The following is a 57,215-nucleotide window of genomic DNA, read 5'->3' on the forward strand; positions in this document are numbered from 1 at the left end:
AACGACCAAATCAAAAGATCGCAGCCTACGGCAGCTTGGTAGCAGCTCGTGAGGTTTTTGATCTAGCTTGTGATCTGGCTTGTGATCTTGATGTTAAAGGCCCCATTAAACCCTGCTGGCCGAGCGCAGGTTTTGCGTAGTGGGTAACCCGGCAGGACGCCGGGTTAGCCGCGACACGGCCAGGGATGGCCGATCGCGGCGGGCCCACGGAGCAAGGCCTGTGGCGAGGGTATGCCGAGCCACAGCGAGGCACCGAGGGGTTGGGGCAAGAGCGTTTTGGTTACTTTGCCGCTTTTGCAAAGTGACACGCCGTAAGGGCGTAACGCAAAGTGGCCGTTATACATCGAATGGATATGTACGTATTAATTCAGCCGTGGTCCCACCGTACATATCCCTCACCTACACAACAGCCCCCCCTCAATACCCGCGTTCGAAATCCACTTCCCCACGTATCGGCTCACCCGCCTGATAGGCCCGCAAGTTGTCGATAAACAGTTGCACCATCATCGGCGGTGACGTCGGAGCAGAGCTGTGGCCGGTCAGAAGCAAACCCCAGGCGGTCCAGAACGGGTGTTTGGCCGGCAATGGCTCCTGCCGGCAGACGTCAATGATGGCCCCTGCCAGGTGCCCCAGACGCAGCGCTTCAACCAGATCGGCATCCACCACCGCAACACCCCGCCCGGCATTGATGAAGACGGCGTTGGGGTTGAACAGGGCAAACAGTTTGGCATCGTACAGGTCGTGGGTTTGCGGGGTGTTGGGCAACAGGTTGATCACGTAGTCCATCTGTGTGACCAGACGCGGCAAATCACTCAAGGTCCCAACTTCGGTAAACGGGGCCTGTTCCCGAGCACTGCTGGCAATGGCGTACAGCTCAACCCCGAACGGTTGCAGAAACTGCGCCACGGTCTGGCCGATGTCACCTGCCCCGACGATCAATACCTTGCGCCCCACCAGGCTCTGGCCCGTGCGGTTGTCCCATTTGCGCTCGACCTGGCTGACCAGGCGCGCCATGACTTCGCGCTCGTGACCGAGCATGTAGGTCAACACGTATTCAGCCATGACCTGGCCAAAAATACCCACCGCGCGGCTCAGCCGATAGTCACGCCCCAACCCGTCGGCCAGTAATGGTGTGATACCAGCCCAGGTCGATTGCAGCCACTGAGGCTTATGCCCTTGGCGCAACAAGGTGGCCATGAGGTCCGGCTGCCCAAGCCATACCGGGCAATCCGCCGCCAACTTGGCCAGTTGCGCCGAGTCGCCGCTGGTGTGCACTTGCAGTTCAGGGGCTGCCTGTTGCAAAAGTCGGGCGTACAGCGAGTAATCTTGCTCGGCAATCAGGACGCGCATGCTTCTAACCTTATTAACACCACTGCCAGCAGCCAGCGCCCAGGCTTGTCCCTGGGGTTGGGCCACCGTCAATCAAATTGAGTCTGTTGTGAACCTGCGCCCGACATCGGGCACCAGGCGTTGCACTTAAACCGGGTCGTTACGACGCAGCAGTTCTTCGGGCAAATGCTCGATGTACTCGTCTTCGGCAGGCGGCATTTGCAGGTGAAAGCCCTGATTCTCAAGGTTTTCCAGGACTTTGCTGATGTCTTCCCGCGCCAGCTTGCGCTCGGGGGTCAGCACCAGGTCAAAGGCGTGCTGTGGCTTGCCGAAGCCGGCCAGCAGGGTTTCAGGCACGCGCTCCAGGGCTTCGGCCTTCAGCACATAAAGGTACATTTCGTTGCGTTTTGGGCTGCGGTAGATCGAGCAAATATGTTTCAAGACGGTTCTCCAGCATCAGCCAGGCAATCCAGCAGCGCCTGGCCCATCAATTCACGGCGCCAGCCGCGCAGTGAATCGGGCAAATGATAAGGCCCCTCGGGGTAGCCGCTTTTGAGCAAGGCTTCGAGGGTTTTCTTGCGCAGCATCAGTTCCGGCGCAATATTCAGGCGCTCGGCCTCGGCCTGGCCAATAGCGCGCAAGCGCTTGACCAATGCAGCCGCTTCAACCGGCAACGGCTCTGGCACAGCGGGCGGCCATTGGTCCGGGCCCAGGCTGCTGGCACGCTTGATCAGCTCCAGCAAAAACTCGCCATCCTGACGCACGGTGCGCGGGTGCATGTCTTCAATGCGCGCCAACGTCACCAGGTTGTCCGGCTGGGTTTTAGCCAATGGCCACAGTGCATGCTCACGCACCACACGGTTGCGCGGCAGGTCGCGGGCGCGGGCCTCAAGCTCACGCCAGGCACACACCTCACGCAAGACCGCAAGTTGCTGACGAGAGAGTTTCCAGGCCAGCTTGGCTTCGCGGTAAACCTCGTACGGATCAACCTCACGGCGCAAATTGGTCACCAGTTCGGCGCCGTCCTCCAGCACCCAGCTGTACTTTTCATCCGACAGGCGCGGACGCAACTGCACATACACCTCAGCCAAGTGCTTGGCGTCTTCGGCGGCGTAGCTGATCTGGGTTTCGGACAATGGGCGTTGCAGCCAATCAGAACGGGTCTCGCCTTTGGGCAGGTCAAGGTCGAGCACCTCTTTGACCAGCTTCGAATAGCCCATTGAGAAACCCAGCCCCAGATAGGCAGCAGCCAACTGGGTGTCAAACAACGGTGCAGGCAGGCTGCCCGTCAGGCGCAAGAGCACTTCCAGGTCTTCACTGCACGCGTGCAGCACTTTGACCACGGCGGGGTTTTCCAGCAGCGCAGCCAACGGTTGCCAGTTGTCGATGGTCAAGGGGTCAATCAGATAAGCCCGCTCTGCGTCACCTATCTGGATAAGCCCGGCAATCGGGTAAAAGGTGTCGACCCGCATAAATTCGGTGTCGAGGGCGATGAATGGCAAATGCTGCCATTCGGCACAATGTTGGCCGAGGCTATCGTTGTCGCAAATCCAGTGAATATCGATGGCCACACGGCTCTCCCTTGAAGAATGGCGCGCAGTATATATCGCCGCCGTGGCATTCAGAGCATTGACTCACCGTCTTGTCGACGAAAAAGCCTACAAGTTAAAAGCCGATGACCTTCACTACTGCGCCATTTTTTATTGATAGATTTTCCAACAACCGTGGCCTAGCGCGTGACAGCCACTAAAATGGCGGCTGTTTTTTCTCGTCCACGGTGGCGTCATTACGAAATATGACGTGACAAGGTTATAAGTGACTCCAGCCAACACATCGGGATTTTCTCCATGCACGCTCTCCGAAAACGATCAGTACTGGCGGCCTCTGCTCTGGCGTTGTGTACCCTTGCCCGTCTTACCTATGCCGAGCCCTTTGCCCCGGACATTGAAGATAACGTGCAAAAAGCCGCCAAAAAGGTGATGGAGCAATACGCCATTCCGGGTTTGGCGATTGCCATCAGTGACAACGGCAAACAACAGTTCTACACCTTCGGCCTGGCGTCCAAAGCCACCGACGCCCGGGTTACGCCCGACACCCTGTTTGAGGTCGGTTCCATCAGCAAACTGTTTACCGCCACGCTGGCGTCCTACGCTCAGGTCGAGGGCAAGCTGTCTTTCACAGATCCGGTCGGCCACTTCCTGCCGGCACTTCAAGGCAGTGCGTTTGGCAAAGTGACGCTCTTGCATCTGGCCACCCACACGGCCGGCGGCTTTCCCTTGCAAGTTCCCGACAGCGTGCACAACGAGCAGCAACTGTTGAGCTATCTCCAGGCCTGGAAGCCAAGCTACCCTGCGGGCACCCACAGAACCTATGCCAACCCCAGCATTGGCATGCTCGGCGTGATTGCTGCCAAAAGCCTGAAACTGCCCTTTGTGGCGGCCATGCAGAACACGCTGTACCCGGCACTGGGTTTGAGCAGCACCTACCTGAGCGTACCGCCAGACAAAATGCCGCTGTATGCCCAAGGCTATGACAAACAAGACCAGCCGATCAGGCTGACCCAAGACGTGCTCGCCGACGAAGCCTACGGCATGCGGACAAGTGCCCGCGACCTGATTCATTTTGCGCAGTTGAATCTGCAGGCGGAACGCGCCAACACGGTGATTGATCGCGCGCTGCTGAACACCCACACCGGCTACTTCCAAGTCGGGCCCATGACCCAGGACCTGATCTGGGAGCAGTATGCGCAGCCGGTTACCCTGGCACACCTGCTCGAAGGCAACTCGAACGCAATGGCCTATGAAACCCAAAAAGCCGTTGCTCAGAATCCGCCGCAGCCGCCCCGCAAGGCGGTATGGTTAAACAAAACCGGGTCGACCTCCGGCTTTGGCGGCTATATCGCGTTACTCCCCGATAAAAAGCAGGCCGTAGTGATTCTGGCCAACAAGAATTACCCCAACAGCGCCCGTGTAGAACTGGCCTACGCGATATTCAATGCGTTGAAGCAGGTCGGCTCACAATAAGGCCAGAGCCTCTAAGCCTCTTTGCGCACCACATAAATGCTGCCCTGGGCAAAGCCGGGCAGCACATCGTAGTGTTTGAGAATGCTGAAACCCGCGAGGGCGAACTGGGTTTGCAGCTCATGTTTGCTGATCACCACACACGGGCCGTCAAGCTGGCGGGTGGATCGACCAACATTCACCGACAAAATCAAAGTGTCACGGCTCACACGATAAAACTCACGCAAGATCGCCAGCCGATGCTCGCTGTCACCGACGTGATGGAACAGTTGCATACAAAAGATGCTGTCCACGGCGTTTTCGGACAGATCAATGGAAAACACCGAGCTTTTAAACAGCGTGATGCGCTTCAGCAGGCTGTCAGGGTGATGGGTTTTTGCGTGGTCAAGCATGTCTTGCGATGTATCAGCTGCCAGGATGACCCGATTGCCATGTTCGGCCAGCACCGGCCAAAAGCGCCCGACGCCACAGGCCACATCGAAGACCAGACCCGGTTCACCCGCTACCTTGAGCGCCCGGCGGACCAGCCGCTGCTCGCGCCATCCAGCCAGACGCCGGACAAGCCCTTGCGGCCGAACGGCATGGCAAACTTGCGCATGCTCGCGGTCGAAACGCTCGGCGAACTCAAGCTCAATGGTGGACGGTAGCTGCGATGACATGGGCCCGCTAACTCTTGTGTTTAGGGATATTCGACACAAAGGTTAAGGGGCAGCCAGTGAAAAAATTGTTAGCAAAGTATGAAAAGCCGCGTGATTAAACACGCATTCTGTAGGAGCGAGCTTGCCTCGCGATCTTTTAAACGATCAAAAGATCGCGAGGCAAGCGCCTACAGATTTATCAGCAACGCTGCTTACGCCTGCTGCAAATACCAGCGCCAGTCCTGTTCACCCACCTCGCCCATAAACTGGCGGTACTCGCCGTTTTTAACGGCCAGATAGACCTTCAGGAACTCCGGGCCAAACGCCTCTTTGGCCCACTCCGACGCTTGCAGCGCGCGCAAGGTCGTCAGCCAGTCGGTCGGCAGCAATTCAGTGGCCTGGGCATAACCGTTGCCCTCAATGGGGGCTCCCGGATCGATCTGCTCACGGATGCCACGATGAATGCCCGCCAGAATGGCCGCAGCCGCCAGATACGGGTTGGCATCAGCGCCACAGATCCGGTGTTCGATGTGCCGCGAATACGCCGGTCCGCCCGGGACACGCAAACTCACGGTGCGGTTGTCGACACCCCAAGTCGCGGCCAGCGGCGCATAGCTGTTGCTCTGGAAACGCCGGTACGAGTTGGCATTCGGGCAAAACATCAGCAACGAATCGAGCAAGGTGCTGAGCATACCGCCAACCGCCTGCTTGAGCAGCGGCGTCCCGGCCGGGGCTTCGCTGGCGAACAAGTTGTTGCCCTCCTTGTCTGCCAGGCTGACGTGCATGTGCAGCCCGGTGCCGGCCAGGTCATCAAACGGCTTGGCCATAAAACACGCGACCATCCCATGCTTGTGCGCCACGCCTTTGACCAAGCGCTTGTAACGTACGGCCTCATCCATGGCTTGCAAGGCATCGGCACGGTGTTCGAGGGTGATTTCGACCTGCCCCGGTGCGTACTCGGAAATCGCCGTGCGCGCCGGAATCCCTTGCAGTTTGCAGGCGCTGTACAAGTCGGCGAGGAAAGGTTCGATTTGCTCCAGCTCACGCAACCCATACACCTGGGTTGCACGGGGCCGCTGGCCGTCGGCATCACGCGCCGGTTGCGGGCGCCCGTTGCTGTCACGCTGCTGATCAAGCAGGTAGAACTCCATCTCGGCCGCCATTACCGGGTAGTAACCGTCAGCCTTAAGAGCATCAATAACCTTGGCCAGCAGATGCCGTGGGTCGGCTACCGTGGCCGGCATGCCTTGGGTCGGATGCATGCTGACTTGCACAGCGGCGGTGGGGATCAGGCGCCACGGCATACGCTGCAAACTGCCGCTGATCGGGTAGGCCCGGCAGTCAATATCACCCACATCCCACACCAGCCCGGTGTTCTCGACATCATCACCGTTAATGCTCAGGCCCAGAATCGTGCTCGGCAGCGGTCGCCCGCCTTCATACACCGCCAGCAGCTCATCCCGGTGCAGCAACTTGCCGCGCGGCACGCCATTGTTGTCGATGATAAACAGCTCGAACATCTCGATATCCGGGTTCAGTTCCAGAAAATCGAGGGCTTCATTCTGCGGGGCAAACGGGGTCGTAGCAGTCATGGTCATGCTCATCATTTCGTATCAGACAGGCGCACGGGCGCGCCGAGGCAACTGCGGCTTTTATAAGGCGGCAGGCAGTCAGGACTTAATGCGAAATACGAGTATCCGGCGGGCGGGCATGCCGGCAGTGGAACAGGGCCCAAAAGGCTAATTTGGAAGGGAGTGCACAACGGCTGGAGGGGCAAGGGGCAAAGTCACGGGATCGAACGCCACGCAATATCGGTGTCTGCGACACACTGCGTCGTTCAAGCGCTCCTCGCATACAACCCATACCTTCGACCTTGGTCAACACTGAACCCGTAGCCTCACACGAGTGCGTGACTCGATGCAACACAGAGTTTCAAATATTCAGTTACGGTTTGACTAAACATTAAGGCTCCAGCCGCGAACCAGACCGTTGGCCGCGCGCGGGCAAATGAACAGATTTTCATCGAACGTTTTAAAAACCGGCAAGGTCGGATGCAGTGTCTATCCTGCTTGGGCGAAGGCAGCTCCCGCAAAGCCGCCAGCCAAGCCATCTATTTCCTGACTTTGTGAGGCGTCTCCCGTGTCCAGAACAGTAGCCGATTTCATCACCGAGACTTTTCAGCAAGCTGGCGTCAAGCGTGTATATGGCGTGGTCGGCGATTCCTTGAATGGCTTCACCGACTCGCTGCGCCGCCAGGAGCAGATCAAGTGGATTCACATGCGCAACGAAGAAGCTGCGGCCTTTGCTGCGGGTGCTGAAGCGCATTTGACCGGCGAACTGGCCGTGTGCGCCGGCAGTTGCGGCCCTGGCAACCTGCATTTGATCAACGGCCTGTTCGACGCCCATCGCAGCGGTGTGCCGGTGCTGGCGCTGGCCGCGCACATTCCAGGCAGCGAAATCGGCATTGACTACTTTCAGGCCACGCACCCCGAGAGCCTGTTCAAGGAATGCAGCCACTACGTCGAACTGGTCTCGCGCCCCGAACAACTGCCGCAAATTCTAGAGCGCGCCATGCGCATCGCCATCGCCAAGCGCGGCGTGGCGGTAGTGGTGATTCCGGGTGATGTGGCGCTGCAAGAAACCGAGGCCAAGGTGCCGAACTGGCTCACCCCGACCCAGCCGCTGGTTCGCCCCAGCGACAGCGATATCGATGAGTTGGCTGCGTTTCTCAATGACGGTAAAAAAGTCACCCTGCTGTGCGGCGCCGGTTGCGTAGACGCCCACACCGAGATCCTCGCCCTGGCCGAACGCCTTAACGCACCGATTGTCCATGCATTGCGTGGCAAGGAGCACGTCGAGTACGACAACCCCTATGACGTCGGCATGACCGGCCTGATCGGTTTCGCCTCAGGTTATCTGGCGATGAAAAACTGCGACACGCTGCTGATGCTCGGCACCAACTTCCCGTATCGACAGTTCTATCCGGAACACGGCCACATTGCGCAAATCGACTTACGCTCAGAAGCGCTGGGCAACCGCTGCGGCCTTGAGCTGGGGCTGCTCGGCGACGTGAAACTGACCTTGCAGGCCGTGCTGCCCAAACTGGCACAAAACCCGGATCGCGATCACCTTGAGTCAGCACTCAAGGACTACAAAAAAGCCCGTGCAGACCTCGACGCCCTGGCTGAAAGTGGCCCGGACAGCGACATCATCCATCCGCAATACCTCAACCGCCTGGTGAGCGAGCTGGCCGCTGAAGACGCGATCTTCACCTGCGACGTCGGCACCCCGACCGCATGGGCCGCCCGCTACCTGAAAATGAACGGCCAGCGCCGTCTGGTCGGCTCGTTCAACCACGGCTCGATGGCCAACGCCATGTTGCAAGCCATCGGCGCCCAGGCGACCTTCCCTTACCGCCAGGTGATTTCGATGTCGGGCGACGGCGGTTTCACCATGATGATGGGCGACTTCCTGACCCTGAAACAGGTGGGCCTGCCGGTCAAAGTCATCGTGCTGAACAACGGCACCCTGGGCTTTGTCGAGATGGAAATGAAGGCGGCCGGTTTCCCGGATGTTGGCTGCGACCTGAACAACCCCAACTTTGCCGCGATGGCCGAAGCGATGGGTGTCAAAGGGATTCGCGTCGAACACCCGTCCCAACTGGAAGCCGCGTTGCGCGAAGCCTTCAGCCATGACGGCCCGGTGCTGGTCGACGTAGTCAGCGCCCGCCAGGAACTGGTGATGCCACCAACCAAAACCTTCGAACAAGCCAAAGGCTTCAGCCTGTTCATGCTTAAAACCGTGATGGATGGCCGCGCCAAGGAGTTGATTGATCTGGCCAATGTCAATCTGTTGCGTTAAACAAAACAGCAGCGGCGCCGAAGGCGCCGCTGCTGTGGCGGGCTTAAAAAATACTCCGGTATATCGCTTCCACCTCCTGCTCGTTCATGTCGCACGGGTTGCTGTCGATCAAGCGACGAATGCCTATGACCACCTCGCTGGCCATGACTGCCAGTGACGGCTCATCCACCTTCAACTCAGATAAACGCAACGCCAGACCACTGTCCTTGACCAGACTTTCGATGGCCTGGACAAAGGCTTCTGCGGCGCTGGCTTCGTCGGCAAAATGCTCGCCCGGTAACAGATACGCCGCCAGTTCGGCGTACTGGCGTTGGGCTGTGCGCAGGTTAAAGCGGATGACCGGGGCCATGACCAAAGCGTTGGCGTGGCCGTGGGGGATGTGAAACCGAGCGCCCAGCGGATACGCCAGGGCGTGAATCGCCGCCACCGAGGCATTGACGAACGCCATGCCCGCCATCAGCGAACCTTGCAGCATCGCGGTGCGCGCCTGCAGGTTTTTGCCATCAACCAATACCGTGCGCAGGTTGGTGCCCAGCAAGGTCAGCGCTGCCGTGGCCAAGCCATCGGAAATCGGGTTTTTGCGGGTCCGGCTGGTGTAGGCCTCAATCGCATGCACCATGGCATCCAGCCCCGTAGCCGCCGTCACATTTGGCGGCAGGCCCAAGGTCAGCATCGGGTCGAGAATGGCCACGTCCGGCAACAGTTGCGGCGAGTAGACCGCCTGTTTTTTATTCTGCGCATCGGTGATCACCGACACCCACGTCACCTCCGAACCGGTGCCCGAAGTGGTCGGCATCAGCACCAGCGGCACCCGTTTGCCACGAGCTTTGTCGGTGCCGTAAAGGTTTTCCAGCCGTTGCTCGCTGTTGGTCAGCAGAGCGACCAATTTGGCGGCGTCCAGTGAACTGCCACCGCCCAGGCCCAACACGCCATCGGCCTGGAACGCCTTGGCCTGGCTGGCGGCTTGCTCGACCACCGCTGAAGACGGGTCAGGAGTGACCTGATCAAACACGGCCACGGCGCAACCGGACGCTTGGAGTACGGCTTGAGCACGCCCGGCAAAGCCGAGGCTGACAATCCCCGGATCACACACCAGCAACACCCGCTGTGCCCCCAGGCTGCGAAATACATAGCCAAGTTCTTGCAGTGCCCCGGCTTCGCAAATGATGCGCGGCACGCTTCTGAATTCATGGTTCATCGCTGACTCCTGTTAACTGATGAATACACCGCCTCGCGATCTTTTGGTCGTTTAAAAGATCGCGAGGCAAGCTCGCTCCGACAGGGCCCGGCGTTTACAACACCGAGGTGTAGAGGGCGTGGATGTCGTCGCGGTCAAGCGGGCGAGGGTTGTTGATCAGCAGGCGTTCTATTTTCAAGGCGTCATCGGTTAATTGATCAATGTCTGCGTCGGTGACCCCCACCTCGCTCAGGCGCTGGGCAAACGGCATGCGCGCCACCAGCCGGGTCATAAAGTCGATAAAGCCATCGCACGCCTCGCGGGGGCTGGCGAAGCGCTGCCCCGGCAACACGGCCGAGGCCAATTGTGCGTACAAGGCTTCGGCGGCCGGGCGGTTGAAGTTCAACACCGGCACCAGCACCAAGGCATTGCTCAAACCGTGGGGCACATGAAAATGCCCGCCCAGCGGATACGCCAGCGCATGCACCGCAGCCACCGGCGCGTTGGCAAAAGCCATGCCTGCCAGCATCGAACCCAGCAGCATGTTTGAACGCGCCTGCAAATCGCCGGGCTCGGCCAGCACGCGGTCCATGTTGGCCGCCAGCAAGGTCAATGCCTGCACCGCCAGGCCATCCGATAGCACGTTCTTTTTGTGCGCGCTGGTGTAGGACTCGATGGCATGCACCATGGCATCTACACCGGTCATGGCGCTGACAGCGGCGGGCAGGCCCACCGTCAACCGCGCATCGAGCAACGCGATGTCGGGGTACAGCAGCGGGCTGACCACGCCCTTTTTCTCATGGCTCGGGGTGGTGACAATGGCCACCGCCGTGACTTCCGAGCCGGTGCCTGCGGTGGTCGGCACCTGGATCAACGGCAGGCGCGGGCCTTTGGCCAGGCCGATGCCGTAGATGTCCTCCAGCCGTTGCTCATGACCGCAGAGCAAAGCCACCAGCTTGGCGATGTCCAACGAACTGCCGCCGCCCAGGCCAATGACCGCCTGCGCACGGCATTCGCGCGCCACTGCCACGGCGTCTTCGACGCACGCCACCGGCGGGTCGGCCTGCACGTCGCTGTACAGCGTGACCTGCAGGCCGCTGTCGCGCATGGCATTGATCGGCCCGTCTAGCAGGCCCGCACGCAGCAGGCCGGGGTCGCTGACCAGCAACACTCGCTCGGCACTCAGTTCTCGGCACAAGGCGCCCAGGCGCAGCGCACCGTCGATTTCGCAGATCACCCGTGGCGTGGTTTCAAAGGTAAATTTTGTCATGGCGGTCCCTACCCTGCGGTCACGCTGCCGCGCTCAATGCGAAAGAGCGCATCGACCAGGTCAGCGGAATGAGTGTCATCGGATTCAGAAATCAGTACGCACAAGCCTTCACGGCCGAGCTTGGCGATCACTTCGCTCAGGCGCCGGGACAACACCGGCGCCACCCCTTCAAATGGCTCGTCGAGCAACAGCAGCTTGTGTCCCGGCATCAACGCACGCGCCAGCGCCACCAGCTTTTGTTGCCCGCCGGACAATTGCATGGCCTTGCGCTCGCGAAACTGGGCGATCTCCGGGATCAGGCTGTAGACCCATTCCAGACGGCGCTGGCTGTCGGGCAATTTATTGGCCCAGACCGGCAGCAAGATGTTCTCTTCGACAGTCAGCGCCGGGATCAATCGGCGGTCTTCGGGCAGGTAGCTGATACCTGCTGCGGCCCGGGTAAAGCCAGGCTGGTGACGCAGGTCTTGCCCGGTAAAACTGATCGACCCCGAGTCAGCATCGAGCAGGCCCATGATGGCGCGGATCAACGTGGTTTTACCGGCGCCGTTATGGCCGATCAAACCGACCATTTGCCCGGCCCCCACGTGCAACGACACGTCGTGCAAAATCGGCACACCTTCGATCGAGACATGCAGGTTGCGAATATCCAGACTCATTGCGCTGCCCTCTTGTGAGCGTTTGGCCCGCCGGTGACAAACTCTTGAACGCGGGGATTGGCCAGCACCGCTTCAGGTGCTCCGTCGGCCAACACTTCACCGCTGTAGAACGCGAGGATTCGCGACACGTAGCGGCGCACCACATCCATGTCATGTTCCACAAACAGCACCGTGACCTGATGCTGTGCAACCACGCGCATCACGGTGTCCATGAGGGCGGTTTTCTCTTCAGCACTGACGCCGCTGGTGGGCTCATCGAGCAACAGCATTTGCGGGTCACCGATCAACGCCATGGCAATGTCGATCAGCTTGCGCACGCCTTGCGGCACGGCCGTGACCAACGTGTCGCGCCAGCGGCTGATATCGAACTCGGCGAGGATCGCATCGGCCTGGGCGATGCGTGACGCGTTACGCATCGGCGCCAGCAGTGACGGGAACGGACTTTGCGCGGCTGACACGGCAATCAGCAGGTTGTCCAGCACGCTCAATTGCGGGAACAACTGCGCAACCTGGAACGAACGCGCCATGCCCGCCCGGGTGATGGCCCTGGGCGTGCGACCAAGGATCGACTGACCGTTGAAGAGGATCTCGCCACGGCTGGGTTTCAAGTAGCCGGTAACCATGTTGATAAATGTGGTTTTACCGGCGCCGTTGGAACCAATCACCCCGACCACTTCGCCTTTGAGGATGCGCACGTTGACGTCTTTGGCGGCCGTTACGGCGCCAAACTCCTTGCACAGCCCTTGCGTCTCAAGAATGCAGTTCATGCCTTGGCCCTCCGCGCTTGCCCGGTGAACAGGCTCCATAAGCCTTTAGGCAGGAACACAATGATCGCCAACAGGGTGAAACCCAGAATCATCTGCCAACTGTGCGGCACCAGCTCGATGGCGTAAGTGCGCACCACGGCAAACACAATGGCGGCAATAAACGGCGCGGCAACGTGGGCGGTACCGCCCAGCAAGGCGATGAACACAAACTCGCCGGAGGTAATCCAATAGGCCATTTCCGGGTCGATATGCCCGGCCGACAACGCCATGAAACCACCACCCAACGCCGACACGGCAGCGGCCGCAACGTAGTTCATGTACAGCACCCAACGCGGTGACTGGCCCAGGTATTCGACGCGTACTTCGTTTTCACGGATGGCCTCGCACATCATCCCTGCGCTGCTGCGGCTGTAGCGGTGCAACAACACCGCCAGCAACCCCGAGCAGGCGACGATGATGACAAACAGCGCCAACGGCGCCTGCCCGGCAGCGGGTGTCCAGCCGAACAGGGTCCAGGCCTTGACGTTGAAGCCGTCGGTGCTGCCCAGCGCCGAGCTTTTGACCAGCACGCCGTACAAAATCATCGAGAACGCCAGCGACAGCATGGCGAAGAAAATCTCCCGGTAGCGGGTCATCAACAGCCCAAGCAGCATGGCCAGCAACACCGCCGCCCCCACCCCGATCACCAGCAGCAAGGCCAGGTCGGTGATGTCCAGGAAGTGCCCGCACATGCCCACCGCATAACCGCCGATGCAGAAGAACAAGCCTTGGCCAAAGGTCACCAGCCCGGCGCGCATTTGCATGACAACGCCCTGCACCACCATGGCCTTGGCCAAGGCCATGGTCAGCAAAAACACCAGCCATTGCGGGGCGATTACGCCGCCTGCGGCCAGCAGCACGGCAACGCCGAGCAGAATCAATTCGGTTTTACTCAGGCGCATTTAGATTTTCCTCGCCAGTACACGGCCGAACAGCCCTTGAGGACGCACCGCCAACACCAGCGCCATCACCCCGTAGATCACAAAAAGCTCGAACTCCGGCGCGTAATGCACGGCAGCGGCGCGGCTCAAGCCCACCAGCAAGGCGCCCACTGCGGCACCTTCGATGCTGCCCATGCCGCCGATTACCACCACGGCAAACGCCAGCACGATGACTTCAACGCCCATGCCCGGCACCACCGAGATCGCCGGTGCGGTCAAGGCACCCGCCAGCGTGCCGAGCATGGTGCCCAGCACAAACACCAGGGTGAACATGCGCCGCACGTTGACGCCCATGGCCATGGCCACTTCGCGGTCGTGGATCACGGCGCGCAGCACCTTGCCCTGATGCGTACGCTCCAGCCATAACCACAGGCCCAGCCCCAGCACCAGCGAAACGCCCACCAGCATCAGGTCGTAGTTCGACACCTTGAGACCGGCCAGGGCACTGCGGCCCATTTCGGCATAGGGCTGGTAGGCGAAGTACGGGTTTACCCCCCAGATCATCTTCATGGCGTCTTCGAGGATCAGCAGCAGCGCGTAGGTGATGATCACCATCAGCACTTCATCGCGGCCGTACATAAAGCGCAGCAAGCCACGCTCGATGATCAGCCCGACGATCAGGCCAGCGACCAGCGCACAGCCGAGCATCAGCAGATACCCGGCCCAGACCGGGCCAACCCCGTTATTGAAATACCAGCCCACCAGTGACGCCGCGGTGTAGGCGCCTATGGCATAAAAGCTGCCATGGGCCATGTTCAGGATGCGCATCACCCCGTAGATCACCGTGAGCCCGGCTGCGACCAGAAACAGCCACGAGGCATAAATGGTGCCGTCAATCAGCACCGCGAAAAGACTCATCATTGAGGTCCTACCTTGGCAAGAAGGTGGCAATACCTGTAGGAGCGAGTTTGTCTCGCGATCTTTTGATCGTTAAAAGATTGCGAGGCAAGCTCGCTCCTACAGTAGCCGTTAACGGATCAGTTGCACTGCGCGCCAGGGAAGCCGGCCTTGATCCAGTCCAGCGCGGTGGTGCCGTCCGGTGGCGTTACGCACTCGCCCGAGAAGGCGATGACGTTTTGCACGCCGCCTTTTTTGGTTGCCGGGTCGTACTGGTACTCGCCGTAGGCAATCCCTTGCATGGCCTGATGACCATCAGCGCGGGCCATTTGCACGGTGCCCGACACCGACTCGAAGGTTGCGCCTTTGAACGCCTGGGCCATTTGCAGCGGGGTCGGGATCTTGCCCGGTTCAACGTTGGCGTTTTCCGCTGCGTGCTTGAGGCCGAGAATGGCTTGGGCCATTTTGCTTGCCGGGTACGTCGGCGCAGTTTTGTAGGCGGCCTGGTACTGACCTTTGAACCAGCCGTTGAGGTCGTTATCCGGGGCAAAGGCGCCGAATGGGCCACGGCCACCAATGATCATGCCGTTGGGTGCCTGGTCCTTGTAGCGGTCGATGGCCGACTCACCGCAGGTCAGTACCGCCGTGGCATCTTCGAGCAAGCCGCGGGCGTTGGCTTGCAGTACCAGGGCTTCCATGTCGCCGCCCCAGAAGCTTGAGTGGATGATGTCCGGGCGCTTGACCGAGATTGCCGAAATTTCGGCGCCGTACTGGCCCTGGAACACTTTGGGCATTTGCGATTCCACCACTTTGGCCTTGGGCATCAGTTGCTCCATGGAATGAGTGAAGTCGTTCCAACTGTCCTGGCCCCAAGCGTAGTTTTGCTGGATACCGGCGACTTTCTGTGCGTCCGGGCGCACCTTGGCCAGGTAACGGGCGGCGCCAATGTTGTCCACCGCCGCATCAAGGCTGGTGCGGAACACGTACTGCGGGGTTTTGTCTTCTTTGAACAACTGCGAGGTGCCGCAGTCGTAGAACACCGTCATGGCGCCCAGTTCTTCGGCCACCGGCGCAATGGCCAGGCAGTCACCGGAGGAGATATAGCCCACCACCGCATCGACCTTTTGACGCTGCACCAGGTTGCGGAACTCCTCGACCTGCTTGGCCGCCCCGCCCGCCTCGTCAATCACCACCATTTCAATCTCGGCACCGTTGATGCCGACCTTGTCGTAGGGCGCAGGGAGTTGGCTTTTGTTCAGACCTTCGACCAATACTTTTGCGGCATTGGCTGAAGGCTCACCAAACGGGCCGGCAGCCGGGCCCGAAAGGAAGGTCACGACGCCGATACGGAACTTGCCGTTTTCCGCGGCCTGTACTCCGGCGCTCAATGACAGGGCCAGCCCGGCAGCAGTGATGGCAAACGCCAGTGGGTGTTTCAACATGCTTTTCTTGGAATTATTCATGCTTGATTCTCGCTGGAGGGACGAGCCGCTAAGGCTCGGCAACGGGTTTACGTGCGGCCAGACGCCGCTTCAAAGTGGCGCTGTCGAGCTGTAGCTCTTGCGCCGAATACACCGACCAATCACCCAGCATCAGTTGGGCAGGCAGGTAATCGGTATTGCTGACCGGCGTGCCAACGGCTTGGCTCTGCTGGATTTGATGGGTCACCGGGTCGATACGCGAAAAGCTGCCCGGCGGGTCTTCCGGCAGGGCAATCTCCAACCCTTCGAGTGCGCGGATCAGCGCCTGGGTGTCGGTCACCCCGCCGGTCTGCTCAAAAGCTTTGGCCATCACCATCACGCCGCTGTAGGCGCCTTGGGCCGCGTAAGTTGGATAGCGCCCGCTCAACTGGTGAAAGCGTTCGACAAACGAGCGGTTACGCGCCGTGTCTGGCCAATTGTTGTGATGGCGTGCCGAGAGGATCAGGCCGGTGGGTGCCTTGTTGCCCAGCGACACCAGAAAGTCGTAGTTGGCTCCGGTATCAAAGTTCGCCAGCCGCGAGGTTTCCAGCAAGCGGCTGCCGGCGGCCTGTTTGACGAAAGCATGAAAATCGCCGCCCCAGATGGCCGACACGATGATGTCCGGTTTGGCCTGTTCCAACGCGGTGATGTAGGGCGAGTAATCCGGCTCATACAAACGCGGCCACAGCTCAATGACGTCATCGAACTTCACGCCCAACTGATTCAGGGCTTCGTGCAAGTCATCGCGGGACACATGGCCATACTCGTAATCGGGGCCAATAAAAGCCAGGCGCTTCCAGCCGGTTTTTTTCTGCAAGGCTTGCAGGTAACGCGCACCTGCCGCCATGGAAGTCCAGGTGTCATTGGTCACGCGAAAATAGTAGGGGTGGCCGTTTTCCAGGGTCATGCGCGAGGAGGCGTGATCGGTACCGATCATCAAGACTTTTTCTTGCCGGGCCAGTTGGCTGACGGCCAGCGCCACCCCGGACGAGACCATGCCGCACAGCACCTGTACGCCGTCCTTGTGGATAAAGCTCTTGGCCAGGCTGACCCCGTAGGACGCCTTGGACTGGTCGTCATCGACAATCACCCGCAAGCGCGGCACAGGTTCGCCGGCCACGCGCCGGGCCTGCAATTCGTTGAGGGCGACCTGGATGCCGATGATGCTGTCGTGACCGTAAATGGCCGCACGCTCGGTCATCGGGTACAGACAGCCCATGGTCAGGTCGGCGTCTGCGGCCGGCACGCCCAGCTCCAGCCGTCCGACATTGGCGCTGGACAAGGGGCTGACAAGCAGAGTGCTCAGGGCCAGGAGGCCATAAGCCCATTGACGCATCGTGGACATACATTCCTTTGGGCGTTGCAAACGCCTCTTGTTGGAGTCTGGAAAGGGACAGAGCAAGGGCTGTGCCAAGGTGAATAACGAGTAGGAGCGAGCTTGCCTCGCGATCTTTTAAAGGGTCAAAAGATCGCTAGGCAAGCTCGCTCCTACAGGATTTGCGGGGGTGTTGAGCGGTTTGCGCTCAACCTGCGCGCGGGTGTGAGCGCTTAGCGCTCAATACCCAGCCGTTGCAGGCGGCGTTTTAGCGCATGCCGGGAGATACCCAGCAATTGCGCGGCCAGGCCTTTGTGGCCCGCCGAGCGGTTGAGTGCATCGGTCACCAGCTCGCGCTCGGCACGTTCGAGCTGATCGCCCAGCACGTGGGTAGGTTGCACCTCTTGCCCTTGCAAGGGCATGGGCAGCATCGCTGCGCTGATGCCCTGCCCTGGCGACAGAATGGTCAGGCGCTCCACCAGGTTTTTCAGTTCGCGTACGTTGCCGGGCCAGCGATGGCGACGCAGCGCCGCCATGCAGTCCGGCAAGAACTGGATCGGGCTGACCCCCTCTTCAAGCGCCTGGCGCTGGGCAAAATGCTGGGCCAGCAACAGCACGTCTTCACCCCGCTCACGCAAGGCCGGGATCTCGACGGTGATCACGTTCAAACGGTAAAACAGGTCTTCACGAAACCGCCCCAGCCGCACATCGTCGGCCAGGTCCCGGTTGGTCGCCGCCACCACGCGCACGTCGGCACTGCTGGCCTGGTTGGCGCCTACGGCGCGGTAGTTGCCGTTTTCCAGAAAGTGCAACAGCTTGGCTTGCAGGCTCAGGGGCAACTCGCCGATTTCGTCGAGAAACAACGTGCCGCCGTTGGCCTGGCTGACCAGCCCGGCGCGCTTTTGATGAGCGCCGGTGTAGGCGCCCTTCTCGGAGCCGAACAGCTCGGCCTCGATCAACTGCTCGGGCAAGGCGGCGCAGTTGACTTCGATAAAGGCACTGGCAGCTCGTGAGCTGTACGTGTGCAACGCCTGAGCAACCAGGGTCTTACCGGTCCCGGACTCGCCCAATAACAGAATCCGCGTGGCCGAACTGCGGGCGATCCGTTGCACCGCCGCATGCAGCGCAGTCATTGCCACGCTTTGTCCTTGCAGCCCCGCGACCGGCTCCACCGGGGTATCCAGTGCCAGGGTGCTGCTGATGGTGGCGAGCAGGTCATCCAGCTCAAAAGGTTTGGTCAGGTAGTCGGTGGCACCGCCCTTGACCGCCTGTACTGCAGCCCGGGTGTCACCGTGGGCCGAAATCATGATCACCGGCAGGTGCGGGCTGCGCTGGCGCAAGCCGTCCAGCGTGGTCATGCCGTCAATGCCCGGCAAGCCCAGGTCCAGCAACACGATGTCGATGTCATCCAGGGGCTGTTGCAACGCAGCCTCGCCACTGTTGGCGGTGCTGATACGCATGCCCTCCCCGCGCAAGGCATAGCTGAGCGAACGCACCAGCGCTTCTTCATCGTCGACAATTAACACGTGAACATCGGACATCTGTGACTCACTTTGTCTTATTCATATTGAACGCCAGCCGCTGACAGAACCCACCGGCGGCTAGAGAAACCGAGTGACAGCCGGGAAATCCAGGGTCACTTGGGTGCCCTCACCCACGCGACTGACAATCTGCATCCATGCGCCGTTGGCTTCCAGCAGTTGTTGGCTGATGCTCAGCCCAAGGCCCGTCCCCTGAGGTTTAAGGGTGAAAAAGGGCTGGCGAATCTGCTCCAGATGCTCAGGCGAAATACCGCAGCCCTGATCAATGATCAGCACCCGCCCCCGCCCTTGCCCGGTCTCGGCACACAGGCGCACCACGCCGCCCTCCGGGCTGGCCTGTGCGGCATTCAGGCAGAGGTTGAGCAACACCTGCCGGGCCTGGTCCGGGTCGACCACAATGCGCAAATCCCCTGCCGATTCGCACACCAGTTGCTGGCTGCGTGCTTGCAGTTGCGGCGCCACTATCGCCGCGGTGTGCTCGAACAAATTCGCGACCGACACCACGCCCGGCTTGGGTGGATGCGGGCGACCGTACTCCAGCAAATCATTCGTGACCCGGGACAGACGGTCGATTTCTTTGACCAAATCGCTCAGCAAATGCCGCCGCTCGGGTTCTTGCTCGCGGCGCAGCAAGGCCTGCACTGTTGTTTTCATCGTAGCCAGCGGGTTGCGCACTTCATGGGCCACGCCGGTGGCGAAGGTGCCCAGTACGGCGAGGTTTTCGCTACGCACAGTCTGGTCCATGACCTGCGCCAGACGCTCGGCCATGACGTTAAAAGCGCGGGCCACATGGCTGATTTCATCGTCTTTGGGCTGTAGTGCAAGGCGATAGCTCAAGTCGCCCATGGACAGTTGGTGGGCGCCCTGCAACAAGGTGCTGACCCGCGCACGCAGTTGCCGCGACAGGGTAAAAAACACAATGAGGATAAAGGCGATAAACCCTGCGGCTACCCAGTACAGCCACCAGCGCGCATCGTTCAGGGGCTTGAGGATGGCCCCCGGTTCGACACTAAAGACCAGTTGCCAGCCGGGCAAAATCATCGGCCCTTCGTGCCATTGCCCCGGCGCCTTGACCGGGCGCCCGGTGGGGTCGATGAACGCACCACCGGGCACCCGTAACAGCGGCGCCACCACACCGCCCATGCCCGCGCTGACCAGCAATTCGCTCAGCGAGGCAAGACGCAAGTGCAAGGCAATGCGTACCTTCTGGTTGGTGCGCCCGATGCGGATGCTCTTGCGGATCAAAAAGCTGCCCGAACCGCCCGCCTTGGGCAACAACGGGCCGATCACCTCCACATCACCGACCCATTGCACAGGCAAACCGCTGATGGACCAATGTTCATGGCCCCAGTACGGCTCACCCGAGGCCGACTGACCCGGCAGCACTTTGATCAGGCGGTCCTGTTCATCAAAAAACAGCACGCCATACATGAAGGGCAGATCCCCTTCCAGCTTGAGCAGGGAATCGACGTCGCTGATCAGTCGCGATTGATCGACGATGAATTCAGGCATGTTGGGGTGATTGGACAAGGCCGAGAGCTGGTAGAAGCGGTCATCGAGAAAGGATGACAGGCGGTTGGCCGTCGACAACGCTTGCGCATCCAGCCGTTCGCCGGTCAGGCGATTGAGCAGGTCCTTGGCCAATTGCTCGTAGAAAATCGCCAGGGTGATCAGCGCCACACTCATGACCACAACGGACAGCAAGGTGTAGCGCGCCACCAGACTTCGGTGCGGCCGCGCAAGCCACTGCAATAACACATGGAAGGGAGAGTCGGGATTCATGGTGTTCTTGATTGTTTTTGTAATGGCCCCAGCATAGGGATCGACCCTTGGGCCTGTCCATGACTGCGTGTTGCAGTTTTCGTCGCGCTTCGCCTAATATACGTTTCACTTACATTCCATATATATTCCATATCGAGTCATTTAATGGGCATTGTAAAAATCTCAGACGCCATGCACGAAAACCTGCGCATCGCCAGCAACGCACTCAGTCGCTCGATCAACGCGCAAGCGGAGCACTGGATGCGTATCGGCATGTTGACGGAGCTGTACCCGGACCTTGATCACAACCAGATCAGTCGCTTGTTGATTCGCGCCGAGCTGGAGGGCGGCCTGGACTTGAAGCAGCTGTGCCAGTTGGCTGACTCGGCCCAGGCCGCTGCAGTGGCCCGTCAATGAGAGCGCATGTGGTCATCAACACACCGCAACAAATCGCACAATCCAAGGCCGCGGGCATGCTGGCGGCCGACGTGCTGGCGATGATCACCCCGCACGTCAAGGCAGGGGTGACCACCGATCAGCTCGACAAGATCTGCCATGACTACATCGTCAATGTGCAAAAGGCCATTCCTGGCAATGTCGGCTACCACGGTTTCCCGAAAACCGTGTGCACGTCAGTCAATGAGGTGGTCTGCCACGGCATTCCGTCGGGCCGTGTGCTGCACGATGGTGACATCGTCAACATCGACATCGCCGTGGTGAAGGACGGCTGGTACGGCGACACCAGCCGCATGTACTACGTGGGCGAACCCAGCCCGCAAGCCCGGCATCTGGTCGAGACAACCTATGAAGCCATGTGCGCCGGTATTCGTCAGGTCCGCCCCGGTGCAACCCTGGGCGACATTGGCCACGCGATCCAGACAGTGGCCGAGAAAGAAGGCTTTAGCGTGGTGCGCGAGTACTGCGGCCATGGCATTGGCAAGGTCTACCATGACGAACCGCAAATTTTGCACTACGGTTATCCGGGCCACGGCTTGAAGCTCAAGGCCGGGATGATCTTCACCGTCGAACCGATGCTCAATGCGGGCAAGCGGCATGTCAAAACCCTCGCTGACCAGTGGACCGTGGTCACCAAGGATCTGTCGCTCTCTGCCCAGTGGGAACACATGGTCGCGGTGACGGATAACGGTTTTGAAGTGCTCAGTCCGTGGCCCGATAGGGTCACAGGGTTTGCACCTATAACATGAGCTACAAAAACAATGGCGCCTTTTGCAAGCCACTTGGCGCCTTATTGCTAGTGTGTATGCGCGACCAGTCGACCATTATTTGTCCAAGGCGCTGAGGCATGTGTTTCAGCGGTTTCAAACGAAGAGGTGTTCGAATGTCCAAGATCTGGTTTATCACTGGCAGTTCCCGTGGCCTCGGTCGCTCCATTACCGTGGCCGCCCTGCGTGCCGGAGACCGCGTTGTAGCCACTGCCCGCAAGCCGCAGCAACTGGATGATCTGGTGGCTGAGTTTGGCGATGCGATCTATCCGCTGGCACTGGACGTCACCAACAGCGAGCAGGTGGAGCAAGCGGTTGAGGCCGCCGTCAAACATTTCGGCCGCCTGGATGTGGTGGTCAACAACGCCGGTTATGGTGACCTGGCGGCGGTCGAAGATGTGACCCTGGAAGACTTCCGGGCGCAAATCGACACCAACTTCTATGGCGTGGTGTATGTGAGCAAGGCCGTCGTGCCGGTGCTGCGTCGCCAGGGCAGCGGCCATATCTTCCAGGTCTCGTCGCTGGGCGGTCGCATCGGCATGGCCGGCCTGGGCGCTTACCAGAGTGCGAAGTGGGCCGTCGGTGGATTCTCCACGGTGCTGGCGCAGGAAGTCACACCACTGGGCATCAAGGTGACCGTGCTGGAGCCGGGCGGCATGCAGACCGACTGGGCAGGCCCGTCGATGACCATCCCGCCGATCAGCGAGCCTTACAAACAATCGGTCGGCGCTCTGGCCGAGTTGCTCAACTCCCCGGGCATCTTGCCGACCCGCCCTGCCCGTGTGGCGGAAATTGTCCTGGAACTGGCCCTGAAAGACGACGCTCCCCTGCGCCTGCTGATCGGCAGCGATGCCGTGCAGTACGCCGCCAAGGCCGCGCAAGACCTGGCCGAGTCGGACAAGAAGTGGCACGACCTCAGCGTGTCGGCTTCTAACTGAGCCATCCCTGATTGATCTGAAATAAAGGAGCCCCCATGTCTGACGCAAGCCGCCCCATCGCCTCACGTTTCAATGTGCCGGATGCCTTTTGGCAAGGCTTGAAACTGATAGGCCTGGAGCCAGCAGTGGTGTTGCGTCAGGCACGGCTCCCCGTCACATTGTGTATTCCTGAACTGCGTGATCGCCGCCAGGTGAGCACTCAAGAATTCTTTCGCCTGTGGCAGGCCATGCAGGACCTCAACCCTGACCCGGCCGCCGCAGTGCAGATGGTAAGCCGGCTGGATTTCGCCACCCTGCCGCCGTCCAGCTTTGCCGCCTTTATCGCCCGTGATTACCGGGACGGCCTGCACCGGCTGGCGCGCTTCAAACAACTGTGCACCCCGGAACGCCTGTTGGTTAAAGAGGATGGCCAGACTTGCACCGTCACCATTGACTGGCTGCACACCCCCGAGCTGCCGCCCAACCTGTTGGTCGACGCGGCTTTTGCCACCTTCGTGGTGTTGGGACGCCAGGGAGCCCGCGCGCACATTACGCCGCGCAAGGTCGAATTGGCCCGCCCGGACGATGGCAGCAGCGCACTGAGCGAGTTTTTCGGCTGCCCGGTGGGTTATGGCGCCGAACGCGACGCCTTGCTACTGGATGTAGCGGATCTGGATCGCCCGTTTCCAGGCCATAACCCGGAGCTGCTGGACATGCTCAATCCGGCTCTGAACGCCGCTCTGGCTGAAGCCACGGCCTCGGCCAGCATCAGCCTGCAAGTCAAGGCCGCGCTCAAGCGCATCCTCGCCAGTGGTCGCCCGGAACTGGTCGATGTGGCACGGGAACTGGGCATGAGCGAGCGCACCTTGCAGCGGCGGATCACCGAAGACGGCACCAGTTTTCGGCAACTGACGCTTGAGACCCGCCAGGAGGTGGTACGCCATCTGCTCAGCGAGCCTTCGATCGAAATCGAAGAAATTGCCTGCCTGCTCGGCTACGAAGACACCAATTCGTTTTATCGGGCGTTTCGCTCATGGGAAGGTACGACGCCAGCACGATGGCGCGCCCTGCAAGCCCCACAGCCCATGTCGCCTTTAACCCATTAACACTCACGGTCAACTGTCATGAAAATAATCATTTTTGGTGCCTCCGGCATGGTCGGCCAAGGGGTATTGCGCGAGGCGCTGGCGGCTGAGGATGTGACTCATATCCTCAGTATCGGCCGTTCCGACAGCGAAGTGACCCACCCCAAGCTGCGCACTCTGGTGCATGCCGACCTGCTCGACTACTCGGCCATTGAAGACCTGCTGACGGGGTTTGACGCCTGCTTTTTCTGCCTCGGCGCCTCGGCGGTGGGCATGGATGAGGCCGGGTATTCGCGCATCAACCATGACATCCCGCTGGCGGCGGGTCAGGTGCTCTCGCGCCTCAATTCGCAACTGACCTATACCTATGTTTCGGGGGCGGGCACCGGCAGCCAGTCGGCCATGTGGGCTCGGGTTAAACGGCGCACCGAAACTGACCTGCTCGAGTTGCCGTTCAAGGCCGCCTACATGTTTCGCCCAGGGGTTATCCAGCCTCTGCACGGTGCACGCTCGAAGACGCCGATGTACAACGCGTTCTATGTGCTGACCGGGCCATTGCTGTCGATTGCTCGCAAACTGCTGCCCAAGTACGTGCTATCGACCGAAGAAATCGGCCTGGCAATGCTCGAAGTGGTCCGCCATGGCGCGCCGAAAACCATCCTCGAAACAGCGGATATCCGGGCACTGGTAAAGCGCTGAATCAATCACATGTGTGTCTGTGTCGGTGCGAGCTTGCCTCGCGATCGGTTAAAAGATCGCGAGGCAAGCTCGCTGATACAGTTGATTAGGCCGGTGGGTTAGACCTTCCACTCGTTGATATCGAAATCACGGCGGATCAGGCGTTGTTCGAGCAAGAACTGCTTGGAACCACTCAACAATTCAAGGCCGACCGGGGACAGAGGCTCCAGCTGAAATTCATTCCCGGTATAGGTCGCTTCAATCGCCGCCTGGGAGTACTTGGACGCCTGGGCGTGGAAACTGAAATAAGCCGGCCAGTCGGCCGTGATCTGCGCTACCGACTCGCGCCGTGCGGCCAGCCAGGCATCGGTGAAGCCTGGCACCTGCTTCAACAACTTCTGACTGGCAACGGTCACTGTGCACCCGCGAAGGTGCGGATGATCCGTGGCCTGATCGATCAACGGGTAGCCATTGCTCAACAGCGTTGGCCCCAGCTCGCTCTGCGCCGCGTAGGCGGCAATGTCGCCGCGAGCCAGCGCGGCCTCTGAGTCCCGCGCCGCCAGCGCAACGATTTTGGTGTCTTTGAGAATGCCCGCCTCGTGCAAGGTACCGATCAGGTAGCGGTGCATGTATGACCCCAGCGGGACAGCGACCACTTTGCCTTTGAGTTCAGCAACAGAGCCCACTCCGCCCTTGGGAGTGACCAGCCATGCGTTCATCCCGACTGCATCGATACTGAGCAAGCGACTGGCCTGGCTCATGGCGTAGCACACCATGGCTGGGGTATCGCCGTAGGTGCCGACATCGATAGCACCGGAGAGCAAGGCTTCATTGAGTTCCGGGCCATTGACGAACACGTAGGTGCTGATGTCATCGAAGCCCAGCGTCTGCAGATGCTGTTGCGTTATGCCCTGATGCAGCGCCCAGCCGGACGGTCCGGTAGGCACCGTGGTAGAACCGACGTAGCCCAGGCGCAGGGTGCGCTTCGCGTCGTTGGCGGCCAGTAGGCGCCCTGGCAACGCGAGCATGGCGGCAGCACCAAGCCCGGCCCCAAGAAACTGCCGACGATTGAATCCGTTCATGATCAATACTTTCCTAACAAATGGTAACTCTGGTCATCGCTTGCAGTAGAAGCCCGCCCTTTGCCCCAGCCGACCGCGCTGCGGTAACTGCCCAGCCATTGCCCTGTCTGCTCGGCGAGCTCGACAGGGGTGGCCAGGCGGTCAGCATACGGCGCGACAAACAAAGCATCTTCCGGGCAGTAAACCTCGCACATGAAGCAGGTCTGGCAATCGTTCTGCCGCGCGATCAGCGGCGCCTCTCCCGGCACCGTGGCGAAGACATTGGTCGGGCATGCCAGCACGCAGATATTGCAGCCCGTGCAACGCTGGGGATCTATCAGTTCAATCATGCCGCCTGCCCTCTGAGCAGGTGCTCGACCACTGGTTCAAGGTGCTGATGCCCGGTCCAGACATCATCCAGGCCGCCACTGAGCACCCGATGACGTTGCGCGACGTCGGTGCCCGCATAGTCGCTGCGCCGATGCATGCCACGGGACTCAGTGCGCTCCAGCGCACTGCGGTACATCCAGCGCGAAACCGCCAGCATGGCCGTGGCTTCACGCAGGCGCAGGGTCTCTTCCCGATCCGCTGCCGGGGCCGCCTGGCGAGCCTGCTGCCACAGCGTGTCGAGCCGACCAAGCGAGGCCTGCAAGTCATCACCATGGCGGAACCAATTGCGTTGATACGGAAACACTTCGTCCTGCACCGCCTTGATCAACGCGCCAGAATCCATGCGCTGCCCACGAGCATCGAGCAAACCCGCCCTGCCCTGGGCGCGCAAATGAATGCTGCCCGCCAGCCGGTTGCCTTGAGCAAACTGCGCTGCCCCGGCGCCCGCCCAGAAGCCGGACGACAACGCCCACGCCGCGTTATGGCTACCACCTCCGGTGAAAGCGCCGCAGATCAGCTCGCGAGTCGCCGCATCGCCTGCCGCGTACAAGCCCGGCACGCTGGTCGCACACTGCTCATCCACAATCCTCAGGCCGCCGGTGCCACGCACCGTGCCCTCCAGGCGCAAGGTCACCGGGAACAACTGCTTGAAGGGATCAATGCCAAGGCGATCGAAGGACAGGAAAAAGTTCGGTTGCGCCAAGCGCATCTGGGCCTGAACGGTGGCGTCGGCCTTTTCCAGCCGTGCAAACACCGCCTCGGTCTGCAGGGCCTTGGCGATCACGCCACGGCCCTGCGCAGAACCCGCGCCCTCCATGACGCGACCGTCAGCGTGATAAAAAACGGCCCACTTATAGAGCGCCGACTTAGTCACCGACGAAAAGGCTGGGCACAAGCCGTAGGCATTGGAAAACTCCATGCCGGAAAAATCAGCGCCCACTTCGGCCGCCATCAAATGCCCGTCGCCGGTCAGTACGTTGCAACCCAGCGCCCGGCTCAGAAACGCGCAGCCACCCGTTGCAATCACCACTGCGGCAGCTTCGACCTTCCATTCAAGATGCTTCTGGCGTGAGAAACCGGACGCACCGCTCACGCGCCCTTCGCTGTCCGTCAGCAGCTGCAATGCCGGGCTGTGATCCAGAATCCGCACACCGGCCTGCTTCACCCGCTTGCGCATCAAGCGCATGTATTCCGGCCCCTGCAAAGAAATACGCTGTTGCTGGCCGTCGCTGTCGAGCGGGAACGGGTAACCCCAGTCAGCGAGGGTTTGCATGTTGGTCCAGGTTTGCTCGAGAACGCGGTTCATCCAGACGTCCTCGGCCAGATAACCGCCCCGGGCATAGCGGCTGGCCTTGGCCTCCTCACGCTTTTGCCGGTCTGGCTCGACATACCACACGGCAGTCCCCGATGGCGCCGTGGCTCCGGAAGCACCGCAGTAGCCTTTGTCTGCCAGCACCACATTGGCGCCCTGGGCCGCCGCACTGATCGCCGCCCACGTGCCTGCAGGCCCACCACCAATCACCAGCACATCGGCACGCCACTCACGGCCGCCCACGCGCTCCTCAACACCTGACATATCGAATTCCTTGTTGAATACAGGGGAATTTAAGGGATGACGGGCCCGACTTCAGTCAGGTGGTTGATGGCAAAGCTGATTCTAAAATTAAAAGAAAAAAGTCTAAAAAAGAAAGATCGTATGGTTATTTGGTTATAGCAAGTTCAAGGACAGACGAATCCGTGTGGACCTTGAAGCCACGCCCGAACTTTGCGTTTGGGCGCTGAAAGCGTATTTTTTGCTGAACGCGTGCTGACCTCAAGCACCCCGGCTTAACCACACAGGTTGTTGCGATGAAAAAAACGCCTCCTCCCCAAAACGTGTATGACGATCCTGTATTTTTTGAAGGCTACAAGGCCCTGCGCCAAAAGGATTCAGGGCTGAACGGCGTGCTGGAGATCCCGGCCTTCCACGCCTTGTTACCAGAATTGCAGGGGCTGCGGATTCTGGACCTGGGTGCCGGGTTTGGTGATTTCGCCCGCTATGCTCGCCGTCATGGCGCCCAAGCGGTCACAGCGGTGGATGTCTCCGAGAAGATGCTGGCCGAGGCCCGACGCCTGACCCACGACGAGAGCATTTATTACCTTCATCAGTCGATTGAACATTTCACACCCGACGCGCAAACCTTTGATCTTGTGGTTTCTTCACTGGCGCTGCATTACATCGACGATTACCCGACGGTAGTCGAGCGCGTGTATGCCAGCCTGGTACCCGGTGGGAGATTCGTTTTTTCGGTCGAACACCCACTTTGCACGGCTCAACCCAGCGGCTGGGTCTGCGGACCGTCGGGCGAACGATTGCATTGGCCGCTCGACCGCTACCAACATGAAACAGTCCGCCACAGCACCTGGTTTGTCGAGAACGTCACCAAGTTTCATCGCACGCTGCAAACCTACGTCAACACCTTGTTAGCAGCAGGGTTTCAGTTGGACCATCTCGGTGAACCGAAGCCTCTGGCACAGGCCCTTGATGAGCGGCCATCACTGGTAGACGCACTGAGACGACCGCCCTTTCTGTTGCTGGCAGTCACCAAGCCATCCTGAAGCCAAGCGATTTCCGATAGAAATAGTCAGGATTTTCTCCAAGAGCCTATGGGAAGATGCCAGTATTAAAAGGCTATCAGTGCCCCCCCAGTCTTTAGACTCTTCGCCAAAGTATGTAAGAAATATTTTTGGCGAAGGTTAGGCGAGCCTGTTTTCTACGCCGAAGAATAGAGCGTATCTATATTCCATACGGAGACTTGCGAGACGTGCGTTGCACAAGAGTGTTGATACAACCCTGCCATTCAGCGGGTTAAATATATATGCGCACACCCTACCTAAAGCACAACATAGGTCGCATTTAACAACAGCACATCAACGCCCAGTGACAATAAAGAAACAACATCCATACAGAAATAATTCAACAGATTAGCGACGCAGACGTCATGTTATAGAACACATGTCCAGGCATTGGTTAGCGTCACTGCGAAACATACGATTGCAAATGCGACAGGCAATCAATTTTTTGACGCCAAAAACAAAACGCGCTACAGCCTACGAAAGACCATACAGAGGGCAGATTCTTAGCCTGAGCACACGCCCAAACCAAAAACCGTTAGACTTTTTAAAAATAAATTTCACTCTTTTGTTTTAGCAGAAATGCAACACACTAAAACAAAGACAACTGCTGAAAATTTTCGCCTTACTATTTCATCAACTTAAATCCCTGTAACTCTGAGGCGTCATCCCAAACCATCTCAAGGACGCCTTGTAAAAACTACTTTGATCACTAAAGCCCAAGGTTGCAGATATATATTTAATGCTATAAACCGAATGCCGCAAGTAATCATGCGCCAATGCCTGCCTGACATCGTTATACACCATAGAAAAACTAAGTCCTTCATTTCTCAACGAATACTGCAAGGTTCTTTTGCTGACCTTGAGAGCATCCGCAATTGAATCAAGCGTTGGCACAACACCCCGCGCCAGACTTTCAGCAATGGCTCTTCTTATTTTGGATGATACGAAACCGGTGGGGGACGACTCTAACTGGATTTTAAGGAATTCTGCATGCAGCCTGTCCAGCTTAGGTGACGCGGTAATCAGCGGGTAGTTATAGACATCCTTGGGAAAGACCAACACATTGTGACCGGCCGAAAACTTCAAATTCCGTCCAAATACCACTTCCAGGCCATCCCTTTCATCGGGAGGGGCGTAGACAAATTCGACCCCCAGCGGTACGACATAATAATGTGGCACTAACCAGCGAATAAGCCCCAGTAAAATCGAAAACCCGGCATCGATAAACACCCGGGGTACTTTTTTGGTCACTTCAATACTGACAATTTTTAAAATATGGTCATGCAGTTCCAGCTTCAGCAATGAACCACTGCTGATCAAGGGGTAATAATTGACCAAGCGTTCGATGGCGCCCCCCAATGTTGCACATGACATGACCGCATAGCCCAAGGCTCCCAGCATGGCCGGGTGCATATTCCTGTATGCCCTTAGCCCCAGATCCGGGTCCCCGGAGGTGACTGAAAGATTAGTCAACCATTCGTATACCGATTCAATATCAACAAATTCAGTATCATCGACATAATCATGAAATGTTTCACTGGACTTATAAACAGTCCCCAGCGCTCGACCGAGCAAGTAAACATATGACTTTCGAATTCTGTACATTCATCTATCCATGGAACACATTAAGCACGGGCAAGTGCTGCCTCATCAGACACGCAAAATCACGCACAAAAACTGACCATATAGAATTAATCTTGTCACAAGAATGAGTCAATGCGCTTGCGCTTCAGGACATCCTATTAGCCTCAGAGGACACTTATTAATAACTCAGACACATGTGAGAATAAAATAACACCGCAAGTCTCTAAAATACCCACACAGTATTAACCCATGAAAAATCATAAAAAAAAACGTGGCTGGTTATGGGCTTATAAAAAAATACGCTCATTACAATGCTCTCGCACCACCGCCGTATTGAGAGCAACCCGCTTTGCACTGACCGGCGACACGGGGTCATTCGTAGACACAAAAAGCCTATACAAAATCAGGCTGAAGTTATAACCAAACCGGTTAACGCTTCATACAACCGCTAGGGATGGCGCCACCTCCATGACAAACAGGCACTGCGTTCAGGTCATTGCAATAACCGGCGGCAAAGGAGGCACCGGCAAGAGCACGCTGGCCATTAATTTATCCGTTGCCCTCGCCATGTCAGGGCAAAGGGTGGTCTTGCTGGACGGCAATTTGGAACTGCCTTGCATCGATACACTGTTGAATATCAGACCGCAAAGAACACTCGCCGATTTACTCGAGGGCAAATGCTCATTAAAAGAACTTCTGCACCCTGGCCCCAGAGGCATCAACTTGATACTGGGTGACCCGTTTTCAAGCGCTGCATTAAATCTTCAAACTGCCCATCACGCCGGAATTATCAATTCATTCAACGAGATACAACGCGATCTGGATGTCTTGATTGTGGACACAGCCTCCGGCGCAAACAGTTCGGTCTTAAACTTTACCAGAGCCGCCCATGAAGTCGTGATGGTCCTCTGTAACGAACCCGCGTCAATTCTCAATACCTATGCACTTATTCGAACATTGAATAATCACTACAACATCAGACGATTCAGGGTCATATCCAACCGAACTTACAGCCCGATGGAGGGCCTCGATGCATTCAACAAACTGCTTGCCCTCACCGCCAACAGCGCAGAGGTGTCATTGATGTATGTTGGCAATCTACCCGAGGATTTAGCTGTTCGTTACGCCTCCCATAAAAGACGCGCAGCCTATGACTTTTCACCGCGCTCAAAATTTTCTCGAGAACTTGAGGCTATTGCCTGCAAAGTTAGCAAATGGCCACTACCTACAACGCCCAGAGGGCATATCGAATTTTTCACCGACAGCTTGATCATGGCACCACAACATCATGGCACAAAGACGCTTCGATGATAGCTCTCATTTTCTGTCATGCAAACTCCAATCGCTGCAAGCATGCAAGAGGGCTCAGCGGCCGAACTGTTTTTCCAGCTCTGTTTTTAGCCATTCGACGAACCACATCACATCCGGTGACAACTCGGCAGACGGTGTGAGCACCCGATAGCTTTCAAGCTTGGCTTGCGCGTCGACAGCCCGTACCAGAAGGCCCGCAGCGAGTTCTTCGTGCACCAGCACTTCATTGGCGAGTGCAATCCCCTGACCACTCTCGGCCACCGACAGCGCGTGATCGTTATTGACGTAAAGCATGTCCGAACTGAGCTTAAAATCCAGGCCATGGGCCCTGAACCACAGGTTCCACCATTCGCCGTCATCGACATGGATCAGATGGTGCTTCACCAAATCTGCCGGGCATTGAATCGGATCAATACTTGCCAGATACCCCGGCGTACACACGGGAAAGACCCGCGGACAATTCAATATCACCCGTGAATGCGTGTATTGGCCGTCCACACCATAGACAATCCCGAGATCAGCGCTCCGGCCATCCACCTCGGTAAACGTCGAGTCAGGGTCGATGACAAACTTCAATCCTGGCTGTAAATGGCGCATGGCCTCGATTCGCGGCATCAACCAGCGCTTGGCAAATCCCGGTACCACTTTGATCCGCAACCAGCGTTCGGCGGTCCTGGGGCGCACCTCTTTGCCGGCGTCGATCAACAGTTGCAATGCGGTGGCGACCTTGCGGTGGTACTTCTCGCCCGCCACCGTCAAAACCACGCCGCGGGAAGTGCGCTCGAACAACTGCACCCCCAGCCACTCCTCCAACAGCTTTACATGCCGGCCGATGGCTGGCTGTGTCACGTGCAGGGCTTTGGAAGCCTCGACGTAACTGCCCAGACGAGCGGCGGCATCAAAGGCTCGCACCGCGTTGAGGGGCGGTAAACGGTTGTCCAACATGGCGGTTACTGTCCGAGCTATTAGTTTATTTAACAGCAGGTATGCAAAAACTGAAGTTTCGCTCCCGCCACCTCTGCCTGATAATCGAACAAAAAGAATAATAAAAAAACATCAGTACGCATTTCGATCCTGCCCCAAGAAGAATATCCATAACCCGCCGAGGTGGCTGTCCACAGCCTGTCTGCGGCAGGGGGAACCAGGAGGTAAAACATGAATGCCCTGAATTCACTGCAAACGCTGGCGGTTTCTGTCCGCTCAGTGCGCAAGGTCTACGGTGATCCGCAGGCAGGTCCGGTGGCACTAAAAAGCATCGACCTGGACATTCGTGACAACGAATTCTTCACCCTTCTCGGTCCCTCCGGCTGTGGCAAAACCACCCTGCTGCGAATGATTGCCGGATTCGAATTCCCCACCGAGGGCGAGATTCTGCTCTACGGCGAGAACATCGCTGAACGCCCCCCCTTCGAACGACCGGTCAACACAGTGTTCCAGCATTACGCACTGTTCCCGCACATGACCATTGCTGAAAACCTGGCCTTCGGCCTCGAATCTCATCCGATGGGCAAAGTCCTGAAAAAACGCCAGATTACCGAGCGCGTGCGCGAGATGCTCGCCTTGGTTCAAATGGAAAAGTTCGCATCGCGCAAGCCCACACAACTGTCGGGCGGCCAGCAACAGCGTGTGGCTCTGGCCCGCGCCCTGGCACCGCATCCCAAGGTGCTGTTGCTTGACGAGCCCTTGTCGGCGCTGGACCTCAAGCTGCGCCAGGCCATGCGCGAAGAATTGAAAACCATCCAGGCCAGAACCGGGATTACGTTTATCTTCGTCACCCATGATCAGGAAGAAGCCCTGACCATGTCTGACCGCATCGCCGTGTTGTCGGAGGGTGAAGTGCAGCAGGTAGGCCGCCCGGAAGACATCTACGAACGGCCACGCAACCGCTTTGTCGCGGACTTCATTGGCGAAACCAACTTTATCGAATCCACCGTCACGGCTGTCGAAGCGGGGATGGCCTGGCTCAGCGGGCCAGCCGATCAGCCGCTTGGGGCACACCCCTGCACCAACGTTTCGGTGGGCGACGGGCTGACGCTCTCCGTTCGTCCCGAACGCCTGCGACTGGTGCATGCCGCGACTGAACATGCGCTGCCCTGTCGCATCGATGCGCAGATCTACCTCGGCACCGACCTGCAATACCGGGTCAGCCTTCGCGACGGTTCACTTTTGACCGTGCGCACCCCCAACAGCGTCGAGCCGGACCAGCGCTATGCCGTGGGCAGTCAGGCAGGCCTGTTGTTCGACCACGGTAGCGCCAGCGTCTTGCACGATTGAGTCCGAGGATTTGCCATGCCTGCTTTACCGATTTCCCGCACCTTGGAACGCCGACGCGCATTCCAGAATTTTCTCGGTGTCAGCCCTGCCCTGGTCGCTATCAGCCTGTTTCTGATCGTGCCGATCCTGATTGTCATCGGCTATTCGCTGATGGAGGCCAATCCGTATGGCGGTGTGAACAAGGTGTTCAGCACCGAGGCCTACACCTCGCTGCTGTTCGAGCAACAACTGGATGACAGCCTGGCCTTCACCGATGCTTATCTGATGATTGCGCTGCGCTCTATCGGCATTGCCGGGCTGACCACGCTTATCACCCTGCTGATCGGTTTCCCGGTGGCGGTGTGGCTGGCCATGCAGCCCGCGCATCGCCGGGGCTGGCTGATCTTCCTGATCACCGTGCCGTTCTGGGCCAACCTGCTGATCCGCACGTACGCCTGGATTCTGCTGCTACGCAATACCGGGGTGGTCAATAACAGCCTGCTAGGGCTGGGCCTCATCGACCAGCCTCTGCAAATGCTCTACACCGACGGCGCCGTCCTGTTGGGCCTGGTGTACACCTACGCGCCCTTTGTGGTGCTGCCAATCTACGCCACGCTGGAAAAAATGGACATCCGCTTGCTTGAAGCCGCGCAGGACTTGTACGCCGGGCGTCTGCGCACCTTGCGCAAAGTGGTCTTGCCGATCGCCAAACCGGGGATCATCGCTGGCGCGATCCTGACCTTCGTGCCCTGCCTGGGCGCCATGATTGCCCCCGAACTGTTGGGCGGCGGCACACGCTTGATGCTCGGCAACCTGATCTTCAGACAGTTCAGTGACGCGCGTAACTGGCCTTTCGGCGCGGCGCTATCGCTGGTGCTGATGGCCACGGTGATGCTGGTACTGACGGTATATGCCCTGCGCGCTGAACGTCAGCGCCTCGCCAAAGGAGGTGTGTGATGCCCCGCCTGTTTAAACGCAACAGACTGAGTGTGCAGGATTTTCCGGGGTTCGGCGGCTTCAGCTTGCTGTTCTACCTGTACCTCTACGCGCCCATCGTGGTGCTGGTGGTGTTCTCTTTCAACGCCAACCAGTCGGCAACGGTCTGGACCGGTTTTAGCCTGGACTGGTACCGCGCCGCCTTTGCCAATCAAGCTTTGCGCCAGGCGGCCAGCAACAGCCTGTTGATTGCGGTGTGCGCCAGCGTCGCCGCCACGGCCATTGCGACCCTCGCCGCCCTCGGCACTTCGCGCGGTGCAAAGTTCAAGGGCCTGCACCTGTCGATGGGCACGATCATGCTGCCGCTGGTATTGCCCGAGATCGTGGTGGGTGTCGCCACCCTCGCGCTGTTCTCCACCCTGGGCGTGTCGCTGGGCTACGGCAACCTGATCATTGCCCACACCGTGTTCTGCATCCCGTTCGCCTACCTGCCGATCCGCGCCCGCCTCAACGATATGGACCTGTCGCTGGAGCAAGCTTCGGCGGATCTTTACGCAGGCCCCTGGCGAACCTTTCGCAAGGTCACGCTGCCCCTGCTGATGCCCGGCATCATCTCGGGGCTGATGCTGGCGTTCATCGTCTCGCTGGATAACTTCGTGATCTCAATGATGGTCTCGCAGGCGGGCACCACCACTTTGCCAATTTTCATTTTCGGCCTGTTGCGCATGGGCGTGACGCCCGACGTCAACGCCGTGTCCACGCTGATCCTTGGCGTCTCGGTGCTGTTTGTCAGCCTTTCCTATCTGTTGAGCAAGAAAAACACTTGAACCTTGAACCTACTGTGGGAGTTAGCATGAACACGTTGATTGCACGTATCGGCACCTCTTTAGCACTGACCTTACCGCTGGCAATGGCCAGCAGCGTTCAAGCCGCAGAGAAGCTCAACGTTGTGAGTTGGAGCGGTTACTTTTCGCCTGAAATCCTGGCCAAGTTCCAGAAGCAGACTGGTATCGAAGTCACGGTTGACGCCTACGATTCCAACGAAACCCTGTTGGCCAAGCTCAAGCAAGGCGCTGCCGGGTACGACGTGGCGATTCCGTCGAACCAGTTCATCCCGATCCTGATCAAGGAAAACCTGCTGACCCGTTTCGACCCGGTCAATCAGCCCTACTACGCGAACCTCGTCGACAACCTGAAAAAGCCCACCTGGGACCCACAAGGCGGGTATTCGGTGCCCTTCATCTGGGGCACCACCAGCGTGGTACTCGACACCGGCCGCTATCAAGGCCCGACCGACAGCTTGAAGGTGCTGTACGAGCCACCAACCGAGTTGCAGGGGCGCATTAACATGTTCGACTCGGTCAGCGACGTGATCGACATGGCCAGCCTGTATCTGAACATTCCACTGTGCAGTGAAGACCCCAAGCAGATGCAGCAGGTGCTGACGCTGCTTAAAGCACAAAAACCATTCGTTAAGACCTACAGCTCAAAAGCGGGCTCAATCCGTGAAAACCTGGCCTCCGGTGAAATCGACATGTCGATGTTCTGGGGAGGCTCCTCGATGCGTGCGCGCGAGATGAAACCCAGTCTGAAATACCTTTATCCCAAGGAAGGTGTGCTGGCGTGGGTCGACAACATGGTCATCCCGAACGGCAGCAAGCACCCGGAAAATGCCAAAGCGTTTATTGCGTTTATGAGCCAGCCAGAAAACGCGGCAATGACCCAGAACTTCCTCAAGCACCAGAGCCCGATTAAAGGTGTGGAGCCCTACCTCGATGCGGGCCTGAAGGACGCACCGGAGTTGCACATTCCTGAGGGCACCAAGGTGGTGTTCAGTCAGACCTGCGGTGAAGGGGCCATTCGTCTGGCCGATCGCATGTGGACCAACCTGATGCGTTGACCGGTACCGCCCCGCCGTGAGGGCGGGGTGTTTTTCCAGCCGTCTGAAAGGCAGCGTGTAATGACTTCTAATCCCATCAGCGAACTGGTCCTGCTACAGGCCCACGAGCTCGCCGAACGCATCCGTTCGCGCCAGGTTTCTTGCCGCGAAGTGATGCAGGCCTATCTTAGCCATATCGAACGCTTCAACCCTTGCGTGAATGCAGTAGTCAGCCTGCAAGCGCCGCAAGACATGCTGGCCCAGGCGGACCAGCGCGATGCCGAGCTGGCACGCGGCGAGTACCGGGGCTGGATGCATGGCCTGCCCCATGCGATCAAGGACTTGTCCCTGACCAAGGGCATTCTCACCACTCTGGGCTCACCGCTGTACAAGGATTTTGTGCCCGAGCGCGACGGCATCATGGTGGAGCGCATCAAGGCTGCCGGCGCGATTATTATCGGCAAGACCAACACCCCGGAATTCGGCCTGGGCTCGCAAAGCTACAACCCCTTGTTCGGTGCGACAGGCTGCGCGTTTGATCCGACCAAAACGGCGGGTGGCAGTAGCGGCGGTGCGGCGGCGGCACTGGCTATGCATTTGCTGCCGGTGGCCGATGGCAGCGACATGATGGGTTCGCTGCGCAACCCGGCGGCCTTCAACAATATTGTCGGCTTCCGGCCCTCCCAGGGGCGCGTGCCTTTCGACGACAGTGCCGACCTGTTCTTCGATCAGCTCGGGTATGAAGGCCCGATGGCCCGCAGTGTGCGGGATGCGGCGTTGCTCTTGTCAGTGCAAGCAGGCGCCGACCCGCGCGCCCCACTGTCTATCAACGAGCCTGGCAGTGTATTTACCGCGCCATTGGAGCGTGACTTCAAAGGCACTCGCCTGGGCTGGCTGGGTGACCTCAATGGCTACCTGCCCATGGAAAACGGCATTCTCGCGCTCTGTGAACAGGCCTTTGCCGACTTTAAAAGCCTGGGTTGCCACGTTGAACCGGCACAACCGGACTTCGCCCCGCAGCAGCTCTGGCACAGTTGGCGCACTTTGCGGCACTGGTTGGTGGCGGGTTCTCTGGGGGCTCTCTACGCCGATCCGCAGAAGCGCGCGCACCTCAAGCCAGAAGCCTGCTGGGAAATCGAGAACGGCTTGAAACTCAGCGCAGGCGACATCTATGCCGCATCGGCCTTGCGCAGCGACTGGTATCGCGCCCTCAGCGCATTGTTCGAGCGCTTTGATTACCTGCTGCTGCCCAGCGCCCAGGTGTTCGCCTTTGACAAGCACATACATTGGCCCTCTGCCATCGAAGGAGTGCCCATGGACACCTATCATCGGTGGATGGAAGTGGTGATCCCCGGCACGCTGTCCGGTTGCCCGGTGGCGAACGTGCAGGTTGGTTTCAACGCGCAGGGCCTGCCGATGGGGCTACAGATCATCGGTCGGCATCAGGCCGATTTCGCGGTCTTGCAATTGGCCCACGCCTACGAGCAGGCCAGCCAATGGTTCACCCGCTGCCCTGCTCCGCTGTTGCGGGATTGAGGCCCTGTCTGGCTGTAAACACCAGGCTGAAGACCGTCACACCGTGCTCACTGCTGACAGTGCAATGGCCGCCGTGCATTTTCATGATCGAGGCGACGATTGAAAGCCCCAGCCCGCTTCGCTCGGCAGAGTGATGACGGGCGGTGTCCACCCGGTAAAACCGGTCAAACAAACGTTCCATCTGGGCGGGCTCGATAGTCTCGCCCTGATTGCGTACCTCAACGATGCTCTGCTCGCCCTCATGCCGCACCTGCATCTGGATGTCACTGCCGGGCTGCGCATGACGCACGGCATTGGCAACCAGATTGGCCAGCGCACGGCGAAACAGGGTGACATCGGCGTACACGTTGCCATCCCCGGACCAGACCAGTCGCACGCCGCGCTCTTCAGTCAAATCCTCGAAGTAGTTGCCAATCCTGGCCAGTTCTTCGGCAGCGTTGAAATCGACACGCTCTATGGCTTCTCCCGGGTGCTCGGTGCGCGCGAGGAACAGCATGTTGTCGATCATCTTGGACAGCCGCTGCAGTTCCTCGTAGTTGGAACCGACCAGACGTTGGTAGTAGTCGATGTCTCGCGGTTTGCCCAGGCCGACTTCGATCTGGCCGAGCATGTTTCCGATCGGGGTGCGCAGGTCATGAGCCATGTCGGCGCTGACCTGTTTGAGCTGGGTAAAACCTCGTTCAAGGCGCTCAAGCATGGCATTGAACGGCATGATGACCGCCTTGATTTCACGGGGCGCGCCTTGCGGGTCGATGCGCAGTGACAGCGTCCCGACGCTGATCGAGGCAGTGCGTTCTGCCAGTCGGTACAGGGGCGCCATGCTGCGTCTGGCCAGCAAAAATGACAGCAAGGCGATAAGCCCCGCCGCCAGCGCGGAGAACATCAGGATAGTGTTGCGATATTCATTGAGTGTTCGCGTGCGCTCTGTTAACAGCCGGCCCGAAATCACCTGCAAGGCAGGTTGCCCACTGATGCCACGCACCCACGCTCCGACATAGATGAACGGGGTGCCGTCGGCCCCCTCGACATGCTGGACATTGGCCAGAGCCAGGCTGGCGTCCGGGGCCACCATGTCGAGTGTATCGATAGCCGGAAGGCTACGATGACCGGGGTTGACGGTGATCAGTGGCGGACCGTTTTCGGGTTTTATCAACAACAGTGATTCGGCGTTGCCCAGCATGTTTTCAAACAACCGCGGCTTGTCGTGAATCAGTTCCCGGGCGTCGCCGTCTTGCAGCAAGGTACGGATCTGGTCCACCCGCGTCACCAACGCAGCGTCGTCGCGCATCGCCAACTGGGCCTTCAATCCAAAGTACAAGGCGGCCCCCAGGCTGGCCATGGCACCGAAACCAAAACAGGCCAGCAACACCGCCAGGCGCAGCGTCAGTGACAAGCGGCTCATGCTTCATGCTCGAAGCGATAGCCCACGCCATGCACGGTATGAATCAGTTTGGTGGGGAAAGGGTCATCGATTTTCTGCCGCAATCGACGCACGGCGACGTCGACCACGTTGGTGTCGCTGTCAAAATTCATGTCCCAGACCAACGATGCCAACAGGCTCCGTGACAGGACTTCGTCGCGACGCTGCATGAAGCACAGCAGCAAGCTGAACTCCCGATTGGTCAATACCAGCCGCTGGCCCGCACGGGTCACCCGGCGCTTGGGCACGTCGACCTGCAAGTCGCCGATGTCCAGCGTATCCACGGGGCGTTCAACCTGCCCACGGCGCAGGATAATGCGCACCCTTGCCAGTAACTCGGCAAATGAGAAAGGCTTGACCAGGTATTCGTCGGCGCCAAGGCCCAGGCCTTTGAGACGATCTTCCAAGGCACTGCGCGCACTGAGGAATAGCACCGGGGTTTGCTGGCGTGCCCGCAGTTTCTCCATGACCGTCCAGCCGTCCATTTGCGGCAGCATCACATCCAGCAAAATGAGGTCGTAGGGTTCTTCGCGCGCCATGTACAGGCCATCAATGCCGTTATCGGCGTGATCAACCGAGTACCCTGCCTCGGTCAATCCGGCACACAGGTAGGCGGCTGTTTTGGCTTCGTCTTCAATAATCAGGATTTTCATGACGATGGGTCCCGGCCTCGGCAATCCGACAAGCATAGTGGAGCGGCGGCGCACACTGTAGGCGCCGCCGGCCCTTCATTTTTGCGGCGCTTGCGCATCGGTTGCATGGGTGGCTTGAAGAATCAACTGCGCGACCTCTTTAGGGTGGGAAATCAGCGACACATGGCTGGAATTGATTTCCACGGTGTGGGCATTCATGCGTTTGGCCATGAAGCGCTCAAGGTCAGGGTTGATGGTGCGGTCCTGGGTCGAAACCGCATACCAGGTGGGTTTGTCATGCCAGGCCGCTACTGTGGTCTTGGCCAGGGTGATGGCTTTGCCCATGGGCTGCTGGACGGCATAGTAGACTTCGGCCTCCTGCTTGGGCACGTCACCGGCAAAGTCATGCAAAAAAGCCTGCTCGGACAACAAGCCATAACCGTCTGCCGACCACTGCAAGCCAGCTCCGGCAGGGGCCGGCGCGAATTGTTTGGTCAGCGCTGGGTAGTCTTCACCGGCATCCGGCGCACGCGCTGCGATGTACACCAGGCCTTTGACCTTGGGATCATCACCGGCCTGGCTGATCACCATGCCGCCGTAAGAGTGGGCGACCAGTACGGTCGGTCCGTCCTGCTGCGCCAGCGCGCGCTTGACGGCATCGACGTCGGCATCCAGCGAGGTGGTCGGGTTTTGCACAGCTGTCACATGCAGGCCCTTGGCTTGCAGGAGCTTGATGACCTTGGACCAACTGGACGCATCGGCATACAGACCATGCACCAGCACCACGTTTTTGATAGCACCAGGGGCTACGTCCTGAGCCTGCACGGCCGAAGCACCGAGTAAGGACAATGCAGCTAGCGCAAAGGCGGCATGAAGTTTCATGGTGGCTCTCCAACAAATGAGTGAGGCCCTACTGTAAAAAACCCGATCCCTCACGCAGGTGACGCAAGGATTACAGAAAACTGACAGACAGTAACCACACGAAACCTCACCAAACACGCTGCAAACAGTGACCGAGACTGCAAAACAGCTAAATCGTTTAAGTTTGATCCGGGCCTAGGGGGGGCTGTTCCTGTTTCATTGCAAGCCGCGTCGCTGGGTCACATTTATCCAGACAAGGCGCATAGCAAAGAAAATGGTTTCGCGAACGTAATTGGGAACAACCAAAACACGCTTCTCGCGCCTAGCCCTGCACTACGTGGGCTTTGGCCGCTGCTACAACGAGACGGGAACAGACCCTAGTGGCAATAAGACGCACCCCAGCATTGAATTGCCTGGGCGGAGCCGTTAATGTGTGTCCAAATTTTGCGACCGATTTAGCTTCCTGACGTTTACCGACAGGAAGCCGGGCCGAATATTCTTTGTTTCTCAAGCAGCTGAAGACAACGTACAAGAAGTCAGCGCAGGGGGGCACGAAAGTAAGGTCGATGCGATTTGTCGACCTTGTATGTCCATCCCGCCTGCTACTCGATTGCCCTGTTTTGTGGCCTTCGAGAGCCAGGAATCCTCGCCTTTGCAGCGGGCGGACGACCTTCTATCCTGGAAATCACAGTATGTTGAATAAAGCGAATAAGACTCTGCTGGGTCTCGCCCTGTCGATGAGCCTGATGCAGGCACACGCGGCAGAGGCCAAGAAAGTCGATGTGTTACTGGTTGGCGGCGGCATCATGAGCGCCACCCTGGGCGTCTGGCTCAATGAGCTTGAGCCGGGCTGGACCATGGAAATGCTTGAACGTCTGGATGGCGTCGCCAAAGAAAGCTCCAACGGCTGGAACAACGCCGGTACGGGCCACTCCGCTTTGGCCGAGTCCAACTACACCCCTTACGGCAAAGACGGCAAGATCGAAATCGCCAAAGCGATCGAGATCAACGAAGCCTTCCAGGTCACTCGCCAGTTCCTGGCTTGGCAGGTCAAGTCGGGCGTGTTGAAAAACCCGCACTCCTTCATCAACTCCACCCCGCACATGAGCTTCATGTGGGGCGATGACAACGTCAAGTTCCTCAAGGAACGCTACGCCGCCCTGCAGAAGAGCCCACTGTTCGCGGGCATGCAGTACAGCGAAGATCAGGCGCAAATCAAGCAGTGGGTTCCGCTGATGATGGAAGGCCGTGATCCAAAGCAGAAAATCGCTGCGACCTGGACGCCAATCGGTACAGACGCAAACTGGGGTGAAGTCACTCGCCAGTACGTTGCTGCCCTGGAAACCAAGCCAAACTTCAGCCTGAAGCTGTCGAGTGAAGTTGAAGAAATCACTCGCAACAAAGATGGCGGCTGGCACGTTGAATACAAAAACCTGAAAGACGGTACCACCCACGCCACCGATGCGAAATTCGTGTTCATCGGCGCCGGCGGCGGTGCATTGAAGCTGCTGCAAAAAGCCGACATCCCTGAAGCTCGCGATTACGCGGGTTTCCCGGTAGGCGGCTCGTTCCTGGTGACTGACAACCAGGACATCGCCATGCAGCACATGGCCAAGGCCTACGGTATCGCCTCGACCGGTGCCCCGCCCATGTCCGTACCGCACCTGGACACCCGCGTGCTGGACGGCAAGCGCATGATCCTGTTCGGACCTTTCGCGACCTTCTCTACCAAGTTCCTCAAGGAAGGTTCTTACCTTGACCTGCTGTCGACCACCACGACCCATAACGTGTGGCCGATGACCAAGGTAGGCGTTGAGCAGTATCCGCTGATCGAGTACCTGGCCGGCCAGTTGATGATGTCGGATGACGACCGCTTCAACGCGCTGAAAGAGTACTTCCCGCACGCCAAAAAAGAAGACTGGCGCCTGTGGCAAGCCGGTCAACGCGTACAGATCATCAAGCGTGATGCCGAGAAAGGCGGTGTCTTGAAGCTGGGTACTGAAGTCGTTTACTCCCAGGACCGCACCATCGCTGGCCTGCTGGGTGCCTCCCCAGGTGCTTCGACAGCTCCACCGATCATGATTGACGTGCTGGAAAAGGTCTTCAAAGACAAGGTTGCGACACCTGAGTGGCAAGCAAAGATGCACCAGATCGTTCCAAGCTACGGGACCAAGCTCAATGACTCGCCAGAGCGTGTTCAGCAAGAGTGGGACTACACCGCTGACGTACTGCAACTGAGCAAGCCTCCGGTGATCGACGCTTCTGCCTACCCGGCTGCCAACGGCGCCCCGGCTCAGCCAGCGGCACCACAGGAAAGCAAACCGGCTCAGGACATGGCGCTGTAAGAGCGACGTGAACTGATCCATAAAGCCCGATGCCAGAGACCTGGCATCGGGCTTTTTTATGCCTGCGGATGTACATAGCGCCGTGCCAGGGTTAATTAAAAGGGGCTGCTGACGAGTACGCGGGTGCGTACGCAATCATGTAGTGCGAAAATCGCGAGCCGGTCGCCACACGTTCACTGTTCATGCCAGATGCATGACATCAATCCAGCCTTTCAGGCTGCCTTGTTACAGACAAGCCCTTGCATGAAAACGGGTTAATCGCACACTAGGCAGCACTCACTCAATAATTATTAATAGCGCTGTCTACATACTAGTTATTCCCCAGCAGTTAGTGCGGAAAGAACTTTAAATACAGCAAACTCATAAACATCACCCACAAACACAAACTTTAATTACAACCATGCGATAAATAGTTTATATCGATCACACACAGCGCTCACGCCGCCCTCGCCTTGCAGTAACGCTTGCTCCAGAGCGCGTAAAACCTTATTTTAAATATAAAACATTAAAAAACACATTTAGAAACATATCGAGTTAAACGTAACGATTATTCTTCACACGAATAGCGCGCACTAACAAAGACAAAAATGTTAAATAAAGTCTGAAATTGACTTGCTAATTAGATGAAAAATAACCGCCCAGTGACAGAGCTCACACAATTGGAAAATGGTTGAATGTTCATTTGGCAAAAAACAATATTGTCTACACAAAGATACTAAGACCAAAGAATATGTCATTTAGCCATTATCGGCCTTATACTGCCGCAAAAATGACGCCATAATTTCGACACACATCAATCAATGAGCCCGTCATCACATAAATCCATACCCAAGGTGCTGCACAAGTGAGTACCCTTCAGCGCAACAACGTTAAGCAACTGCCCCACACAGATCCGAATGCTCCAGTCATGGTTTACGCGCACGGATTTGGCTGCAATCAGGACATGTGGCAACTCCTCACCCCTGAGTTTCGTGCCACTCACCGGCAAGTGCTGTTCGATTATGTCGGCAGCGGCAGCTCGGATGCGCGCGCCTTTGACCCCATCCGCTACGGTTCACTCGCGGGCTATGCCCAGGACCTGATTGAGGTGTGTGATGCCCTGGGCCTCACAGAAAACGTGATCTTCGTCGGGCATTCCGTCAGTTGCAGCATTGGCATTCTTGCTTCAATACAGCGCCCTGAACTGTTCTCACAAATGATTCTGGTAGGCCCTTCACCGTGTTTTCTGAATGACCCACCTGATTACCATGGAGGCTTTGAGCGCAAGGATCTCGAAGCACTGCTGGCACTGATGGATCAAAACTACATTGGTTGGGCGCATTATTTTGCTCCACTGGCCGCAGGTTCAGAGTCTGACCAGCCGCACACGTCTCAATTGAAAGACAGCTTCTGCTCCACTGACCCGGTCATGGCGCGGCGGTTTGCCCAAGCCACGTTCTTCGCTGACATTCGGGAAGAGCTGGGCCTTTGCAGAACACCGAGCCTCATTTTGCAGCACCGCGAGGATGCCCTGGTGCCGTTTTCAGTTGGGCATTACCTGAAGAAACACCTCAAAGACAGCCTGTTGGAAACGCTGGACGTCAAAGGGCATTGTGCTCATATGAGCCACCCGCATTTGGTGGCCTCGACCCTACGTCAATACCTGTCAAGGAGTGACAGCTTTGCTTTACCTTGAACACCTGCCCTGCCCGGTATTGGTTACAAGCTGCAGTGGTCGAGTCCTGCATATCAATCGAGACTTCAAGCAACTGGTGACGCCTGAATCCAGCGATAACATGGATTACTACCTGCCGCCCGCCAGTCGTATTTTCCTGCACACCTATGCGTGGCCCTTACTCCTGAGAAATCATGAGTTCAATGAGCTCTACATGCAGTTGCAGAGCGCGGACGGGCAACAGATACCGGTCATGACCAATGCGCGACTCATTGAAGCCGAGGGCGAGCGCGTAGTGATCTGGCTCTTTTTCGTGGCCAAAGAACGCCAGCGCTTTGAAGCCGAACTGCTCAAGGCGCGCAAGCATGCTCAAGAGAACGCCATTGAGCTGACTAAAGTGAACATCGAACTTCAGAAGGCCAACGCAAAACTCTCCCAGTATGCGCAGGAGGCGAAAACCAAGGCTGACAAGTTCGCTCAACTGAGCCTGACTGATCCATTAACCAACCTGGGTAACCGACGCGCCCTGACACGTGATGTCAAACAGTGGATGAACACCGCGAACAGTGAATCAGTCGCCAGCTTGCTACTGATTGACGTGGATTTTTTCAAGCAAATAAACGACTGCTTCGGCCATGCAGAGGGCGACGAAGTGCTCCGTCATCTGGCCAAACAACTCCTGAAAAGCGCGGGAAAGCACGACACCGTCATTCGCCATGGCGGCGAAGAATTTGCCCTGTGGCTGCCCAACCTGGATCAAGAAGAAGCAAAACGGACAGCCCAGCGCGTACACGACCACATGGTGCAAATCCTGGTTGGCAATAAACCCATCACCGTCAGCATCGGCATTGCCAGCATGGCGCAAAACAGACAAGACACCGGCATATTCCTCGACCTTCTGCTTGCCGAGGCTGATGCTGCGGTTTATGAAGCCAAAGCGCGCGGGCGTAATTGCACCATTTGCTTTAGCGATATGGATTAACGGCGCTTCAACGCTCGTTTTCAAAGGGCATTGGCAGGTTGTAATAGAAGAGCGCCTGATGGGGCTTTGTGATTCGGCGGGATCAGTGTCACCACTCTCTCATCAAAATTGAGTAGACCTATGGATGTTGGAAGACCTTTGATAGGGCCAAGAACCAACTCATCTGTACCGTTCTCTCGCTTGAAACTATAGATTTCTTGTCCAGCCCATTTCGAATTATCAGGCAATTTAGTTCCATCACGCATTGCCACCCATCTCGCCCTGTATTGTCCATATAGTGAAGACGCGTGATTTGCCGAAAGAGCTGCATCAACACTCTCCCTTAACTCTTCAACTGAGCACTCAGTTGTTGGATTAAAAAAACCTCTATTTTGACAAGACATTTTGAACAAGATTGGCACAAATTTTAACGCGTCAACCTTAACGCGCACGAAGTAAGCATCCGCCAATTCAAAATGGTATTGATCTTTTGGAGTACCACTACTGTAAAGCAAAGAGCAACAATCCTTGGCTTACTTCATTGGCTCAACCCCTTGAGCTACAAGCTGTTTGTACGTAAAGGCTTCGGCGCAAAGAATGACCTTAATAGAGTCATCAGCAGCAAATATACTCACAGATCCGGCAAGCAAAAAACCTGAAAGCACACCAATAGTCGTTGGGTGAAGCCGGATCATCAAATCCTTAAGAGTGATAGCAAGGCAGATAATCGCCCTAAAACTGTCCTAATTTATCTGCGCCCACGAAAAAGCCCCTGAAATCTTTAACAATTTCAGGGGCTTAGTCTTGTTCAATAATGGCGGAGAGATAGGGATTCGAACCCTAGGTACTGTCGCCAGTACAACGGATTTCGAATCCGTCCCATTCGGCCACTCTGGCATCTCTCCAACGGCGCGCATCATATCAACGCTTTTGATTTCAGGCAAAGCCTTTTTTCAAAAAAATCGCGTGCTATCAGTTGCTTGCGCGCGTTTGCTGCTTAAAGCGGGACGCCGAGGCGGTTTGCAACTTCTTCGTAGGCTTCGATGACGTCGCCCAAGCCCTGACGGAAACGGTCTTTGTCCATTTTCTTGCCAGTAGCCTTGTCCCACAGACGGCAGCCGTCCGGGCTGAATTCGTCGCCCAGGACGATGGTGCCGTCGTGGAATACGCCGAACTCCAGTTTGAAGTCCACCAGCAGCAAGCCGGCGTCGTCGAACAGTTTGTTCAGTACGTCATTGACCTTGAGCGACAGTTCTTTCATGCGAACCAGTTGCTCTGCAGTGCCCCAACCGAAGGCCACAACGTGGGATTCGTTGATGAACGGGTCGCCCTTGGCGTCGTCCTTGAGGAACAGCTCAAAGGTGTAGGGGTTGAGCTTCATGCCCTCTTCTACACCCAGACGCTTGACCAGGCTGCCTGCCGCGTAGTTACGCACTACGCATTCAACCGGGATCATGTCGAGCTTTTTGACCAGGCATTCGTTGTCGCCCAGCAGTTTGTCGAATTGAGTCGGCACGCCGGCTGCTTCGAGTTTCTGCATGATGAAGGCGTTGAACTTGTTGTTCACCATGCCTTTACGGTCGAGCTGTTCGATGCGCTTGCCATCAAATGCCGAGGTGTCGTTGCGAAACAACAGGATCAAGCGGTTTTCGTCGTCAGTCTTGTAAACCGATTTCGCTTTACCGCGATAGAGTTCTTCACGTTTTTCCATGATGGGCTCCGCTTGCTAAGTTGGTGGGCTAGGCGATTGTGCGCCAGTCGAGCCCTGAATCTTGATCCGCCAGTTGCAGCCAGTCCGGGTCGCACCCAAGGGTGTCGACAAAACATTGCCGGGCCAGCTGCGGCAGGTTGTTCTTGCTGCTGAGGTGGGCCAGTACCAGGTGTTGCAGGTCTTTCCAGCCCAACTCGGCCACCAGGCTTGCGGCCTGGTGGTTGTTCAAATGTCCTTCCTGACCACCCACTCGCTGCTTGAGAAAGTAGGGGTAGTGACCACGGGCCAGCAGGTCGCGGCAGTGGTTAGCCTCGATCATCAGTGCATCCAGATCGCGATAACTGTGCAGCACACCCGCGCAATAGGAACCCAGATCAGTCAGCAAACCAAAGCGCCGCTGACCATCACTGAATACATATTGGGTGGGCTCCTGTGCATCATGTGCCACACGGGTCACGCTGATGGTCAGGGCGCCGATCTGCAACGAGTCACCGTCTGCCACAAAACCGGCCGGCTCCAGGGGTTTGCGCATCCCGCGCTGAGTGCCACGGCTCATATACACCGGCAAATTGTAGCGCCGAGACAGCAAACCCACGCCATGCACGTGATCGGCATGTTCGTGGGTTACCAGAATCGCGCTCAGTTGGTGTGGGCTGACGCCCAACCGAACCAGGCGGCGCTCGGTTTCTCGTAGAGAGAAACCGCAATCGACCAATACATACGTGCTGTCGCTGGCTACCAGCGTGCCATTCCCTTGGCTACCACTGCCGAGAACGGCAAAACGCATAAAATCAGCCCAGGTTGTCTTGAATCTCGCTCAACACTTTGCGCGCCACTTCTGGCGAAGCACTCTTGTTGATGTTCTCTTCAACCGTCACCTGCACGCTGTCACCGACCTTGCTCAGGCGAACCTGATAACGCTGGGCACGGGCTTCAACTTCTTCCTTGCTCGGTTTGCCACCAAAGAGACTGGAGAAGAAACCAGGTTTCTCATCCTTCTTCTGGGCTTTCTCAGCCAGGTTGATGTAGTACAGGCCCAAGGTGCGGTTGATGTCTTCAACGCGCCATTCGCCCTGTTCAAGCGCACGGCCAACGCTGGACCAGGCGCGGTCCAGGTCTTCGGTGAGGCTCAATACCGGGTTGCCGCTGCCGTCTTCGCTCAGGCTGACACGCGCCGGAGTATCGAAGTCACGGGCTGCCAGCAGCGACACCGAACCGCCCTTCTCGGCGCTACGGCTCATGCTGACCAGCATTTCGTCAACCAGGCCAGCGTCCAGGCCGGTGTTGACCGAAGCCTGGGTGAAATCGACATTGGCCGTGCTGCCCGCAGGACGGTTGGCGCTGACCACGTAGATTTCGCTGGTGTTGCGCTGCACGCCCGGCTCGATGCGGATCCGCAGACGGGTTTCGCTGTCGGCAGGCAGGCCGCTGCTGGTCACGTGACGCGCCATCGGTGCCGACAATTCGTCAGCACGCTGCCAGGCCGTGGTGAACTCGCCGGTTTGTGGGCGCTGCTCGTCAATACGGAAGCCATTGTCCTGGAAGAATTGCATCGCAACCGGCCAGACCTCGGACGGTACGTGCTGTGCCAACACCCAACGGCTGTCGCCGGTTTTTTGCAGGGAGTAGTCAGTGGCACTGGCAATCGCCGCCAAGGGTTGTGGACGCGGCACTTCAAACTCGCCCTTGACGTTGTCATCCGGTACGTTGGCCGGAATAGGCAACAATGGCACCAGACGCTTGTCAGTGACGACGCCCGGTGGCAGCTTCATGGGTGCTGTTTCTTGAGCCTGCAAATAATCGCTGCCACGGTCCCGGAAGTACCCATCTGGGCCCCACAGCCAACCGCAGCCGCTGGTGCTCGAAATAACCACGGCTAGCGTGCAAAGTCCGGCCAATCGCTTCATGCGTAATGCTTCCTCAATTAAACCAAGACGCCGGACTGGCGCAGAGCCTGACGCAGCGGTTCGTGATTGGCTTCGCTGAGCCAGGTGAGCGGCAGACGGATACCGTCTGGCATCAAGCCCATCTCATGCAAGGCCCACTTCACGGGGATTGGGTTGGATTCGATAAACAAGGTTTTATTGAGCGGCATCAGTTTTTCGTGAATCTCGCGGGCCTTGACAGCATCACCCTGCATCGCCGCAGCGCACAGGTCGCTCATGGCACGCGGTGCAACGTTGGCCGTTACCGAGATGTTGCCCTTGCCGCCGAGCAGGATCAGTTCAACGGCCGTGGCGTCGTCGCCGGAGTACACCAGGAAGTCACTGCTCACACCGGCCAGGATGGCAGGTACGCGGGTCAGGTCACCGGTGGCTTCCTTGATGCCGATGATGTTTTTCACCGTCGACAGGCGCACAACGGTCTCTGGCAGCATGTCGCATGCGGTGCGGCCCGGAACGTTGTAGAGGATCTGTGGAATGTCGACCGCTTCGGCGATCGCCTTGAAATGCTGGTACAAGCCTTCCTGGGTCGGCTTGTTGTAATACGGCGTGACCAAGAGGCAGGCATCTGCGCCCGCGGCCTTCGCATTGGTGGTCAGCTCGATCGCTTCGCGCGTCGAGTTGGCGCCTGTACCGGCAATGACCGGAATACGCCCTGCCACCTGTTTGACAACGTGACGAATCACTTCGATGTGTTCGTTCACATCCAGTGTTGCTGATTCACCTGTGGTGCCAACGGCAACAATGGCGTTGGTGCCCTCTTGCAGGTGAAAGTCCACCAGTTTGCTCAGAGCGTCCCAATCCAGACGACCTTGTGCATCCATAGGTGTGACCAGTGCCACCATACTGCCCGCAATCATGCAACCGCTCCTGCCGGAAAAAGAGAGCCGTAATGGTACTGGCGCCATGACCCTTGCACAAGCAACAGCACGCCTCTTGAGCATTCCCCTTCGCGTTGCTTTTCGCTACCCTTCATCCTTTGATTGGTACTGATGTGTGCGAACGTCTGTTTTACAGGCCTTTATGCCAGCATTTCTCGCCCTGCCCCTACGCTGCAGAACGCGGTTTGCATCGATTGCAAACTGCCGCAAACGGCGTGCTGGCGGGCTTAGGGTGCTTACTGGGCACTGATTCGCGACTCGCACGTAATCGACCGTACTGACCGCTCATCGTTTTAGGAAGGCTGCATGTCCACCCCCACAGTCCGCGAACAATTCCTTGTCATCAGTGCACTTGGCGCCAATCCCATGGAGCTGACCAACGTCCTGTGCCGGGCCAGCCATGAAAATCGCTGCGCGGTCGTGACCTCTCGTCTGACTCGCCACGGCGAATGCAGCGCACTGGTACTGGAAATCACCGGTAGCTGGGATGCCCTGGCCCGCCTTGAAGCCGGCCTGCCTTCCCTCGCCAAACGCCATGCTTTCAATGTCAACGTAGTGCGCAGCGCGGCTCTTGAAACACGCCCGCAAGCGCTGCCTTACGTGGCCTATGTAAGTTCGGCCTACCGCTCGGACATCATCAACGAGCTGTGCCAGTTCTTCATGGACCACAACGTTGAGCTGGAAAACCTGACCTGCGACACCTATCAGGCACCCCAGACCGGCGGCACCATGCTCAATGCCACGTTCACCGTGACCCTGCCGCCTGGCATCCAGATCAGTTGGCTGCGCGATCAATTCCTGGATTTCGCCGACGCATTGAACCTCGATGCGCTGATCGAACCATGGCGCCCACAGAACCCAATGTAAGGAAGGAGCCCCTCATGGCCGTTGCAATTGACCAACCTGTAAGCGACTTCCAGATCCCGGCGACCGGAGAGCAAACCGTTAGCCTGTCGGCCCTTAAAGGCAAGCAGGTGGTGATTTACTTCTACCCCAAGGACAGCACGCCGGGCTGCACCACCGAAGGCCAGGGCTTTCGCGACCTTTACGCCGAATTCCAGGCGGCCAACACTGAAGTGTTTGGCGTATCGCGCGACAGCCTCAAGTCCCACGAGAACTTCAAGGCCAAGCAGGCGTTTCCGTTTGAGCTGCTGAGCGACAAGGACGAAGCCCTCTGCCAGCTGTTTGATGTGATCAAGCTGAAAAAGCTTTACGGCAAGGAATACCTGGGCGTAGACCGCAGCACCTTCCTGATCGACAAGGACGGCATCCTGCGTCACGAATGGCGCGGCGTAAAAGTGCCCGGCCATGTTGAGGCAGTGCTGGAACAGGCTAAAAAGCTGAACGCCTGAAACACCCGGGCCTACTACCCTCTCCCAAAGGGAGAGGGAGCTTTACCGAGTTGTTATCAGGTTCAGGCCGCAGAATGCACTTCGCCCCTACCCGTCCGGGTGGGATGTGTATTTACTGACGCACCAACCGCACGTTAGGGAACTCAACCGTTTCGGTACTGCGATACGGGTTGATGTCCAGCCCGCCACGGCGCACATAGCGCGCATACACGGTTAATTTCTCGGGTTTGAGCAAGCGCTGCAAATCGAGAAAAATCCGCTCGACACACTGCTCATGAAAATCCGAGTGCTGGCGAAAGCTCACCAGATACGCCAACAAACTGGCGTGATCCAGCGCAGCGCCCCGATATTGCACGACTACAGTGCCCCAATCCGGCTGGCTGGTGACCGGGCAGTTGGACTTGAGCAAGTGGCTGTGCAGGCTTTCTTCAACGATTTTCGACTCATCGCACTGCAGCAGTTCTGGGCGCGGATGCTCGTAATCACTGACCGTAATGTCCAAATCATCAATGCAGACGCCAGGCGAAACTCCCACGCCGTCTGCCTGAACCTCGCTCAAACTGCGCACACGTACGCTGACAGGTTTACCGGATGCGGCTGACAAATCCGCCTGCAGAGTGGCTTCCACGCTTTGCTTGTCAGCAAATACGGTCTGATTGAGTGAGTTCAGGTACAGCTTGAAAGACTTGGATTCCACGATATTCGGCGAATCGGCGGCAAAGCAAAACTCGCCAATGGCCACTACCGGCTTGCCCGATGGCAACAACCATGACAGTTCGAAGCAGTTCCAGAAATCCACCCCAACATAAGGCAGCGTTTCGGCGCTCAGCCCAAGCTCAGCCCATTTCGCCGCACGCGGGATAGGGAACAGCAAGGACGGGGTGTAGGTGCTGATGTATTCACTGGACTTGCCCAGCGGCGAATGTTCGGCTGCGGGATGCATGACAAAAACCTGGCTAGAAAAACCCGGCAATTCTACAGGCTTTCAGCCCCCGCAGACGATCAGGCCGATTTAAGGTGCAATTTTCAGTTGGCCCACCATACCGGCCTGATAATGGCCCGGCACATTGCAGGCAAACTCCAGATTGTCGGCCTTGGCAAAGGTCCAGGTCAGTTCGGCGGTTTTACCCGGCTCAACCAACACGCTGTTGGGGTCATCATGCTTCATGCCCGGCATGTCCATCGAACCGTGGTCCATGTTCTTGTGGTTGATACCTACAGCCGTTAACAGACCGTTCTGTTGCATGTCGAGCATTTCCTTCTGATGCTCAGCGTGCATGGCCGCGTGGCCCAGATTGAATTCGTGCAGGAGTTGGCCTTTATTCACCAGCACAAACCGAACCGTCTCACCGGCTTTTACATCGAGCGTCTTGGCGTTGAAGGCAATGTCTGTCATGTCGACTTCCACCGTGCGCGTGGCACTGGCGGCGGGCGCCGAATGTCCAAAATCAAAATGCTCAGCCGGTGATGCCATGACCGGCAAACTCAGCGCCAATAAACAGCCCGCGAGAGACAAACGTTTATGTATCGTCATACTTACCTCCAGAAACTTACAGTCAGTCTTGGAGCAACCTTAAAGCTGCGCGACTGGCAGCCAACTGACCGCAAGATTACAACTTTGTAAGCTTGATCCTTCTAACAAAGCCGCGCGGTATAAGGCTAAGGTGATTTTTTGTGATGGGTTGCCCATGAAACTACTGATTGTCGAAGACCAGGCCAAAACCGGCCAATACCTGCGCCAGGGCTTGAGTGAGGCCGGCTTTGTCACCGAACTGGCTACCGACGGCATCACTGGCCAGCATTTAGCCCTGACAGGCGACTACTCACTGCTGATTCTCGATGTGATGCTGCCTGGCCGCGATGGCTGGCAGATTCTGAAGGCGGTACGCAGCGCCGGCATGGACATCCCGGTGTTGTTCTTAACCGCACGCGACGCCGTGGAAGACCGCGTACACGGCCTGGAACTGGGTGCCGACGACTACCTGATCAAGCCGTTCGCTTTTTCTGAATTGCTGGCCCGGATACGCAGCCTGTTGCGGCGCGGCAGCAGCACCACGCAAGAAACCAGCCTGCAAGTGGCCGATCTGCGGCTGGATCTGATCCGCCGTCGCGTCGAACGCGCCGGCCAGCGCATCGATCTGACAGCCAAGGAATTTGCCCTCCTGGAGATGCTCATGCGTCGTCAGGGCGAGGTGCTACCCAAATCCCTGATCGCCTCGCAAGTGTGGGACATGAACTTCGACAGCGACACCAACGTGATCGAAGTGGCGATTCGCCGCCTGCGCCTGAAAATCGACGATCCCCATGAACACAAACTGATCCATACCGTGCGTGGCATGGGTTACGTGCTTGAAGAGCGTGCCCCCTGATGCGTCGCCTGTCCCTGAGTACGCGGCTGGCCCTGCTGTTTGCCGGATGCACCGCCGTGGTCTCTTTGTTTGCCGGGGTGTTGTTTAACCGCGCCAGCGAGGCGCACTTCGTCGAACTGGACCAGCAACTGATGGAAAGCCGGCTCGCGGTCTTGCGCAACACATTGCACGGCGCCAACACCTTTGACGCCTTCAAGCAACGTGTACCGATGCTGCTACAAGACCTCAGCCATCAACCGGATCTGGCTGTACGCGTGCGCGGGCCGGACGGCCAGACATGGTTTGACAGCTCAACGCGCCTGCCACAAGACCTGCTCACCCATCCGGGGCTGAGTAGCCTGCAAATCAATGGGACTGATTACCGGGTGCTTAACGCAAGATCTGACGGGCCTGAGGTGCCACAACTGACCTTGCTGCTCGACATCACCCATCACCAGCACTTTCTGCAACGCATGCAGCACTTGATCTGGCTCACCGTCGGCCTCTCGGCCCTGGCCACTGCCATTCTGGGAGCATGGGCTGCGCGCAGTGGTTTGCGGCCGCTGCGCAGGATGAGCGCGATTGCTGGCAGCGTGTCGGCAGATTCGCTCAATGCGCGCTTGCCACACACGCAAATGCCGCCCGAACTGGCTGAGCTGGCGGTTGCATTCAATGCAATGCTTGAGCGGCTGGACGACTCGTTTCAACGGCTGTCAGCGTTTTCAGCTGACATTGCCCACGAACTGCGCACGCCATTGTCCAATATGCTGACCCACACCCAGGTCACCCTGACTCGGCCACGGGACATCGAAGCGTACAAAGAGGCGCTACACAGCAACCTCGAAGAGCTGCAATGGATGGCCCAACTGGTCAACGACATGTTGTACCTGGCCAAGGCCGACCATGGCCTGCTCACACCGCACCGCGAGCCCTTGAACATGGCCGATGAGGTGGACTCATTGCTGGAGTTCTATACCCTGCTTGCCGAAGATTCGCAGATAGAACTGAGCCGTGAAGGCAATGCCCGAATCGCCGGTGACCGCAGCATGTTGCGGCGCGCCCTCTCCAACCTGCTGGATAACGCACTGCGCTACACACCGCCGGGCGGCACGATCAAGGTGGTAATGGGCGAAGCGGCAGCTTCAGGGCGCATCATGATTGAAAACACGGGTAGCGGGATTGCTCCCGAGCTGTTGCCGCGCTTGTTTGACCGTTTTTATCGGGCTGACCCGGCGCGCAGTGAAGGCAGTAACGAGCATGCCGGCTTGGGTTTGGCCATCACCCAATCGATCATTCGTGCTCACGGTGGGCGTATCAGATGTGAGTCGCAGGAAGGATTGACGCGATTTGTGATTGAACTGCCTCAAAAGCTGCCCTCACCCCAACCCTCTCCCAGAGGGAGAGGGAGCTGACCGAGTGGTTTTCGAGTTCAACGAAACACTTACAGGCCACCGAAAAGCCATGGCAACCCCCGGTCAGTCCTCTATCCCTTCCAGTGGGAAAATAAGCTGACCGAGTGGTTTGCGAGTTCAACGAAACACTTTCAGGCCACCGAAAAACCATGGCAACCCCCCGATCAGTCCCCTCTCCCTCACGGAGGGAAATGAGCTGACCGAGTGGTGTGCGAGTTCAACGAAACACTTGCAGGCCACCGAAAAACCATGGCAACCCCCGATCAGTCCCCTCTCCCTCCGGGAGAGGGTTAGGGTGAGGGCGTTGTGATCTTGGCTATCAGGAGTAACGCAACGCGTGCGCAGGCTCGACCTTGGCCGCGCGGTACGCCGGGTACAGCGTTGCCAGAAAACTCAATACAAAGCCCGCACCGCAGATCAACGCCACATCACCACCTTGCAGTTCTGATGGCAGGTTGCTGACGAAGTAGACGTCCGAGCTGAAAATATGCTGCCCGGAAATCCGCTCGATCCAGCCCACTAACTCACTGACATTCAACGCAGCAATCACGCCCAGCACGCCGCCAATCAAAGTACCGACGATGCCGATCACCGTGCCCTGGACCATGAAGATCGCCATGATCTGACGCGGCGTCGCGCCAATGGTGCGCAGGATCGCGATGTCCGCGCCTTTGTCGTTCACCACCATGATCAAGGTGGCGATGATGTTGAACGCCGCTACCGCAACGATCATCAACAACAACAGGCCAATCATGGTTTTTTCCATTTTCATGGCGCTGAACAGGCTGCCCTGGGTGTGGGTCCAGTCATCGGCCTTGTAGTCCGCTCCCAGCCCAGCAGCGATTTGCTGCGACACCTTCGGCGCAGCGTAGAGGTCTTTGACCGCGAGACGCACGCTTTGAACCTGATTCGGCTCCCAATGCTGGATGGTTGCCGCATCGGCAACGTTGACCAGCCCCATCGAACCATCCAGCTCAGCGCCAACCTTGAAGATGCCGACCACGTTCAAACGCTGCAGGCGCGGGGTGATCCCGCCAGGCGCTGTACTGGCCTCCGGCACGATCAAGGTGATCTTGTCGCCTACGCTTAAGCGAAAACGGCGCGCAGTGATATCCCCCAGCACCACCCCGAACTCGCCGGGCTTAAGGTCCTCGAGCTTACCCTGGACGATGTGCTTGGCAACAATGGACACCTGCCCTTCAAGGGCCGGATCAACACCGCTGATCTGGATCGGCTGCATCAATCCTTTGAACGACAGCATGCCGTCCATCTCGGTAAACGGCACGGCGGCCGTGACTTCGGGGTTTTTCATCGCCGCTTCGGCCACCGGGCGCCAGTCATCGATCGGCTTGACGCCCACGATGGTGGCATGCGGCACCATGCCAAGGATGCGGTTACTCATTTCACGCTGGAAACCGTTCATCACCGACAACACCACGATCATGGCCAATACGCCCAGGGCGAGGCCGATCATCGACGTCATGGAGATGAACGAAACAAAACGATTGCGGCGCTTGGCGCGGGTATAGCGCGTGCCGATAAAAATCGATAACGGTCTGAACATTCGCGGGCACCGTATAAAAATAAAAGGCCCGACGCCATCACTCGGCGCCG

The 57,215-nt window shown here is 58.1% G+C and carries 52 protein-coding genes and 1 tRNA gene; 21 read left to right on the forward strand and 32 right to left on the reverse strand.

Features of this window, described 5'->3' with window-relative positions; genetic code table 11:
- Positions 1-417: 417 nt before the first annotated feature.
- The 3 genes from NTD86_RS12830 to rnd form a co-directional block, all read right to left on the reverse strand.
- Complete coding sequence (locus tag NTD86_RS12830) at positions 418-1,350, reverse strand: D-2-hydroxyacid dehydrogenase (RefSeq protein WP_262202746.1); 933 nt, start codon at positions 1,348-1,350, stop codon at positions 418-420.
- Between the two features lie 126 nt (positions 1,351-1,476).
- Entirely contained in the window at positions 1,477-1,770 is a 294-nt protein-coding gene (locus tag NTD86_RS12835) for a YcgL domain-containing protein (protein ID WP_262202748.1), read from the reverse strand.
- On the reverse strand, positions 1,767-2,900 hold the full coding sequence (gene rnd / locus NTD86_RS12840) for a ribonuclease D (protein ID WP_262202750.1): 1,134 nt from the start codon (positions 2,898-2,900) through the stop codon (positions 1,767-1,769). Before rnd ends, NTD86_RS12835 begins: the two co-directional genes overlap by 4 nt.
- 276 nt (positions 2,901-3,176) lie before the next feature.
- Between rnd and ampC the strand changes: the two genes are divergently transcribed.
- Positions 3,177-4,352 carry a class C beta-lactamase gene (ampC, locus tag NTD86_RS12845; protein ID WP_262202752.1) on the forward strand — a complete coding sequence of 392 codons (1,176 nt, stop codon included), beginning with the start codon at positions 3,177-3,179 and terminating at the stop codon, positions 4,350-4,352.
- Positions 4,353-4,363: 11 nt separating this feature from the next.
- Here the strand turns inward: ampC and NTD86_RS12850 are convergent, their stop codons facing one another.
- Positions 4,364-5,008: a class I SAM-dependent methyltransferase gene (locus NTD86_RS12850; protein ID WP_262202754.1), complete on the reverse strand. Its 645-nt coding sequence runs from the start codon at positions 5,006-5,008 to the stop codon at positions 4,364-4,366.
- A gap of 191 nt (positions 5,009-5,199) precedes the next feature.
- Positions 5,200-6,579, reverse strand: coding sequence for a glutamine synthetase family protein (locus NTD86_RS12855; protein ID WP_262202755.1), 1,380 nt, complete (start codon positions 6,577-6,579; stop codon positions 5,200-5,202).
- A 547-nt stretch (positions 6,580-7,126) separates the two neighbouring features.
- On the opposite strand from NTD86_RS12855, the gene poxB reads away from it, so the two are divergent.
- The gene (gene poxB, locus NTD86_RS12860) at positions 7,127-8,848 is read left to right on the forward strand and encodes a ubiquinone-dependent pyruvate dehydrogenase (protein WP_262202756.1); all 1,722 of its coding nucleotides are present in this window, start codon (positions 7,127-7,129) and stop codon (positions 8,846-8,848) included.
- Between the two features lie 43 nt (positions 8,849-8,891).
- Here the strand turns inward: poxB and NTD86_RS12865 are convergent, their stop codons facing one another.
- The 10 genes from NTD86_RS12865 to NTD86_RS12910 form a co-directional block, all read right to left on the reverse strand.
- On the reverse strand, positions 8,892-10,046 hold the full coding sequence (locus tag NTD86_RS12865; protein WP_262202758.1) for an iron-containing alcohol dehydrogenase: 1,155 nt from the start codon (positions 10,044-10,046) through the stop codon (positions 8,892-8,894).
- A gap of 94 nt (positions 10,047-10,140) precedes the next feature.
- Positions 10,141-11,295: an iron-containing alcohol dehydrogenase gene (locus NTD86_RS12870; RefSeq protein WP_262202760.1), complete on the reverse strand. Its 1,155-nt coding sequence runs from the start codon at positions 11,293-11,295 to the stop codon at positions 10,141-10,143.
- Between the two features lie 8 nt (positions 11,296-11,303).
- Entirely contained in the window at positions 11,304-11,951 is a 648-nt protein-coding gene (locus tag NTD86_RS12875) for an ATP-binding cassette domain-containing protein (RefSeq protein ID WP_262202762.1), read from the reverse strand.
- Entirely contained in the window at positions 11,948-12,718 is a 771-nt protein-coding gene (locus NTD86_RS12880) for an ABC transporter ATP-binding protein (RefSeq protein WP_262202764.1), read from the reverse strand. The genes NTD86_RS12875 and NTD86_RS12880 overlap by 4 nt, the downstream gene beginning before the upstream one ends.
- Positions 12,715-13,659 (reverse strand): branched-chain amino acid ABC transporter permease, encoded by a 945-nt coding sequence (locus tag NTD86_RS12885; RefSeq protein WP_262202766.1) that lies wholly within the window; start codon positions 13,657-13,659, stop codon positions 12,715-12,717. Before NTD86_RS12885 ends, NTD86_RS12880 begins: the two co-directional genes overlap by 4 nt.
- The gene (locus NTD86_RS12890) at positions 13,660-14,559 is read right to left on the reverse strand and encodes a branched-chain amino acid ABC transporter permease (protein ID WP_262202768.1); all 900 of its coding nucleotides are present in this window, start codon (positions 14,557-14,559) and stop codon (positions 13,660-13,662) included.
- Between the two features lie 116 nt (positions 14,560-14,675).
- Positions 14,676-15,998: an ABC transporter substrate-binding protein gene (locus tag NTD86_RS12895; RefSeq protein ID WP_262202770.1), complete on the reverse strand. Its 1,323-nt coding sequence runs from the start codon at positions 15,996-15,998 to the stop codon at positions 14,676-14,678.
- A 28-nt stretch (positions 15,999-16,026) separates the two neighbouring features.
- Positions 16,027-17,340, reverse strand: coding sequence for an ABC transporter substrate-binding protein (locus NTD86_RS12900; RefSeq protein ID WP_262202771.1), 1,314 nt, complete (start codon positions 17,338-17,340; stop codon positions 16,027-16,029).
- A gap of 203 nt (positions 17,341-17,543) precedes the next feature.
- Positions 17,544-18,851: a sigma-54-dependent transcriptional regulator gene (locus NTD86_RS12905; RefSeq protein WP_262202774.1), complete on the reverse strand. Its 1,308-nt coding sequence runs from the start codon at positions 18,849-18,851 to the stop codon at positions 17,544-17,546.
- Positions 18,852-18,911: 60 nt separating this feature from the next.
- Positions 18,912-20,633, reverse strand: a complete 1,722-nt coding sequence (locus NTD86_RS12910) for a sensor histidine kinase (RefSeq protein WP_262202776.1) — start codon at positions 20,631-20,633, stop codon at positions 18,912-18,914.
- Between the two features lie 144 nt (positions 20,634-20,777).
- On the opposite strand from NTD86_RS12910, the gene NTD86_RS12915 reads away from it, so the two are divergent.
- The 5 genes from NTD86_RS12915 to NTD86_RS12935 all read left to right on the forward strand — a co-directional run bounded on the left by NTD86_RS12915 (position 20,778) and on the right by NTD86_RS12935 (position 24,536).
- Complete coding sequence (locus NTD86_RS12915) at positions 20,778-21,029, forward strand: ParD-like family protein (protein ID WP_262202778.1); 252 nt, start codon at positions 20,778-20,780, stop codon at positions 21,027-21,029.
- The gene (map, locus tag NTD86_RS12920) at positions 21,026-21,817 is read left to right on the forward strand and encodes a type I methionyl aminopeptidase (RefSeq protein ID WP_262202780.1); all 792 of its coding nucleotides are present in this window, start codon (positions 21,026-21,028) and stop codon (positions 21,815-21,817) included. The genes NTD86_RS12915 and map overlap by 4 nt, the downstream gene beginning before the upstream one ends.
- Positions 21,818-21,951: 134 nt before the next feature.
- Entirely contained in the window at positions 21,952-22,773 is an 822-nt protein-coding gene (locus tag NTD86_RS12925; RefSeq protein WP_262202781.1) for an SDR family NAD(P)-dependent oxidoreductase, read from the forward strand.
- Between the two features lie 35 nt (positions 22,774-22,808).
- Positions 22,809-23,858 (forward strand): AraC family transcriptional regulator, encoded by a 1,050-nt coding sequence (locus NTD86_RS12930; RefSeq protein ID WP_262202783.1) that lies wholly within the window; start codon positions 22,809-22,811, stop codon positions 23,856-23,858.
- Between the two features lie 18 nt (positions 23,859-23,876).
- Entirely contained in the window at positions 23,877-24,536 is a 660-nt protein-coding gene (locus tag NTD86_RS12935) for an NAD(P)H-binding protein (protein ID WP_262202785.1), read from the forward strand.
- 98 nt (positions 24,537-24,634) lie between these two features.
- Here NTD86_RS12935 and NTD86_RS12940 read toward each other — a convergent pair whose 3' ends face one another.
- From NTD86_RS12940 to NTD86_RS12950, 3 genes are read right to left on the reverse strand one after another with little or no spacing between them, the layout of a single operon-like run.
- Positions 24,635-25,597: an ABC transporter substrate-binding protein gene (locus NTD86_RS12940; RefSeq protein ID WP_262202786.1), complete on the reverse strand. Its 963-nt coding sequence runs from the start codon at positions 25,595-25,597 to the stop codon at positions 24,635-24,637.
- A gap of 2 nt (positions 25,598-25,599) precedes the next feature.
- On the reverse strand, positions 25,600-25,926 hold the full coding sequence (locus NTD86_RS12945; protein ID WP_262202787.1) for a ferredoxin family protein: 327 nt from the start codon (positions 25,924-25,926) through the stop codon (positions 25,600-25,602).
- Positions 25,923-27,542, reverse strand: a complete 1,620-nt coding sequence (locus NTD86_RS12950; protein ID WP_262202789.1) for an FAD-binding protein — start codon at positions 27,540-27,542, stop codon at positions 25,923-25,925. Before NTD86_RS12950 ends, NTD86_RS12945 begins: the two co-directional genes overlap by 4 nt.
- A gap of 272 nt (positions 27,543-27,814) precedes the next feature.
- Here NTD86_RS12950 and NTD86_RS12955 point away from each other — a divergent pair, with 272 nt between their 5' ends.
- On the forward strand, positions 27,815-28,564 hold the full coding sequence (locus NTD86_RS12955) for a class I SAM-dependent methyltransferase (RefSeq protein WP_262202791.1): 750 nt from the start codon (positions 27,815-27,817) through the stop codon (positions 28,562-28,564).
- 651 nt (positions 28,565-29,215) lie between these two features.
- Here the strand turns inward: NTD86_RS12955 and NTD86_RS12960 are convergent.
- Complete coding sequence (locus NTD86_RS12960) at positions 29,216-30,187, reverse strand: AraC family transcriptional regulator (protein WP_262202793.1); 972 nt, start codon at positions 30,185-30,187, stop codon at positions 29,216-29,218.
- 447 nt (positions 30,188-30,634) lie between these two features.
- Between NTD86_RS12960 and NTD86_RS12965 the strand changes: the two genes are divergently transcribed.
- Positions 30,635-31,477 carry a MinD/ParA family protein gene (locus NTD86_RS12965; RefSeq protein WP_262202794.1) on the forward strand — a complete coding sequence of 281 codons (843 nt, stop codon included), beginning with the start codon at positions 30,635-30,637 and terminating at the stop codon, positions 31,475-31,477.
- Positions 31,478-31,531: 54 nt separating this feature from the next.
- Here NTD86_RS12965 and NTD86_RS12970 read toward each other — a convergent pair whose 3' ends face one another.
- Positions 31,532-32,422, reverse strand: a complete 891-nt coding sequence (locus NTD86_RS12970; RefSeq protein ID WP_262202796.1) for a LysR substrate-binding domain-containing protein — start codon at positions 32,420-32,422, stop codon at positions 31,532-31,534.
- A gap of 210 nt (positions 32,423-32,632) precedes the next feature.
- On the opposite strand from NTD86_RS12970, the gene NTD86_RS12975 reads away from it, so the two are divergent.
- Genes NTD86_RS12975 through NTD86_RS12995 form a run of 5 tightly spaced genes read left to right on the forward strand, consistent with a single transcriptional unit; the run spans position 32,633 to position 38,081 of the window.
- Positions 32,633-33,751, forward strand: a complete 1,119-nt coding sequence (locus NTD86_RS12975; RefSeq protein WP_262202798.1) for an ABC transporter ATP-binding protein — start codon at positions 32,633-32,635, stop codon at positions 33,749-33,751.
- A gap of 15 nt (positions 33,752-33,766) precedes the next feature.
- The gene (locus NTD86_RS12980; protein WP_262202799.1) at positions 33,767-34,687 is read left to right on the forward strand and encodes an ABC transporter permease; all 921 of its coding nucleotides are present in this window, start codon (positions 33,767-33,769) and stop codon (positions 34,685-34,687) included.
- The gene (locus tag NTD86_RS12985; RefSeq protein WP_262202801.1) at positions 34,684-35,493 is read left to right on the forward strand and encodes an ABC transporter permease; all 810 of its coding nucleotides are present in this window, start codon (positions 34,684-34,686) and stop codon (positions 35,491-35,493) included. The genes NTD86_RS12980 and NTD86_RS12985 overlap by 4 nt, the downstream gene beginning before the upstream one ends.
- A gap of 26 nt (positions 35,494-35,519) precedes the next feature.
- Positions 35,520-36,566, forward strand: a complete 1,047-nt coding sequence (locus NTD86_RS12990) for an extracellular solute-binding protein (protein ID WP_262202802.1) — start codon at positions 35,520-35,522, stop codon at positions 36,564-36,566.
- Between the two features lie 60 nt (positions 36,567-36,626).
- Positions 36,627-38,081 carry an amidase gene (locus NTD86_RS12995; protein ID WP_262202803.1) on the forward strand — a complete coding sequence of 485 codons (1,455 nt, stop codon included), beginning with the start codon at positions 36,627-36,629 and terminating at the stop codon, positions 38,079-38,081.
- Here the strand turns inward: NTD86_RS12995 and NTD86_RS13000 are convergent.
- From NTD86_RS13000 to NTD86_RS13010, 3 genes are all read right to left on the reverse strand, one after another.
- Entirely contained in the window at positions 38,047-39,483 is a 1,437-nt protein-coding gene (locus NTD86_RS13000) for a heavy metal sensor histidine kinase (protein WP_262202804.1), read from the reverse strand. The genes NTD86_RS12995 and NTD86_RS13000 overlap by 35 nt on opposite strands.
- Positions 39,480-40,154, reverse strand: coding sequence for a heavy metal response regulator transcription factor (locus NTD86_RS13005; RefSeq protein WP_262202805.1), 675 nt, complete (start codon positions 40,152-40,154; stop codon positions 39,480-39,482). The genes NTD86_RS13000 and NTD86_RS13005 overlap by 4 nt, the downstream gene beginning before the upstream one ends.
- Before the next feature lie 75 nt (positions 40,155-40,229).
- A complete protein-coding gene (locus NTD86_RS13010; RefSeq protein WP_262202841.1) occupies positions 40,230-40,928 on the reverse strand; it encodes an alpha/beta hydrolase in 699 nt (232 codons plus the stop codon).
- Positions 40,929-41,686: 758 nt separating this feature from the next.
- Between NTD86_RS13010 and mqo the strand changes: the two genes are divergently transcribed.
- The 3 genes from mqo (at position 41,687) to NTD86_RS13025 (ending at position 45,975) form a co-directional block, all read left to right on the forward strand.
- Positions 41,687-43,339 (forward strand): malate dehydrogenase (quinone), encoded by a 1,653-nt coding sequence (mqo, locus tag NTD86_RS13015; RefSeq protein ID WP_262202807.1) that lies wholly within the window; start codon positions 41,687-41,689, stop codon positions 43,337-43,339.
- Between the two features lie 844 nt (positions 43,340-44,183).
- Positions 44,184-45,014: an alpha/beta fold hydrolase gene (locus NTD86_RS13020; protein ID WP_262202809.1), complete on the forward strand. Its 831-nt coding sequence runs from the start codon at positions 44,184-44,186 to the stop codon at positions 45,012-45,014.
- Positions 45,001-45,975, forward strand: a complete 975-nt coding sequence (locus NTD86_RS13025) for a sensor domain-containing diguanylate cyclase (RefSeq protein ID WP_315974746.1) — start codon at positions 45,001-45,003, stop codon at positions 45,973-45,975. The genes NTD86_RS13020 and NTD86_RS13025 overlap by 14 nt, the downstream gene beginning before the upstream one ends.
- Positions 45,976-45,995: 20 nt before the next feature.
- On the opposite strand, the gene NTD86_RS13030 is transcribed toward NTD86_RS13025, so the two are convergent.
- From NTD86_RS13030 to dapA, 6 genes are all read right to left on the reverse strand, one after another.
- Positions 45,996-46,469, reverse strand: a complete 474-nt coding sequence (locus tag NTD86_RS13030) for a hypothetical protein (RefSeq protein WP_262202811.1) — start codon at positions 46,467-46,469, stop codon at positions 45,996-45,998.
- Positions 46,470-46,769: 300 nt separating this feature from the next.
- Positions 46,770-46,859: transfer RNA gene (locus NTD86_RS13035), tRNA-Ser, on the reverse strand.
- Positions 46,860-46,951: 92 nt separating this feature from the next.
- On the reverse strand, positions 46,952-47,665 hold the full coding sequence (gene purC / locus NTD86_RS13040) for a phosphoribosylaminoimidazolesuccinocarboxamide synthase (RefSeq protein ID WP_048368685.1): 714 nt from the start codon (positions 47,663-47,665) through the stop codon (positions 46,952-46,954).
- Between the two features lie 28 nt (positions 47,666-47,693).
- The gene (locus tag NTD86_RS13045; RefSeq protein ID WP_262202814.1) at positions 47,694-48,452 is read right to left on the reverse strand and encodes an MBL fold metallo-hydrolase; all 759 of its coding nucleotides are present in this window, start codon (positions 48,450-48,452) and stop codon (positions 47,694-47,696) included.
- 4 nt (positions 48,453-48,456) lie between these two features.
- On the reverse strand, positions 48,457-49,572 hold the full coding sequence (bamC, locus tag NTD86_RS13050; RefSeq protein ID WP_262202816.1) for an outer membrane protein assembly factor BamC: 1,116 nt from the start codon (positions 49,570-49,572) through the stop codon (positions 48,457-48,459).
- Between the two features lie 17 nt (positions 49,573-49,589).
- Positions 49,590-50,468 carry a 4-hydroxy-tetrahydrodipicolinate synthase gene (dapA, locus tag NTD86_RS13055; RefSeq protein WP_262202818.1) on the reverse strand — a complete coding sequence of 293 codons (879 nt, stop codon included), beginning with the start codon at positions 50,466-50,468 and terminating at the stop codon, positions 49,590-49,592.
- 327 nt (positions 50,469-50,795) lie between these two features.
- Between dapA and NTD86_RS13060 the strand changes: the two genes are divergently transcribed.
- Positions 50,796-51,356 carry a glycine cleavage system protein R gene (locus NTD86_RS13060; protein WP_262202820.1) on the forward strand — a complete coding sequence of 187 codons (561 nt, stop codon included), beginning with the start codon at positions 50,796-50,798 and terminating at the stop codon, positions 51,354-51,356.
- Positions 51,357-51,370: 14 nt separating this feature from the next.
- Positions 51,371-51,841, forward strand: a complete 471-nt coding sequence (locus tag NTD86_RS13065; RefSeq protein ID WP_262202822.1) for a peroxiredoxin — start codon at positions 51,371-51,373, stop codon at positions 51,839-51,841.
- Between the two features lie 112 nt (positions 51,842-51,953).
- Here NTD86_RS13065 and queF read toward each other — a convergent pair whose 3' ends face one another.
- Both queF and NTD86_RS13075 read right to left on the reverse strand, forming a co-directional pair.
- Positions 51,954-52,784, reverse strand: a complete 831-nt coding sequence (gene queF, locus NTD86_RS13070) for an NADPH-dependent 7-cyano-7-deazaguanine reductase QueF (protein ID WP_262202824.1) — start codon at positions 52,782-52,784, stop codon at positions 51,954-51,956.
- Positions 52,785-52,853: 69 nt separating this feature from the next.
- Complete coding sequence (locus NTD86_RS13075) at positions 52,854-53,375, reverse strand: cupredoxin family protein (protein ID WP_262202826.1); 522 nt, start codon at positions 53,373-53,375, stop codon at positions 52,854-52,856.
- Between the two features lie 154 nt (positions 53,376-53,529).
- Between NTD86_RS13075 and NTD86_RS13080 the strand changes: the two genes are divergently transcribed.
- On the forward strand, positions 53,530-54,210 hold the full coding sequence (locus tag NTD86_RS13080; RefSeq protein WP_262202827.1) for a heavy metal response regulator transcription factor: 681 nt from the start codon (positions 53,530-53,532) through the stop codon (positions 54,208-54,210).
- Positions 54,210-55,601, forward strand: coding sequence for a heavy metal sensor histidine kinase (locus NTD86_RS13085; protein WP_315974747.1), 1,392 nt, complete (start codon positions 54,210-54,212; stop codon positions 55,599-55,601). Before NTD86_RS13080 ends, NTD86_RS13085 begins: the two co-directional genes overlap by 1 nt.
- Before the next feature lie 319 nt (positions 55,602-55,920).
- On the opposite strand, the gene NTD86_RS13090 is transcribed toward NTD86_RS13085, so the two are convergent.
- Entirely contained in the window at positions 55,921-57,165 is a 1,245-nt protein-coding gene (locus tag NTD86_RS13090) for a lipoprotein-releasing ABC transporter permease subunit (RefSeq protein WP_262202828.1), read from the reverse strand.
- Positions 57,166-57,215 lie beyond the last annotated feature (50 nt).

The organism is Pseudomonas sp. 7P_10.2_Bac1 (assembly GCF_025465935.1).
Lineage (GTDB): Bacteria > Pseudomonadota > Gammaproteobacteria > Pseudomonadales > Pseudomonadaceae > Aquipseudomonas.

Bases quoted from the DNA above. Each gene is read 5' to 3' on its own strand.
- NTD86_RS12970 (WP_262202796.1), bottom strand. From the start codon at position 32,422: ATGTTGGACAACCGTTTACCGCCCCTCAACGCGGTGCGAGCCTTTGAT.
- NTD86_RS13060 (WP_262202820.1), top strand. From the start codon at position 50,796: ATGTCCACCCCCACAGTCCGCGAACAATTCCTTGTCATCAGTGCACTT.
- NTD86_RS12850 (WP_262202754.1), bottom strand. From the start codon at position 5,008: ATGTCATCGCAGCTACCGTCCACCATTGAGCTTGAGTTCGCCGAGCGT.
- NTD86_RS12955 (WP_262202791.1), top strand. From the start codon at position 27,815: ATGAAAAAAACGCCTCCTCCCCAAAACGTGTATGACGATCCTGTATTT.
- bamC (WP_262202816.1), bottom strand. From the start codon at position 49,572: ATGAAGCGATTGGCCGGACTTTGCACGCTAGCCGTGGTTATTTCGAGC.
- NTD86_RS12975 (WP_262202798.1), top strand. From the start codon at position 32,633: ATGAATGCCCTGAATTCACTGCAAACGCTGGCGGTTTCTGTCCGCTCA.
- NTD86_RS12900 (WP_262202771.1), bottom strand. From the start codon at position 17,340: ATGTCCACGATGCGTCAATGGGCTTATGGCCTCCTGGCCCTGAGCACT.
- NTD86_RS12910 (WP_262202776.1), bottom strand. From the start codon at position 20,633: ATGAATCCCGACTCTCCCTTCCATGTGTTATTGCAGTGGCTTGCGCGG.
- NTD86_RS13075 (WP_262202826.1), bottom strand. From the start codon at position 53,375: ATGACGATACATAAACGTTTGTCTCTCGCGGGCTGTTTATTGGCGCTG.
- NTD86_RS12925 (WP_262202781.1), top strand. From the start codon at position 21,952: ATGTCCAAGATCTGGTTTATCACTGGCAGTTCCCGTGGCCTCGGTCGC.
- NTD86_RS12830 (WP_262202746.1), bottom strand. From the start codon at position 1,350: ATGCGCGTCCTGATTGCCGAGCAAGATTACTCGCTGTACGCCCGACTT.
- purC (WP_048368685.1), bottom strand. From the start codon at position 47,665: ATGGAAAAACGTGAAGAACTCTATCGCGGTAAAGCGAAATCGGTTTAC.
- NTD86_RS12935 (WP_262202785.1), top strand. From the start codon at position 23,877: ATGAAAATAATCATTTTTGGTGCCTCCGGCATGGTCGGCCAAGGGGTA.
- NTD86_RS12875 (WP_262202762.1), bottom strand. From the start codon at position 11,951: ATGAGTCTGGATATTCGCAACCTGCATGTCTCGATCGAAGGTGTGCCG.
- NTD86_RS12855 (WP_262202755.1), bottom strand. From the start codon at position 6,579: ATGACTGCTACGACCCCGTTTGCCCCGCAGAATGAAGCCCTCGATTTT.
- NTD86_RS13000 (WP_262202804.1), bottom strand. From the start codon at position 39,483: ATGAGCCGCTTGTCACTGACGCTGCGCCTGGCGGTGTTGCTGGCCTGT.
- NTD86_RS12895 (WP_262202770.1), bottom strand. From the start codon at position 15,998: ATGAATAATTCCAAGAAAAGCATGTTGAAACACCCACTGGCGTTTGCC.
- NTD86_RS12945 (WP_262202787.1), bottom strand. From the start codon at position 25,926: ATGATTGAACTGATAGATCCCCAGCGTTGCACGGGCTGCAATATCTGC.
- queF (WP_262202824.1), bottom strand. From the start codon at position 52,784: ATGCATCCCGCAGCCGAACATTCGCCGCTGGGCAAGTCCAGTGAATAC.
- NTD86_RS13045 (WP_262202814.1), bottom strand. From the start codon at position 48,452: ATGCGTTTTGCCGTTCTCGGCAGTGGTAGCCAAGGGAATGGCACGCTG.
- NTD86_RS12880 (WP_262202764.1), bottom strand. From the start codon at position 12,718: ATGAACTGCATTCTTGAGACGCAAGGGCTGTGCAAGGAGTTTGGCGCC.
- mqo (WP_262202807.1), top strand. From the start codon at position 41,687: ATGTTGAATAAAGCGAATAAGACTCTGCTGGGTCTCGCCCTGTCGATG.
- NTD86_RS13065 (WP_262202822.1), top strand. From the start codon at position 51,371: ATGGCCGTTGCAATTGACCAACCTGTAAGCGACTTCCAGATCCCGGCG.
- NTD86_RS13085 (WP_315974747.1), top strand. From the start codon at position 54,210: ATGCGTCGCCTGTCCCTGAGTACGCGGCTGGCCCTGCTGTTTGCCGGA.
- NTD86_RS12930 (WP_262202783.1), top strand. From the start codon at position 22,809: ATGTCTGACGCAAGCCGCCCCATCGCCTCACGTTTCAATGTGCCGGAT.
- NTD86_RS12960 (WP_262202793.1), bottom strand. From the start codon at position 30,187: ATGTACAGAATTCGAAAGTCATATGTTTACTTGCTCGGTCGAGCGCTG.
- NTD86_RS12990 (WP_262202802.1), top strand. From the start codon at position 35,520: ATGAACACGTTGATTGCACGTATCGGCACCTCTTTAGCACTGACCTTA.
- NTD86_RS13005 (WP_262202805.1), bottom strand. From the start codon at position 40,154: ATGAAAATCCTGATTATTGAAGACGAAGCCAAAACAGCCGCCTACCTG.
- map (WP_262202780.1), top strand. From the start codon at position 21,026: ATGAGAGCGCATGTGGTCATCAACACACCGCAACAAATCGCACAATCC.
- ampC (WP_262202752.1), top strand. From the start codon at position 3,177: ATGCACGCTCTCCGAAAACGATCAGTACTGGCGGCCTCTGCTCTGGCG.
- NTD86_RS12865 (WP_262202758.1), bottom strand. From the start codon at position 10,046: ATGAACCATGAATTCAGAAGCGTGCCGCGCATCATTTGCGAAGCCGGG.
- NTD86_RS12870 (WP_262202760.1), bottom strand. From the start codon at position 11,295: ATGACAAAATTTACCTTTGAAACCACGCCACGGGTGATCTGCGAAATC.
- NTD86_RS13090 (WP_262202828.1), bottom strand. From the start codon at position 57,165: ATGTTCAGACCGTTATCGATTTTTATCGGCACGCGCTATACCCGCGCC.
- NTD86_RS12885 (WP_262202766.1), bottom strand. From the start codon at position 13,659: ATGCGCCTGAGTAAAACCGAATTGATTCTGCTCGGCGTTGCCGTGCTG.
- dapA (WP_262202818.1), bottom strand. From the start codon at position 50,468: ATGATTGCGGGCAGTATGGTGGCACTGGTCACACCTATGGATGCACAA.
- NTD86_RS12905 (WP_262202774.1), bottom strand. From the start codon at position 18,851: ATGTCCGATGTTCACGTGTTAATTGTCGACGATGAAGAAGCGCTGGTG.
- NTD86_RS12980 (WP_262202799.1), top strand. From the start codon at position 33,767: ATGCCTGCTTTACCGATTTCCCGCACCTTGGAACGCCGACGCGCATTC.
- NTD86_RS12965 (WP_262202794.1), top strand. From the start codon at position 30,635: ATGACAAACAGGCACTGCGTTCAGGTCATTGCAATAACCGGCGGCAAA.
- NTD86_RS13080 (WP_262202827.1), top strand. From the start codon at position 53,530: ATGAAACTACTGATTGTCGAAGACCAGGCCAAAACCGGCCAATACCTG.
- NTD86_RS12890 (WP_262202768.1), bottom strand. From the start codon at position 14,559: ATGATGAGTCTTTTCGCGGTGCTGATTGACGGCACCATTTATGCCTCG.
- NTD86_RS12995 (WP_262202803.1), top strand. From the start codon at position 36,627: ATGACTTCTAATCCCATCAGCGAACTGGTCCTGCTACAGGCCCACGAG.
- NTD86_RS12940 (WP_262202786.1), bottom strand. From the start codon at position 25,597: ATGAACGGATTCAATCGTCGGCAGTTTCTTGGGGCCGGGCTTGGTGCT.
- NTD86_RS12950 (WP_262202789.1), bottom strand. From the start codon at position 27,542: ATGTCAGGTGTTGAGGAGCGCGTGGGCGGCCGTGAGTGGCGTGCCGAT.
- NTD86_RS12915 (WP_262202778.1), top strand. From the start codon at position 20,778: ATGGGCATTGTAAAAATCTCAGACGCCATGCACGAAAACCTGCGCATC.